Source organism: Bacillus sp. EB106-08-02-XG196 (assembly GCF_013396335.1).
Taxonomy (GTDB): Bacteria; Bacillota; Bacilli; order Bacillales; family Cytobacillaceae; genus Neobacillus.
The window spans coordinates 1-57,671 of the sequence record NZ_JABWSY010000014.1; the positions used below are offsets into that span (position 1 = coordinate 1).

52 protein-coding genes and 1 riboswitch (1 of these 53 running past the window's edge) are annotated in these 57,671 nt (G+C 38.1%); of the genes, 7 read left to right on the top strand and 45 right to left on the bottom strand.

Annotated features, from left to right (window positions below; genetic code table 11):
- Positions 1 to 199: 199 nt before the first annotated feature.
- The 4 genes from MLOOGBEN_RS20605 to MLOOGBEN_RS20620 all read right to left on the bottom strand — a co-directional run bounded on the left by MLOOGBEN_RS20605 (position 200) and on the right by MLOOGBEN_RS20620 (position 2,475).
- Positions 200 to 559, bottom strand: a complete 360-nt coding sequence (locus tag MLOOGBEN_RS20605) for an ArsR/SmtB family transcription factor (protein WP_179160154.1) — start codon at positions 557 to 559, stop codon at positions 200 to 202.
- Complete coding sequence (locus tag MLOOGBEN_RS20610; protein WP_179160155.1) at positions 560 to 979, bottom strand: SRPBCC family protein; 420 nt, start codon at positions 977 to 979, stop codon at positions 560 to 562.
- Positions 980 to 1,142: 163 nt separating this feature from the next.
- A complete protein-coding gene (locus MLOOGBEN_RS20615) occupies positions 1,143 to 2,129 on the bottom strand; it encodes a bile acid:sodium symporter family protein (RefSeq protein WP_179160156.1) in 987 nt (328 codons plus the stop codon).
- A 16-nt stretch (positions 2,130 to 2,145) separates the two neighbouring features.
- Positions 2,146 to 2,475 (bottom strand): rhodanese-like domain-containing protein, encoded by a 330-nt coding sequence (locus tag MLOOGBEN_RS20620; protein WP_179160157.1) that lies wholly within the window; start codon positions 2,473 to 2,475, stop codon positions 2,146 to 2,148.
- A 180-nt stretch (positions 2,476 to 2,655) separates the two neighbouring features.
- Here MLOOGBEN_RS20620 and liaG point away from each other — a divergent pair, with 180 nt between their 5' ends.
- Both liaG and MLOOGBEN_RS20630 read left to right on the top strand, forming a co-directional pair.
- Positions 2,656 to 3,504: a LiaG family protein gene (liaG, locus tag MLOOGBEN_RS20625; RefSeq protein ID WP_179160158.1), complete on the top strand. Its 849-nt coding sequence runs from the start codon at positions 2,656 to 2,658 to the stop codon at positions 3,502 to 3,504.
- 113 nt (positions 3,505 to 3,617) lie between these two features.
- Positions 3,618 to 4,007, top strand: coding sequence for a YuzC family spore coat inner layer protein (locus MLOOGBEN_RS20630; protein WP_179160159.1), 390 nt, complete (start codon positions 3,618 to 3,620; stop codon positions 4,005 to 4,007).
- Positions 4,008 to 4,069: 62 nt separating this feature from the next.
- Here the strand turns inward: MLOOGBEN_RS20630 and MLOOGBEN_RS20635 are convergent, their stop codons facing one another.
- The gene (locus tag MLOOGBEN_RS20635) at positions 4,070 to 6,301 is read right to left on the bottom strand and encodes a sensor domain-containing protein (protein ID WP_179160160.1); all 2,232 of its coding nucleotides are present in this window, start codon (positions 6,299 to 6,301) and stop codon (positions 4,070 to 4,072) included.
- Positions 6,302 to 6,488: 187 nt separating this feature from the next.
- Between MLOOGBEN_RS20635 and MLOOGBEN_RS20640 the strand changes: the two genes are divergently transcribed.
- Positions 6,489 to 7,841, top strand: a complete 1,353-nt coding sequence (locus tag MLOOGBEN_RS20640; RefSeq protein ID WP_179160161.1) for an MATE family efflux transporter — start codon at positions 6,489 to 6,491, stop codon at positions 7,839 to 7,841.
- 338 nt (positions 7,842 to 8,179) lie between these two features.
- Here MLOOGBEN_RS20640 and MLOOGBEN_RS20645 read toward each other — a convergent pair whose 3' ends face one another.
- From MLOOGBEN_RS20645 to MLOOGBEN_RS20715, 15 genes are all read right to left on the bottom strand, one after another.
- The gene (locus MLOOGBEN_RS20645; protein ID WP_179160162.1) at positions 8,180 to 9,868 is read right to left on the bottom strand and encodes a glycoside hydrolase family 13 protein; all 1,689 of its coding nucleotides are present in this window, start codon (positions 9,866 to 9,868) and stop codon (positions 8,180 to 8,182) included.
- A gap of 51 nt (positions 9,869 to 9,919) precedes the next feature.
- On the bottom strand, positions 9,920 to 10,600 hold the full coding sequence (locus tag MLOOGBEN_RS20650; RefSeq protein ID WP_179160163.1) for a YesL family protein: 681 nt from the start codon (positions 10,598 to 10,600) through the stop codon (positions 9,920 to 9,922).
- A 106-nt stretch (positions 10,601 to 10,706) separates the two neighbouring features.
- Positions 10,707 to 11,675, bottom strand: coding sequence for a sugar phosphate isomerase/epimerase family protein (locus tag MLOOGBEN_RS20655; protein WP_179160164.1), 969 nt, complete (start codon positions 11,673 to 11,675; stop codon positions 10,707 to 10,709).
- A gap of 17 nt (positions 11,676 to 11,692) precedes the next feature.
- Positions 11,693 to 12,736, bottom strand: a complete 1,044-nt coding sequence (locus MLOOGBEN_RS20660) for a Gfo/Idh/MocA family protein (protein WP_179160165.1) — start codon at positions 12,734 to 12,736, stop codon at positions 11,693 to 11,695.
- Positions 12,737 to 12,738: 2 nt separating this feature from the next.
- Positions 12,739 to 13,770 carry a Gfo/Idh/MocA family protein gene (locus MLOOGBEN_RS20665; protein WP_179160166.1) on the bottom strand — a complete coding sequence of 344 codons (1,032 nt, stop codon included), beginning with the start codon at positions 13,768 to 13,770 and terminating at the stop codon, positions 12,739 to 12,741.
- Between the two features lie 32 nt (positions 13,771 to 13,802).
- Positions 13,803 to 14,531: a ThuA domain-containing protein gene (locus tag MLOOGBEN_RS20670; RefSeq protein WP_179160167.1), complete on the bottom strand. Its 729-nt coding sequence runs from the start codon at positions 14,529 to 14,531 to the stop codon at positions 13,803 to 13,805.
- A 96-nt stretch (positions 14,532 to 14,627) separates the two neighbouring features.
- The gene (locus MLOOGBEN_RS20675) at positions 14,628 to 15,653 is read right to left on the bottom strand and encodes a LacI family DNA-binding transcriptional regulator (RefSeq protein ID WP_179160168.1); all 1,026 of its coding nucleotides are present in this window, start codon (positions 15,651 to 15,653) and stop codon (positions 14,628 to 14,630) included.
- 115 nt (positions 15,654 to 15,768) lie between these two features.
- Complete coding sequence (locus MLOOGBEN_RS20680) at positions 15,769 to 16,587, bottom strand: carbohydrate ABC transporter permease (RefSeq protein ID WP_179160169.1); 819 nt, start codon at positions 16,585 to 16,587, stop codon at positions 15,769 to 15,771.
- Complete coding sequence (locus MLOOGBEN_RS20685) at positions 16,587 to 17,447, bottom strand: carbohydrate ABC transporter permease (protein WP_179160170.1); 861 nt, start codon at positions 17,445 to 17,447, stop codon at positions 16,587 to 16,589. Before MLOOGBEN_RS20685 ends, MLOOGBEN_RS20680 begins: the two co-directional genes overlap by 1 nt.
- Before the next feature lie 212 nt (positions 17,448 to 17,659).
- Positions 17,660 to 18,955, bottom strand: coding sequence for an ABC transporter substrate-binding protein (locus MLOOGBEN_RS20690; RefSeq protein WP_179160171.1), 1,296 nt, complete (start codon positions 18,953 to 18,955; stop codon positions 17,660 to 17,662).
- 643 nt (positions 18,956 to 19,598) lie between these two features.
- On the bottom strand, positions 19,599 to 21,260 hold the full coding sequence (locus tag MLOOGBEN_RS20695) for a glycoside hydrolase family 13 protein (protein ID WP_179160172.1): 1,662 nt from the start codon (positions 21,258 to 21,260) through the stop codon (positions 19,599 to 19,601).
- The gene (locus MLOOGBEN_RS20700) at positions 21,257 to 22,306 is read right to left on the bottom strand and encodes a LacI family DNA-binding transcriptional regulator (protein ID WP_179160173.1); all 1,050 of its coding nucleotides are present in this window, start codon (positions 22,304 to 22,306) and stop codon (positions 21,257 to 21,259) included. The genes MLOOGBEN_RS20695 and MLOOGBEN_RS20700 overlap by 4 nt, the downstream gene beginning before the upstream one ends.
- A gap of 80 nt (positions 22,307 to 22,386) precedes the next feature.
- Positions 22,387 to 23,223, bottom strand: a complete 837-nt coding sequence (locus MLOOGBEN_RS20705; protein ID WP_179160174.1) for a sugar ABC transporter permease — start codon at positions 23,221 to 23,223, stop codon at positions 22,387 to 22,389.
- A 1-nt stretch (position 23,224) separates the two neighbouring features.
- Entirely contained in the window at positions 23,225 to 24,511 is a 1,287-nt protein-coding gene (locus MLOOGBEN_RS20710; RefSeq protein ID WP_179160175.1) for a carbohydrate ABC transporter permease, read from the bottom strand.
- A gap of 150 nt (positions 24,512 to 24,661) precedes the next feature.
- On the bottom strand, positions 24,662 to 25,927 hold the full coding sequence (locus MLOOGBEN_RS20715; RefSeq protein WP_179160176.1) for an extracellular solute-binding protein: 1,266 nt from the start codon (positions 25,925 to 25,927) through the stop codon (positions 24,662 to 24,664).
- Between the two features lie 266 nt (positions 25,928 to 26,193).
- On the opposite strand from MLOOGBEN_RS20715, the gene MLOOGBEN_RS20720 reads away from it, so the two are divergent.
- Positions 26,194 to 27,951, top strand: a complete 1,758-nt coding sequence (locus tag MLOOGBEN_RS20720; protein WP_179160177.1) for an alpha-glycosidase — start codon at positions 26,194 to 26,196, stop codon at positions 27,949 to 27,951.
- A gap of 561 nt (positions 27,952 to 28,512) precedes the next feature.
- Here the strand turns inward: MLOOGBEN_RS20720 and MLOOGBEN_RS20725 are convergent.
- The 8 genes from MLOOGBEN_RS20725 to MLOOGBEN_RS20760 all read right to left on the bottom strand — a co-directional run bounded on the left by MLOOGBEN_RS20725 (position 28,513) and on the right by MLOOGBEN_RS20760 (position 34,332).
- Positions 28,513 to 29,340 carry a glycerophosphodiester phosphodiesterase gene (locus MLOOGBEN_RS20725; protein ID WP_179160178.1) on the bottom strand — a complete coding sequence of 276 codons (828 nt, stop codon included), beginning with the start codon at positions 29,338 to 29,340 and terminating at the stop codon, positions 28,513 to 28,515.
- A gap of 217 nt (positions 29,341 to 29,557) precedes the next feature.
- Complete coding sequence (locus tag MLOOGBEN_RS20730) at positions 29,558 to 29,950, bottom strand: globin domain-containing protein (protein WP_179160179.1); 393 nt, start codon at positions 29,948 to 29,950, stop codon at positions 29,558 to 29,560.
- An 83-nt stretch (positions 29,951 to 30,033) separates the two neighbouring features.
- Complete coding sequence (locus MLOOGBEN_RS20735; RefSeq protein WP_179160180.1) at positions 30,034 to 30,426, bottom strand: VOC family protein; 393 nt, start codon at positions 30,424 to 30,426, stop codon at positions 30,034 to 30,036.
- 81 nt (positions 30,427 to 30,507) lie between these two features.
- Positions 30,508 to 31,059, bottom strand: a complete 552-nt coding sequence (locus MLOOGBEN_RS20740) for an ECF transporter S component (RefSeq protein WP_179160181.1) — start codon at positions 31,057 to 31,059, stop codon at positions 30,508 to 30,510.
- Positions 31,060 to 31,083: 24 nt separating this feature from the next.
- On the bottom strand, positions 31,084 to 31,926 hold the full coding sequence (locus MLOOGBEN_RS20745) for an energy-coupling factor transporter transmembrane component T family protein (protein WP_179160182.1): 843 nt from the start codon (positions 31,924 to 31,926) through the stop codon (positions 31,084 to 31,086).
- Entirely contained in the window at positions 31,919 to 32,794 is an 876-nt protein-coding gene (locus MLOOGBEN_RS20750; RefSeq protein ID WP_179160183.1) for an energy-coupling factor transporter ATPase, read from the bottom strand. Before MLOOGBEN_RS20750 ends, MLOOGBEN_RS20745 begins: the two co-directional genes overlap by 8 nt.
- Positions 32,794 to 33,654, bottom strand: coding sequence for an energy-coupling factor transporter ATPase (locus MLOOGBEN_RS20755; RefSeq protein WP_179160184.1), 861 nt, complete (start codon positions 33,652 to 33,654; stop codon positions 32,794 to 32,796). Before MLOOGBEN_RS20755 ends, MLOOGBEN_RS20750 begins: the two co-directional genes overlap by 1 nt.
- Before the next feature lie 183 nt (positions 33,655 to 33,837).
- Positions 33,838 to 34,332: a hypothetical protein gene (locus MLOOGBEN_RS20760; RefSeq protein WP_179160185.1), complete on the bottom strand. Its 495-nt coding sequence runs from the start codon at positions 34,330 to 34,332 to the stop codon at positions 33,838 to 33,840.
- A 157-nt stretch (positions 34,333 to 34,489) separates the two neighbouring features.
- Positions 34,490 to 34,534: riboswitch (PreQ1 riboswitch) on the top strand.
- Positions 34,535 to 34,542: 8 nt separating this feature from the next.
- Between MLOOGBEN_RS20760 and MLOOGBEN_RS20765 the strand changes: the two genes are divergently transcribed.
- The gene (locus MLOOGBEN_RS20765; protein ID WP_179160186.1) at positions 34,543 to 35,028 is read left to right on the top strand and encodes a QueT transporter family protein; all 486 of its coding nucleotides are present in this window, start codon (positions 34,543 to 34,545) and stop codon (positions 35,026 to 35,028) included.
- A gap of 268 nt (positions 35,029 to 35,296) precedes the next feature.
- Here the strand turns inward: MLOOGBEN_RS20765 and MLOOGBEN_RS29405 are convergent, their stop codons facing one another.
- The 8 genes from MLOOGBEN_RS29405 to MLOOGBEN_RS20800 form a co-directional block, all read right to left on the bottom strand.
- Entirely contained in the window at positions 35,297 to 35,365 is a 69-nt protein-coding gene (locus MLOOGBEN_RS29405) for a hypothetical protein (protein WP_256989208.1), read from the bottom strand.
- An 84-nt stretch (positions 35,366 to 35,449) separates the two neighbouring features.
- A complete protein-coding gene (larC2, locus tag MLOOGBEN_RS20770) occupies positions 35,450 to 35,917 on the bottom strand; it encodes a nickel pincer cofactor biosynthesis protein LarC2 (RefSeq protein WP_179160187.1) in 468 nt (155 codons plus the stop codon).
- A gap of 17 nt (positions 35,918 to 35,934) precedes the next feature.
- Entirely contained in the window at positions 35,935 to 37,014 is a 1,080-nt protein-coding gene (gene larC / locus MLOOGBEN_RS20775; RefSeq protein ID WP_179160188.1) for a nickel pincer cofactor biosynthesis protein LarC, read from the bottom strand.
- The gene (gene larB / locus MLOOGBEN_RS20780) at positions 36,995 to 37,762 is read right to left on the bottom strand and encodes a nickel pincer cofactor biosynthesis protein LarB (RefSeq protein WP_179160189.1); all 768 of its coding nucleotides are present in this window, start codon (positions 37,760 to 37,762) and stop codon (positions 36,995 to 36,997) included. The genes larC and larB overlap by 20 nt, the downstream gene beginning before the upstream one ends.
- A 257-nt stretch (positions 37,763 to 38,019) precedes the next feature.
- On the bottom strand, positions 38,020 to 39,492 hold the full coding sequence (locus MLOOGBEN_RS20785) for a gluconokinase (protein ID WP_179160190.1): 1,473 nt from the start codon (positions 39,490 to 39,492) through the stop codon (positions 38,020 to 38,022).
- Positions 39,493 to 39,964: 472 nt separating this feature from the next.
- On the bottom strand, positions 39,965 to 40,774 hold the full coding sequence (larE, locus tag MLOOGBEN_RS20790) for an ATP-dependent sacrificial sulfur transferase LarE (RefSeq protein ID WP_179160191.1): 810 nt from the start codon (positions 40,772 to 40,774) through the stop codon (positions 39,965 to 39,967).
- 199 nt (positions 40,775 to 40,973) lie between these two features.
- A complete protein-coding gene (locus MLOOGBEN_RS20795) occupies positions 40,974 to 41,744 on the bottom strand; it encodes an SDR family oxidoreductase (protein ID WP_179160192.1) in 771 nt (256 codons plus the stop codon).
- A gap of 19 nt (positions 41,745 to 41,763) precedes the next feature.
- Positions 41,764 to 43,032, bottom strand: a complete 1,269-nt coding sequence (locus MLOOGBEN_RS20800; protein WP_179160193.1) for a nickel pincer cofactor-dependent isomerase, group 22 — start codon at positions 43,030 to 43,032, stop codon at positions 41,764 to 41,766.
- A gap of 264 nt (positions 43,033 to 43,296) precedes the next feature.
- Here MLOOGBEN_RS20800 and MLOOGBEN_RS20805 point away from each other — a divergent pair, with 264 nt between their 5' ends.
- A complete protein-coding gene (locus tag MLOOGBEN_RS20805) occupies positions 43,297 to 44,478 on the top strand; it encodes an ROK family transcriptional regulator (protein WP_179160194.1) in 1,182 nt (393 codons plus the stop codon).
- Between the two features lie 341 nt (positions 44,479 to 44,819).
- Here the strand turns inward: MLOOGBEN_RS20805 and MLOOGBEN_RS20810 are convergent, their stop codons facing one another.
- From MLOOGBEN_RS20810 to uxaC, 9 genes are all read right to left on the bottom strand, one after another.
- A complete protein-coding gene (locus MLOOGBEN_RS20810) occupies positions 44,820 to 46,295 on the bottom strand; it encodes an MFS transporter (protein WP_179160195.1) in 1,476 nt (491 codons plus the stop codon).
- Positions 46,296 to 46,820: 525 nt separating this feature from the next.
- Positions 46,821 to 48,278 carry an MFS transporter gene (locus MLOOGBEN_RS20815; RefSeq protein ID WP_179160196.1) on the bottom strand — a complete coding sequence of 486 codons (1,458 nt, stop codon included), beginning with the start codon at positions 48,276 to 48,278 and terminating at the stop codon, positions 46,821 to 46,823.
- Positions 48,279 to 48,802: 524 nt separating this feature from the next.
- Positions 48,803 to 49,666 (bottom strand): sugar phosphate isomerase/epimerase family protein, encoded by an 864-nt coding sequence (locus MLOOGBEN_RS20820; RefSeq protein WP_179160197.1) that lies wholly within the window; start codon positions 49,664 to 49,666, stop codon positions 48,803 to 48,805.
- Between the two features lie 2 nt (positions 49,667 to 49,668).
- Positions 49,669 to 50,676 (bottom strand): Gfo/Idh/MocA family protein, encoded by a 1,008-nt coding sequence (locus tag MLOOGBEN_RS20825; RefSeq protein WP_179160198.1) that lies wholly within the window; start codon positions 50,674 to 50,676, stop codon positions 49,669 to 49,671.
- 217 nt (positions 50,677 to 50,893) lie between these two features.
- Positions 50,894 to 52,054 carry a Gfo/Idh/MocA family protein gene (locus MLOOGBEN_RS20830; protein ID WP_179160199.1) on the bottom strand — a complete coding sequence of 387 codons (1,161 nt, stop codon included), beginning with the start codon at positions 52,052 to 52,054 and terminating at the stop codon, positions 50,894 to 50,896.
- Between the two features lie 2 nt (positions 52,055 to 52,056).
- Positions 52,057 to 52,944, bottom strand: a complete 888-nt coding sequence (locus MLOOGBEN_RS20835) for a sugar phosphate isomerase/epimerase family protein (RefSeq protein ID WP_179160200.1) — start codon at positions 52,942 to 52,944, stop codon at positions 52,057 to 52,059.
- A 23-nt stretch (positions 52,945 to 52,967) separates the two neighbouring features.
- Entirely contained in the window at positions 52,968 to 53,879 is a 912-nt protein-coding gene (locus tag MLOOGBEN_RS20840) for an AraC family transcriptional regulator (protein WP_179160201.1), read from the bottom strand.
- A 200-nt stretch (positions 53,880 to 54,079) separates the two neighbouring features.
- Complete coding sequence (gene gndA, locus MLOOGBEN_RS20845) at positions 54,080 to 55,492, bottom strand: NADP-dependent phosphogluconate dehydrogenase (RefSeq protein WP_179160202.1); 1,413 nt, start codon at positions 55,490 to 55,492, stop codon at positions 54,080 to 54,082.
- 139 nt (positions 55,493 to 55,631) lie between these two features.
- Positions 55,632 to 57,035 carry a glucuronate isomerase gene (gene uxaC / locus MLOOGBEN_RS20850; protein WP_179160203.1) on the bottom strand — a complete coding sequence of 468 codons (1,404 nt, stop codon included), beginning with the start codon at positions 57,033 to 57,035 and terminating at the stop codon, positions 55,632 to 55,634.
- A gap of 250 nt (positions 57,036 to 57,285) precedes the next feature.
- Here uxaC and MLOOGBEN_RS20855 point away from each other — a divergent pair, with 250 nt between their 5' ends.
- On the top strand, positions 57,286 to 57,671 hold the beginning of the coding sequence (locus MLOOGBEN_RS20855; protein WP_179160204.1) for an ROK family transcriptional regulator. Its footprint extends 808 nt past the window's final position; the window shows 386 of its 1,194 coding nt (coding positions 1-386); the start codon lies at positions 57,286 to 57,288; its stop codon lies beyond the right edge, outside the window.

A 57,671-nucleotide genomic window follows, 5' to 3' on the forward strand; every position in this document is an offset into this window, starting at 1 on the left:
GATTAGTATGAATTGACCAATCAATTTTGTACATCTTTATTCAAGCATGATTGTACATATTTAAATTAGCATTTCTACCTTGGAGTTACCCAAATGCTTTTTCTGTATGCACTTCGGTCACTCCAGATCCCTTGGAGTTACCCAAATGCTTTTTCTGTATGCACTTCGGTCACTCCAGATCCGACAAAAAAAACCGACATTAATTCTTGTCGGTTTCATCTGATTTCATATCGTTCAAGCTTGGGCTTTCAACGATATGTTTAAGGATCGAAAGTTTGTTTTCCCAAAACTTTTCGTAGTAGGACAGCCAGTCTTTTAGCTCGGATAACGGCTCTGGGTGCAAACGATAAATTTTTTCCCTTCCTACCTTCCTTCCACTGACTAACTCGGCTTCAGAAAGGACCTGAAGATGCTTGGCAACGGCCGTTCTGCTTATCGGAAAATGAGAGGTTATTTCTGAAATAGGTAATTCCCTTTCCGCAAGCAGTCTTAATACCTCTCTCCGCGTAGGATCAGCAATTGCTTGAAATACATCATGCTTTTGGCTTGTTGCTGACACTTAGCTCTCCAAAAGCTTACGAAGGTTTTCAAGGATGCCTGTCCAGCCTTGAGACATGCGATCACGAATAACAGAAGCTTTTTCTCCTGCTTTTCCAACCATTTCATCTGCTGATTTCCAGCCGCCATGGATAAGGGTAAACTCTGTTTTACCGTCTATTTCTTTTAAGATAAACGTTAAAAACCAGCCATCTGTGTCCCACGTAAACGAAAGCGTATTAGGGGGGTCAAATTCAGTCACTTTACATGGTGATGGACCAAAAGGAGATTGTATGTGGAATTCATGTCCTACTTCTGGTTTAAAGTCATTTGGCATAAACCAAGCTGCAATACCCTCTGATGTTGATACCTGTTCCCATACCTTTTGAATAGGTGCGTTGAATACTAGCGTTTGTTTAATATCTTGTAATGTATTTTGCAAGAATTTCTCCTACCTTCATCTTTTATATAAAACCATTTGGTTTCACTTCTTGTATTATATAAAACCTTTTGGTTTCATGTCAATTCATTTTCCTCATATACTTTACCCTAGATCAAAGTTTTACAATCAAAAAAAGACACTTCTATTTGAAGTGCCTCAGGTGTCAAATTCCTTCGTTCTTGTTAACACCTTCAAGCTTTATATATATCGTATTCTTGTTATAATAACGGGCTAAAAAATATCCTGTAAAAGAAGCCAGTACCTGCTGGAACAACATACCGACAACCACTGGAACTGCCACTGCTGGTGGAAAATAAGTGACCGCAATAACAGCACCAGCACTAATATTTCTCATTCCGCCCGAGAAGGTCAAAGATACGACAGTATCTCGGTCACTTCTGATTAGTTTACCAATAAAGAACGAGAACACATAACCTGTAGCCGCAATAAAAAAAACCACAAGAATGATACTAATTAATTTTAAATTAATATTTCTTAAATAAGGTGCAATGACTGCACCGTTAAGCATGACAACAATTCCCAGAGTGATTTTTGAAAAAGGGGCCAAAGTCGCGCTCAGCTTTTTCGTCACACTGCCTTTTAAAAATTGATTTAGCAGCATTCCAAGGATAGAAGGCAGTACGATCATTCCAACTAAACCTTGCATGATTCCGACAATGTCCATGTCAATTTTTTCACCTATTAATAATGAAAGACAATAAGGAACAAGTAACGGGGAAAGCAGCGTATCGATTAAGATAATGGATAAAGTCAACGGGATATTTCCTTTATAAATCGAAACCCAAATAAAGCTCGTTATACCAGTTGGAATCGCCATTCCTAACACAATACCGGTAATGGTAAAGATATCGTCTTGGAAAGTTATATGACCGACACCCCAAGCCCAAATTGGCATGTGTATGTGTAATAAAATCATTGCAGCAAAGATCGGAAGTGGATGGCGTACCACATCTGATAATGATTTGAAATTCGAGTTCAAGCTCCCAGAAAAGGTCATAAAAGCAAATATCCAAGGGATTAAATACGAAAAGTCCTTTATATAGGCAGAAAGTATTACACCCAATACAACACTCGCAGGAGTGATTAAAGGCATTATTTTTTCTAGTTGTTTATTTATCGTCAGCAGCATATTGCTTCTCTCCAAGCTATTTTCTATATTCCTTCCAAGCGGTGAGGCCGCCTTCTAACACTTCAACTTGGTAGCCGAGACCGTCAAGAATCTTTGCACACTTTGCCGCTGAGTTTCCAGTCGTACAAGTAACAACAACCGGGCGTTCCTTTGACAGATGTGAAAGATCCGCACCTTCTTCAAGATTGAATATTTCCGTCTTCGGGATATTTAGGCTCACCACCTGGGGATCTTCGATATGGAATTCTTTATATTTTTCGACTGCTCGAACATCAAGAAGAACAATCTGATCCTCACCTTTTGTTCTCTCATAAAGTTCTTTAGGGGTAATATTTTTTAATGTCATGGTTAACACCTCCAATACAAAGAATATCACAATTTTAATAGTTCGGAAATCGAATAAGATTTCCACTTTGTCTGCCATAATACGTCTCAAGCCTTAGAAATAATTAAATCTCAGGTTCATTGGTGGTTCACTCTAAATCCCTTATGATAGAGCTATAAGAAATGAAGGGCAGGGATTTATATGAAGAGGATTGTGATTCTTTTATTAATCATCACCGGGTTATATATTGTTTTTAATCAGTCTTTTCAATTTGATGGTTTTGCAGTTGACGCCAGTAAAGATGGGAGGTCAGCGATATCAAATGACATTGAATCCATTGATATTAATGTGGCAGGTGTAAAAACAACCATTATTCCTGAGAACCGTGATGATGTTAAGGCGATTTTAACGGGGAAAGGCTCGCTCATTGTGAAAGAAGAAGGCAGCAGTATAGTAGTTGAAACGAAAAGAAAAATGTTTGATTGGTTGTCTTTCTCTGAAAAAAGACACCTTAAAGTTTATATACCTGAAGATTATAACCGAGATATGGAGATTCAGATTGGCTCAGGCAGCCTGCATTTCTCCGGACAATCGATGAAATTAGATGAACTTTCTTTAGATATTGGTTCTGGGAATGTGAATATTGATCATTTAGAAGTGAATGAGTTTACTCACGATGGTTCTTCAGGCAATGTTAAAATGGATACATTAAAGACTAAATCAAGCAGCTTTGACCTTAGCTCTGGAAATTTAGAGGTTAACCACTTTACAGGTGCATTGAAAGCAGATGTATCTTCTGGAAGGTTCTCCATGCAAATGGATAAGCTTAATGATTCAATTGAGATTGACCTTAGCTCAGGAAATGTAAATCTAGATTTACCTGATAATGCGGATTTCAACCTAGATGGGGAAGTGAGCAGTGGAAATATTTCGAGTGATTTTCCATTAACCACTAATGGAACGGATAAAAAGAGTTTAAAAGGAATACACGGTTCCGGGAAGAATCAAATAAATGTTTCCGTTTCTAGCGGGAATGTTCATATTTTCTAATACTGTAAAGAGCGCTTGGAGCCAAACTCCAGGCGCTCTTTACTTGTAACAAAAAAAGTCCAACATACATACCGTATATTGCCTTGTGTTTTAAATATGGAAGGAGCGTTACAATGTACTATTACCACTATCCTTATCCACCATATCCTCAGCACCCTGCTTACCCAGGTTACTACTTTTATCCCCCAGTAACCAGGCAATATCCGCAGGTGGATGTAAATATTTTCACGAAGTCCATTAAATCCTATCGGCTATTAATGGACCAAGGCAGTATCCTGTTGGACCGGTTAGGTGATGAAGGTTTTGATGTTAAGTTAATGAGTTTTGCTCAGCAGGGAAACAAAACCGAAGTAGATAAGTTAATCAAAACGATTGGTCTTAAAGTACCTGTGGAAACAAAATACACGCCAACCGGAATAACCTTCGAGCTTACCGCCCATCCGGATCCAAGCACTCCCTTGTCCTGCTGTACGTTAAGTGTACACATGAAATGGGGAAACTGAAAGACCTTCAACTGAAGGTCCTTTTTTTGCAAAAAAAAGAGGCAGAGGGTTCCGCCAAAATCCTATTCGATAGGAACATTGCCTTTTATTAAAAATTCTTCCAGCTTCTCAGCAGACAACGGCTTACTGTAGTAATACCCTTGTCCAATCTGACAGGCATTCCGTGTTAAGAACTTAACCTGCTCTTCTGTTTCGATACCTTCTGCAATAACTGTGAATTTTAGATTCACGCCCATGTCAATAATCGTTTTCACCATCATTCCTTGATTTGAGTGAGAGATTATGTCATCAACAAAGGATTTATCGATCTTTATTTTATCAATGGGAAGATGTTTTAAATAGCTTAATGAGGAATAGCCCGTACCAAAGTCATCCACCGATAAGAGAACACCTACCTCCTTTAATTGATTCAGAATGATGATAGAGTTCTCTAGGTTTTGCATAAGACTTTCCGTAATTTCGAGTTCTAAATAATTCGCCTCTAATCCAACTTCTTCCAGCGTATCGGAAATAAACTGGATAAAATGCTCATCCTGAAATTGTCGAACAGACACGTTAACCGCTATTGGAAAATCTCCATATCCCGCATCCTTCCACGCCTTCCTCCGCTCACACGCCTCTCTTAGTATCCATTTTCCTAATGGCACAATCAGTCCTGTTTCTTCTGCAAGAGGTATAAATTCAGACGGCGCAATATATCCATATTCTGGGTGATTCCAGCGAATTAATGCTTCCACCCCAACAATTTCTCCAGTACGTAAATCCAACTGCGGTTGGTAATGGAGTGTCATTTGTTTCTGCTCCATTGCTCTTCTTAACCAGTTCTCTAATTTCATTTTCCACGTTGAAATTCCATCAAGGTTAGTGGAGTAGAATTGGTAATTATTTTTCCCACGTTCTTTTGCTTGGTACATAGCAGTATCAGCATTTTTAATAAGTGTTTCCTCATCACTTCCATCAATTGGATAGATACTGATTCCAATACTTGGTGTGACAAAAAATTCTTCACTATTTACTTCAAATGGATTTGAAAATTCATTAAGAATTCGCTTAGCTACCTGTGAAGTGTTTTCCTTGTCTATATCTTTAAGGACGATAATAAATTCATCACCGCCCTGGCGAGATACTAGACCTTCATTTTGTACTGCCTTTTCTAATCGACCTGCTACCTTTTGGAGAATAATGTCCCCAACTGAGTGACCTTTTGTATCATTGATAATTTTAAAGCGATCTAAATCTAAGAATAGCACTGCGTGCATCTTTTCCTGTTGATGACGTAATACTTCGTAAAGGTGGTTCCTGAACTGATTTCGATTTGGCAATCCTGTTAATGAGTCATAATAGGCCATGTATTTAATCGTTTGTTCCGATTTCTTCCTATGGGTAATATCTCTGCCCACTACCTGAACGGCAAATCTGCCTTCATATAAAATAGACCTTGCAGCCATCTCCACATCAATGCTTTCACCGTCAGTTCGCCTAACCTGGAATTCAAGCCTAAGTCGCTCATTTTCTACTTTTTCAGCTGCGAATACTTTACTTTTAATTAAGTCAGTAATATGCGAAGGAGCAAAATTCCTAGCTGATTGCCCAATCACCTGCTCCTGACTTTCAGCACCAATTAATTTGCAGCCCGCCTCATTTATATATTCAATTTTCCCATCATAAACGACAGCAATAATATCAGGTGACATTTCAACTAGGCTTTGATAGAGTCCTTCGCTTTCTTTCCGATCTGTAATATCGAATAACACACTTGTAAAATCAACAAAGTCTCCTTTTTGGTCAAAGGTTGGTATCCCTCTGTCCTGTATCCAGCGCACTTCACCATCAGGGCGAATAATACGATATTGGCTAGTAGCTGCTTCTCCAACTGCAAGTTTCCTTTCCCTTTCCTTTAAAACAGACAAATCCTCCGGATAAATAACTTCTTTCCAAAGATTCGTATTTTCATAAAAATCATCCAGCTTATATCCATATAGTTTTTCTATTCCAGGAGTGATTAATAAGGTGTCTGACTTTAAGTCATGGGACCAGATGGCAACATCCAGCGTATCAAATATATTTTTCATTTTCTGCTGGTTTTTAGTAAATTCATCGGCTTTCTTATCGAATTCTTTAACTAAAAAAAATAGGAAACCGATGGCAGCGATCGAAATAACTGAAGCACTATTACTTACTGTTTTAAAAGAATGAAAAAGGTCTGGATTCATTAAATCTATAAATTGTAAAAGGACAAATAAGCCAACAATGTGGATTAACAAAAACCTGTATAAAATTCTTTTTGTAACCATATTTGTCCCCCATTTTAGTATTGTTATAGTTTAAAAATAGCAAATTCAAAGCTTGATAACAATCTTATATTTTTTCCATATGTGTTCCCTTTTTTGAAAAAAACTTTCAACCTTAATTTCCTATTCCTATATCACCCTTAAAGGAGTAAAATAAAACATTATTAATTAAAACCGCTAGGAGAAAATCGTGGAGGAACAAAAAAACACCTATCAAGAACAGACTCTTTTCAGTATTACCTGGCCGCTCTTTATTGAACTATCTCTTCATATGGGGTTGGGTATTGTGGCTACACTGATGTTAAGTCAATACTCTGACCAAGCAGTAGCGGGTGTTGGAGTCGCTAACCAACTGCTAAATATTTTTATTTTAGTTTTTAATGTCACATCTATTGGGGCAACTGTTCTAATCAGCCAGAATCTTGGTGCAGGAAAACTTCAACGTGCAAGACAATTATCCTATTCCGTATTTGGATTGAATTTCTGGTTTGGAATATGCATTGCTATTGTTGTTTTTATTTTAGGAGAGCCGATGCTTCGTTTGTACGATGTTCATGGTCCGGTTTTCGACTACGGACTTACCTTTGTACAAATATGTGCACTTTCACTCTTTTTCGAATCACTCTCTCTGGCTTTCAGTGCAATCCTTCGCAGTTATGGATACACGAAGGAATCTATGATGGTTACTGTTGTTATGAATTTAATCAGTATTGGCGGGAATATTATTGCGACAACCGGAATCTTAGGTCTGCCAATTACAGGTGTGACGGGTGTATCCTGGGCTATCTTTGCAGCTCGAGCCTATGCTGTTTGTGCTCTATTGTATTTGCTATATAACAGACTTTCTTTAAAAATCGTCATCAAGGACATCTTCAACGCAAAAAAACAAGATATCCGGGAATTGCTCGAGATTGGAATTCCTTCAGCTGGAGAAAATCTTTCCTACCAATTATCTCAAGTAGTTATTACTAGCTTTGTGGTTACAATGGGTACAGCCTCTTTGGCTGGTAGAGTATATATTTTAAATATCAGCATGCTTTGCTTTTTGTTCACAGTCGCGATTGCTCAAGGAACTCAGCTTTTGGTAGCACGTTATATTGGCGGGAAACAATACGATCGCGCCTTAAAACGAGGAATTCAAACTCTGAAGATCGCTATGTTTGCTTCCACCTTCGTATCACTCATTATCGCTTTTGGAGGAGACTTCGTCTTAAGAGTATTCACAGAGGACCCTGCCATTATTATGGTTGGACTCCCTGTTCTATGGGCCATAGTTTTCGTTGAGCCCGGAAGAGCTATGAATATCGTCTTAATGAGTTCATTAAAGTCTGCAGGAGATGTTCGTTTTCCCGTTATTATTGGCATTATTTCAATGTGGGGAATAGCAGTATCACTTAGTTATTTCCTAGGCATTCACTATGGTTTGGGACTTCTAGGCATATGGCTTGCCCAAGGGGCAGATGAGTGGCTGCGCGGGTGTTTCGCCTTAAAACGCTGGCTAAGCAAACCGTGGGAACGGCTTACGAAAGCAGTTTTAAATTAAATCGACTTAAATGGTACTGATTCCTGCTTCCAGTCAAGGTGGTTCGCTCATATCAGTTGGGGGATGAGGTTAACCATCCGATCTGATAAATAGACGGTGATATGAGACTGTCGATTAACTCATTTAACCTTTTAGAAAACGAAGATTCCAACTATTTTCTACCTAAATAGATATAAAAAACTATAAAAAGTAGCTAAAAAAGCAAATATTTGGTCACAATTTCATCAAATTGGAGTTGCTGAATTTCACTTGCATAATTAATCGACAGTCTCAAATATCCGCTTATTTTACTTTTGCTGGTTATCAAGCCGCCCATTCACCATGTCATAAAGTTCCGCTTATGACCGTAATAAATAAACTCTGGCTTCATACGGTTTCAATTGAAAACTTTTGATATTTTCATTACTTTCTATAACATAATTACCAATTAATAAATCATGGGATTTATATGTAATGGTTTCAGGCAGAATAAAAACAGGCTGTTCCGAACTAAAATTCGTAACAACAAGTAACATTTCATTTTTTAATGTCCTTGTATAGGCAGCTATTTTTTCGTGGTCTGCATATAGTAAATCATATTTCCCATACACAATAATTGGATATGCTTTTCTTAACTGAATCAATTTTTTATAATAATGATAGATTGAATTTGGGTCAGAAATAGCCTTTTCAGCATTAATTTCCCGATAATTTGGATTCACCATCAACCAAGGCTCCCCAGTTGTAAAGCCAGCTTGGCCGGAATCATCCCATTGCATTGGCGTTCTAGCATTATCGCGGCTTTTTGCATAAATAGCGTTCATAACATCTTCTGGGTTTTTCCCTTGATTCTCCGTAGCATCCTTATACATGTTTAACGTTTCAATACAACGATGATCATCAATCGCTGGGAATCTTAAATTGGTCATCCCAATTTCTTCTCCTTGATAAATATATGGAGTCCCCTGCATCATATGCAGCCATGTTCCGAGCATTTTTGCTGATTCCACCCGATACTCTTGATCATTACCAAAACGAGAAACAGGACGAGCCTGATCATGATTGCTTAAATATAAACTATTCCAGGCCTTACCTTCGAGAACCTTTTGCCATTTTGTCATGATCTGCTTTAACTCTTTTAAGTCAAAAGGTTTTACATCCCATTTTATATTATTTTTAGCATCGACTCTCATATGTTCAAACTGGAAGACCATGTTTAAGGTTCCATCGTTTTGATCTGTATATTTCAGTGCGTCCTCAGGATTAACTTCAGGCATTTCTCCTACAGTCAAAATGTCATACTTAGATAACACTTTTTCTTTCATTTCCCGAAGGTATTCATGAATTCTCGGTCCATTGACGAAATATTTCCCTGCCCACTGGTATTTTCCTTTACGGTTTCTTTCTTCAACGTCAGGAAAATTTGAGTCTTTAGAAATCACATTGATGACATCCATACGGAAACCATCAATCCCCTTTTCTAACCACCAGGTCATCATGTCATAAATTTCTTGGCGCAGCTTTGGATTTTCCCAGTTCAAATCAGGCTGTTTTTTGCTAAATAAGTGAAGATAATATTCATCCGAAACTTGGTCATATTGCCAAGTAGATCCGCTAAAAAAGGATTGCCAGTTACTCGGCTCCTCCCCTTTTTCACCTGGTCTCCAAATATAATAATCACGGTAGGGATTGTCCTTTGATTGCCTTGATTCGATAAACCATTTGTGTTCATCCGATGTATGGTTTACAACCAAATCCATCATCAGCTTCATTTCTCTTTTATGTATCTCACTAAGCATAGTTTCCCAATCTTCAATGGTACCAAACTCATCCATAATGGCTTGATAGTCACTAATATCATAACCACCATCATCATTTGGAGACTCATATACGGGAGAAAGCCAAATCACATCTATCCCCAACTCATATAAGTAATCTAATTTTTCAATGATTCCTTTTATATCGCCAATGCCATCGCCATTACTATCCTTAAAGCTTCGCGGATATATTTGATAGACGACACTTTCCTTCCACCACTTTTTTTCCAAGATTTTGCCTCCCAAATTCGATTTGAGTGTCTTACTATTATTTTTGCCAATTCAAGCTGATAGTACTTTTAGATAAAATCGATAAAATGCAGAAAATGATAAATACGCAATTAATGACCCAGTAAAGAAAGGAAGCAAAAACCAAAATACAGTTAAACTGAAATATAAAAGGATGCTATTACTAATGAGAATCGTTAAGAATAGTACCGGACTTCCAAATGTAATCAGTAAGGCATTTTTCATTGCAGGCACTACTTTCATGTGATAATGAGCAATAATCGAAAAGAAGTTGATGGAAAATACAAATAATACAATTCCTATTAATAGGAAAATGCCCATAAAGATAATATTTTCCTTACTAAAATAGTAGAAATCCACTGCCCAGAAAGTCCAGATTGCCGTTAAGACTAAACCCCCACGCAGACTTTTTTTGTAGTTTTCTTTATAGTAACGCCAATATTGCCTAATAGAGGTACTCTCTTCCTGGATAACCCAATCCCTTGCTGAAGCAAACATCGCGGTCGTTGCCGGAAAAAATAATACAGGCAGCAAAATGATAAGCGGCAGGAGTAAAACAACCAAGACCACTTTTTGCTCAACAAATATGATTGTCAATAATATGAAAACAATAGGAATATTAAATAGGAACCATAATAAATTGATTACAGTAAATCTCATAATCCATTCACATATGCGGTATAAACCCTCCATTAGATCAGAAGATCCTTTCATTTTCCTCCTCCTTTACTCCCAACAATTTAAAAAAATCCCTTTAAGTATAGATGGCTCGTGTCTTAACACAAGTTTACTTAAAGGGAGGCACTTTTTTATAGGGGTCCTAAGCCCACCATATATCGGTTGGGGTTTCTTCGATAATCACGCTTTTTAAATTTTTCACTGCCCGGCTGAAGCCTTCATCAATTGACATGATTGGGTCTTCATGCTCGATGCTGATCACATAATCGTACCCATATGTCTTAAGGGCACTTACGATATTTGACCACTCTTGAATACTATGCCCATATCCTACTGAACGAAAAGTCCAAGCACGAGTTTGTACGTTCGAATATGGTTGCATGTCCGTTAATCCATACATATTTACATTTTCTTGATCGATGTATGTATCTTTCGCATGGAAATGATGGATGGCATTTTCCTTGCCTAGTATTTTTATCGCTGCAACAGGATCAATTCCCTGCCACCATAAATGACTAGGATCAAGGTTGGCGCCGATTGCATCACAAGTTGCTTCTCGTAATTTCAACATGGTATAAGGGGTGTGAACAAGGAAACCTGCATGAAGCTCTAAGCCAATCTTTACCCCATTTTCTTTAGCAAACTCACCTTGCTGTTTCCAATACGGGATTAGTTTTTCCTCCCATTGCCAGGTTAAAAGGTCAGAATACTCATTTGGCCATGGCGTTACAGGCCAGTTAGGAAACTTAGCTCCTTCCTGGTCTCCAGGTATTCCCGAAAAAGTATTCACTACTGGTACACTCATCAGTGCTGCCAGCTTAATTGTTTTGGTTAAGGTATCATGAGATTCTTTCGCAAATTGCTCGTCAGGTGAAATCGGGTTTCCATGACAGCTGAATGCACTGATCGTTAAACCACGGGAATGGACTTTTTCAAGATATTCCGCTCGCTTTTCTTCACTTTCAAGTAATTCTTCTAACGGACAGTGGGCATTTCCAGGATAACAGCCAGTTCCGATTTCAACGGCTTTTAAACCTGAAGCTTGGACATGATCAAGCATATCCTCAAATGATTTGCTAGAAAATAAAACGGTAAAAACGCCTAATTTCAATTCCGCCAACCTCCATTCTATTTGTTATATTGAACACTCTTCCCTGATTCGCTGCTAATATAAATCGATTCGATGATTTTGTTTACCTTTAATGCCTCTTCCGGCTTCACTACAATTTCAGCAATACCCAGACACGCATCAATAAAGTTTTCTGCTTGCGGGACCCCTGCATCTTCTTCCCCAATGATGACAGCTGCTTCTGTATTTAAAAGCATTCCATTTTTAGCTTGATACAGCTCAAAAGGAAATACATTGATACCGCCATTCACTCCAGAAATACTTAAATGCTCTTTATCTTCCTTTATATTTGCTGCCCATGAACATTCAAATAAAAGCGATGATCCATTTTCAAAGGTAATATAGCTTGTCACATGATCATCCACATCGAATGTTTTTGGATCGAATGAGCCCCATTCATTTACCTGATTGGACATTTTGCTTAAACGGTTATAGGATTTACCGATTACTTGCACCGGTTCTGGGTCGCCTAATAACCATAATGCTAAATCAAGAAGGTGGCAGCCATAGTCAATTAAACTTCCGCCTCCCTGCAATTCTTTGTTTGTAAAAACACCCCAGCCAGGTACTTTTCTACGTCTTAATGCCTGTACTCTCGTTACAAGCGGCTCACCTACATCTCCATTAACCATCGCTTCCTTTGCAGCTTGCGATTGTTTTTTATGACGATAATGATAGGCAATGGATAAAACTTTATTATTTTTTTTGGAAGCCGCAATCATTGCTTCACATTCTTCCGTGGTAATTGCCATTGGTTTTTCACACAGGACATGAATGCCCGCTTCAAGCGCAGCGGTAACAATTTCAGCATGGGACTTATTAGGTGTACAAATGGTAACAGCATCTACTAAATCAAACATTTGTCGATAATCCGTAAATACATGCGGGATGCCATTCTTCTCAGCAACTTCTTGAGCCCTGCTCACATTTAAATCACTGACCGCAGTGATTGTCACTTTATCTGCCATTTTTAAATATACAGGAATATGTCTAATCTGGGCGATTCCTCCGACCCCGATGATTCCCATTCTTATCTTACTCATGCTTACACCTTACTAACCTTTGTAATTTGCTTGGATTCATTTGACTCGATCGCTGCAATAATCACTTCTAATGACTTTTTGCCTTCCTCACCACTAATAGGAGGTTCAGTGTTCGTTTCAATCGCATGAACAAAGTTTTCAATCACATGAGTATTCTTTTGTCCGCCCTCATCATTAGACTGAATCTTCCCTAATTCGTAACGGACGACTTCACCATTTTTATATTGAACAATCAAGGAATAATTTGGATCATCTTCTAGACGTAAGATGGCATTTTCACCATAAATAATAGTTGAATTATCTTCACCCGCCGTGTAAGCCCAGCTAGCGGCAAGCGTGCCAATTATTCCGCTCTCTGATTTTAGAATGAAAACAGCATTGTCATCTACATCAGAGCCTTCTTTTGCACTTGTTTCAACAAAGCTGGCAACTTCAACAAATTCTTCTCCTAACAAATAACGAAGAAGATCGGCTTTATGGACACCCAAGTCACCCATTGCACCAATAAAGGCTTGTTCCTTTTTAAAGAACCAGCTTTCTTTCCCATCTGCACTCCAGCCTTCAGGACCGCCGTGACCAAAAGCTGTTCTAAAGCTGTAAATTTTTCCCGCTTCACCATCTTCGATTAACTTTCTTGCTTTAACATGTGAAGGGACAAATCGTTGATTATGTGCAATCATTAATTTTTTATTATTTTTCTTTGCGGCTTCAATCATCTGATCCGCTTCTTCTCTCGAAGTTGCCATCGGTTTTTCACATAAAACATGGCATCCTGCGGTTAATGCAGCAATCGATACGGGTGCGTGAAGTGCATTCGGAAGACAAACACTTACTGCGTCTATCTTTTCATTTGCAAATAATTCCTCATAACTTGTGTATGCTTTTGCATTATATTTTTTTGCCATTTCATTTGCACGATTTTCAACAATATCACAAACTGCAGTGATTTCTACAGCTGGATGAGAATCGTATTCGACTAAATGGCGGTGTCTTGCAATACTCCCACAACCAATAACAGCAACTTTCAATGACATAGGTCTCTCTCTCCTTTTAGCTCCGCTTAAATTTAAACATTTGCCTTTTCTGAGATTTTTTCTAATGGCTTTGAATTTCCGTATACAGGGACAGCAGTTTTAGAAGGCCTTGCCCAGTTTACACCGTTTTTAATTACTCTCTGAATTTCTGCATTATGATAAGTCTTATATGTCTCATGTCCAGGGCGGAAGTAGAAAATTTTACCTTGCCCGCGTTTGAACGTGCAGCCGCTGCGGAATACCTCTCCACCTTCAAACCAGCTTACAAAAATAAGTTCGTCTGGTGTTGGAATGTCAAAATGCTCACCATACATTTCTTCCTGCTCTAATTCTATATATTGTCCAAGTCCTTCTGCAATTGGATGTGTTGGATCTACAACCCAAAGACGCTCTTTTTCACCAGCCTCACGCCACTTAAGGTCACATCCAGTACCCATTAACTTTTTGAAAATCTTGGAGAAATGCCCTGAGTGCAAGACAACTAACCCCATACCTTCTAGAACTCTTTTGTGAACTTTTTCAACAATCTCATCCTTAACGTCTTCATGTGCTTTATGTCCCCACCATACTAACACATCTGTTTCATTTAATACTTCATCCGTTAAACCGTGTTCAGGTTCATCTAACGTTGCGGTTTTAACTGTAATTTGGTCTTCTTTTAAAAATTCGGCAATTGTACCATGGATCCCGTTTGGGTAATTTTCTGCAACCACTTGATTTGTTTTTTCATGTCGGTTTTCATTCCATACTAATACCTTCATATATGTTCTCTCCTTATATTAAAAAAATTTTATGCAAGGCAAACGTTTGCACTATTTTGTGCACGAATGCCTCTTTTAATTTAAATAGAGGCTTCTTCATTGTCCATACCCTATACATGATTCTCTTTCCACAATAAGTGCAGGAATAATAATTCTTTTATTTATCGTTTCTGGTTCTTTTATCTGTTCAATCAGGCATCGCGCTGATTCATACCCCAATTGAAAGGTTTGGATATCTACCGAAGTCAAAGGAGGGGTTGATAGTCTTGAAATCATCGTATTGTTAAAGCTCACAATACTTATATCATCAGGAACCTTAATATTGCGTTCTTTTAATGCTAATACTACAATTAGTGCATTTAAATCATCTGTAATGACGATTGCGGTTGGAGGTTCAGTTAAATTCAACAATTCATCAATCGCTAGTGTACCCAGCTCCCGATCGTAAGAAAAATTCTTTATATAATCATCATGAATTTCCAAATTACTCTCTCTTACTGCCTCTTTATATCCGCTTAATCTCGCTTGTGTTACTTCAAACCTTGGATCTCCACCAATAAATCCAATCCGCTGATGCCCACGTTTTATTACATAATCAGTGGCATCCTTTGCGGCTTGTATATTATCATTATCAACATACATAATTTTATTAGAATCGAATACAGGTTTTCCGATAACGGCAAAAGGAATTCCGGAGCTCATGAGAAAGGGGACCACTTGATCGTCCTTTTTTGAATATAATACAATAACTCCGTCCACTCTTTTCCCTTGGACCATTTTTTCCGTATCCACAAAAATGTCTTCCTCTGTCTCCCCCGTGGTAAGCAGCATACTATATCCTTGTTTATGGCAATAAGCACTTATTCCACTTAACACTTCAGGAAAAACAGGATTAAGAAGAGATTGGCTTGTTGAATTCTTCATGACAATCCCAATTGTCTGCGTTGATTTTTGGACAAGAGTTCTGGCATTAAGATTAAGATGATAGCCCATTTCTTCCATAACTTTTCGAACTTTCCGTTTCGTTTTTTCACTAATATTTGGACTATCAGACATAACACGTGAAACGGTAGAGGGTGCCACATTCGCTTTTTTTGCAACATCCTTAATTGTGATCGACATTTCTATTCTCCCCTTTTATTGTCAATGAAGATAGGGATAAACATTCTCTCTTCTCTAAGTTGTTCATTTTATCTTTTCAAAAAGAACACCATGTACCGTTCCCCTATTATAGTTACTATTTGACAGCCCCTTCAGAAACACCTTTAATAATTTGTTTTTGTGCAAAGAAGTAAGCGATAATGACTGGAATAATAGCAATTGTCAATCCAGCTAATGCTAAATGCCATTGCTTTGTAAATTGTCCAAAGAAGAAGAACATCTTTAAAGGAATCGTCGCTGACTCTTCTTTTAGTACAAGTGATGGCAATAAGAAGTCATTCCAAATCCAGATTACATTTAGAATTCCAACGGTAACTGAAATTGGTTTTAACAATGGGAAAATAATATGCCAAAACACCTGGAATTTGTTCGCACCATCAATGTATGCAGCTTCATCTAGTGAATTAGAAATACCTGTCATAGCGCCATGATATAAGAATATGGAAAGACTGCTTCCAAATCCTAAATACATAAAGATTAAACCAACTCGATTTAGCATTTCAGCTTGACCGAAGATCGAGACAAGGGGAATCATTACGGATTGGAAAGGAATAAGCATCGCACCAACAAAAAGGAAAAAGATAATACCACTCAGTTTACTTTTATTTCTTGCTAAAGCATAGCCTGCCATCGATGAAAACAGGATAATAACCCCTACACCTAAAATTGAAATAAGAAGGGAGTTAATGAGAGAGCTAATAAAATCTAAATGATCAAAAGCTTCAACAAAGTTATCTGAGGTAAATTCATCTGGCATCCCAAGTACATCTGTAAAAATCTCCCGTTTTGTTTTAAAGGCGTTAACAAGCATTAAGTAAAAGGGTGATAACCAAAGTATAGCTAATAGAAGGCCGAAAATCTCGAATAAAAAACGACTTCTTTTCTTTTGCTGCATTACAAGTCGACCTCCCGTTTCTTGTTATAGTAAACCTGTGTTAACGCTACGGCTGCTACAAGGATAAGGAAGATAACCCCTTTTGATTGTGCTAAAGCCATTTGGTTTTCATTAAAGGCCGTTTTATAAATTTCCATCGCTACCATCTGTGTGGAGTTAAACGGACCGCCGCCTGTTAATGATAGGTTTTGATCATATATTTTAAAGGAGTGAGATACTGTTAAAAACATACTTACTGTAAATGCAGGAGCTACTAATGGGAAGATGATGTTTTTGAATCGTTGGAAGCTATTGGCCCCATCAATTTCTGCTGCTTCAAGTAAGTCACCCGGTATATTCTCCAAATAGGCAATGTAAATAATCATAATGTATCCAGCCCATTGCCAGCAATTAAGAATGACAAGTCCCCAAAAGCCTGTTTCTGTGGTAGATAACCAGCCCTTCAAACCTTCAATTCCCAGCAAATCACCGATACTGCTAAAGGCACTGACAAAAATAAACTGCCAAATAAATCCTAGAATAAGACCGCCGATTAAGTTAGGCATAAAGAAAACCGTTCTTAAGAAGTTGCTTGATTTGAGCCCTTGTGTAACAAGTAAAGCGAGTCCCATACCTAGGACATTTAGTAAAATAACCGATACAACCGCAAATTTAATCGTAAACCATAGGGAAGCTCTGAATTCTTCTTCCTTAAATAAATCAATATAGTTACCAAAACCTAAAAACTCGTCAGCGTTAAGACCATTCCAATTTGTGAAGGAATAAACAAATCCATAGAGTAATGGGATGATGACCACTAGCCCTAAAGCTAAAAGAACCGGTGTCACAAAAATCCAAAACGATATATCCCGATTTCTCACCTAAAACCCCCCGATACATTTCCCGACATATGTATGTCGGCAGTATTTTAAAAAAGTACTTTTAAAAGCTGATTCATCCTCTAACAAACCAGATAAAAACGTTTTTTTTAAAGAAGCTAACGGGCATTAAGGTTGTGCTCCGTTAGCTTATATATTCCATTACTAGCTTGTTCAATCAATTTTAGAAAATACAATCAACTCATGAGCCTAGATTATTGACGTGATTTTTCCCAAGATTCTTGAGCCGTTTTTATTGCCTCTTCCCAAGAACCTTCGCCGCTTAAATATTTCTGCATGTTAACAGCTAATACTTCTTCTTGCCAACCGATAGGTGATCCTAAGAATACCCAGCCAATTGTGTTGCCTTCAGAAGAATATTTGTAAATTTCCTGTGAAAGTGGATCAGCAATCTTCGATGTATCATAACCTTCGTATGCAGGGATAAATTTAAAGTCTTCCATTACAGCTGTCTTACCTGTATCAGATGTATACATCCAATCTAAGAAGTCCTTAGAAGCTTGTACTACTTTTTCATCACTCTTCTTGTTTACTGCCCAGTACATTGGAACGCCTACAGGAAGTTTTCCTTCAAATCCTTCAACAGGAATTGGAATCATACCAATATTGTTTTCAGCGTGTTCTGGATCGATATCTAAGATAGAGTTATAAGTCCAGTTTCCTTGCTGAATCATCGCAACTTTTCCTAATGAGAATAATTGCTCAACTTGTTGAGAATAGTCTAGGCTTAATACAGGCTGTACAGAGTACTTAGCTTGCAGGTCAAGCATTCTCTTTAATTCTTCTGATTTTGTGAATGGTGCTGATTTTGCATTAAATGCTTCTAGTACACTATGGTTGAAATCAGGAGCCATGTAAACGTTCGCTAAGTGATTACCGATTACCCATGTTTCTTTAGCCGCTAGCGCGAATACTGCATCCAGACCAAGCTCTTTCTTTTTGCTGTCTAATGTTTTAACTGCTTTTTCTAAATCTTCATATGTTTTAATTGCTGCTGGGTCTATACCTGCATCTTTAAAAACTTTTTTATTGTAAATATATCCGTAACCTTCTTGGTTAAATGGTAATCCAAGAGTCTCTTCGCCATCCTTAACACTATCAAGTGTACCTTCTAAAGCTGCCTGTGCTGCTTTGGTTTCTGACATATCTGCCAGCCATTCTCTATAATCTTCAACATCTGACGGACCGCCTACGTTAAAAATGTCCGGTTCATCTCCAGCTGAAAATGCTGACTTTAATGATGCACCATAGTCATTACCGCCGCCGACTGTTTTTACATTAATATCTACACCAGGGTTTTCATCTTCATACTTCTTTACAAGTTCTTCAAATTGGTTTTTAAACTCGACCTTAAATTGAAAAACATCAACTGTTACCTTATCCCCTGAATCTGCTTTGTCTTTTTCATCACCAGCTGCACATCCTCCTAATACAACACTAGATGCTAAAAGTGTTGATAGAATTCCCGCATAAAACTTTTTACTCTTCATTCTTTTTTCCTCCTAAAATGAAAGTCTTTAATTCATTTTTTACTATGAATTCGTTTGCATAAATTTATGCACAGCCACCTAGAGTAACCGTTTTCAAAACTAGTAATATTATAAAATAAATTGGGAATCCTATATAAATCTAGTAATTCACACCAATTTACCAATATAAAAATTTACGAAAACGTTTGCATTAAGTGAATGAATTTATATTAACACAGCATAACTATAATCACAATACTTTTTAATAACGAATTTCTTGAAGAACTTTCACCCCAAAAAGAACAATTAGAATTCTTTGTGAAATTACTATTTGCCGTTTATTCTTCCTACACGGTGATATCAACATTCCGATATAATAGAGTCATACGTAATTTTGGTTCTTCTCTAATAGAATGTTGTTTTTTGTATACAAATGGACCGTTCCTTTCCGCTACAGGTGCTTGCTTTCCGCGGGGAGGAAGTCGAGCCTCCTCGCGGAAAGCGAAGCACCTGGAGTGGAAATCAACAGGCCATTGAGCAGGCACGAATTTTTTTAAAACTCGTAGGTTAGACTCTGATAAAATATAAAATTGCCGAGAAAAATACCCTTTCTCGACAATCTGAGGACGATTTCAATATTGAAATCGTCCTTCGTTTTGTTAAGCTATTTCATTCGATATACTCGCGCCTCATATGGCTGCAAGTTAACTGTCGTTTCTTGCTCATTCACATCATAGTTACTTAAAATAAGATTGTGAATACCTACACTAATACCTTTAACCTTAACCGGTTTTACAGAAAGGTTTGCTATAACCAGTACCTTATGCTGGTTTAACGTTCTAGTGTAAGCGTAAATCTGTGGATCTTCAGCCAACAGCAAATCATAAGTGCCATAGGTAAACACTTCATTATCCTTTTTTAACTGAATCATCTTTTTGTAAAAATTCAGTATAGATGTCTCATCTTTTTTCTGGGATTCAACATTAATACTTTTATAATTTGGGTTCACTTTAATCCATGGACTGCCTGTAGAGAAACCAGCATTTACTTCATCTGACCATTGCATTGGAGTCCGAGAATTATCACGGCCTGAAGCCCAAATTACTTCCATGATTTCTTCATGGGAAACTCCTTCTGCTTTTTTCAAACGGTACATATTCTTTGCAGAAACATCATTATAGTCATCAATAGAATCAAATTGGACATTTGTCATACCAATTTCTTGTCCTTGGTAAATGAAAGGTGTACCCTGCATCAAGAAATAAATGGCTGCAAACGCTGTTGCACTTTCGCGCCAGTATTCCTTGTCATTCCCCCAAGTGGAGACCACACGAGCCTTATCATGATTTTCAATGAACAGGGCATTCCAGCCTTTACCTTCAAGCCCCTTCTGCCAGCGAGATAAAACATCTTTCAGTTCAATAATATTAAGTTCTTTTTTCACTTCTGCATCCCAAAGATTAAGGTGCTCAAATTGAAAAACCATATTGAATTTACCGTGCTTTTCTCCGACCCACTGATCAACATCAGCTGCATCGTCTACCGTTACACCATTCGCTTCGCCTACAGTCATGATGTCATATTTCGAGAAAGTCTCTTCCTTTAACTCTTCCAAAAACGTATGAATTCCATCAACATTCATCATCTTATCAAAACAAGGAACATAGTTTAACCCTTTAGGATTTGGCATGTCCTCTAGTCCATCTTCTTTTTTAATATGGCTGATAGCATCTACACGGAATCCGTCGATACCTTTATCAAGCCACCAATTCACCATGTCATAAAGTGATTGTCGAACCTCTTTATTCTCCCAATTAAGATCGGGCTGCTTTTTCGAAAAAATATGCAAAAAGTATTGGCCGGTTTCTTTATCATACTCCCAAGCAGAACCGCCAAAAATACTCTCCCAATTATTCGGCTCTTTCCCATCTTTACCGTCTCTCCAAATATACCAGTCCCGCTTTGGACTTTCCTTACCGGAGCGAGATTCAATAAACCATTGGTGCTCATCACTCGTATGATTGATCACTAAATCTAGAATCAGTTTCATGCCGCGTTGGTGTGTCTCATGTAACAGCTGGTCAAAATCAGCCATGGTCCCGAATTCCTTCATTGTTTCTTGATAATCACTAATGTCATACCCATTATCATCATTCGGTGATTGATACATTGGACAAATCCAAATTACATCAATTCCCAACTCTTGTAAATAATCTAACTTAGAAATAATTCCTTGAATATCACCTATTCCATCCCCGTTCGAATCCATAAAGCTGCGGGGATACACTTGATAGGCAACTGCTTCTTTCCACCATATTTTTTTCATGTTATGTCCTTTCCAATCCCATCTGGATTTGGCTTTGTGCATGATGAACGTTCAATTATTTGATGAGAAATGATTAAGCGTTTAGTAGGCTCATTGTTGTTTTCCACCATAACGATTAAATTTTTCGATGCCTGATAGCCAAGTTCAAATATATTGATATCCACTGAGGTCAGAGGCGGTCTCGCCAATTCTGCAAGCAGCACATTATTAAAGCTGACAATAGATACGTCATCTGGTACTTTAATTCCGAGTTCATCCAGTTTATTGAGAACACCTAAAGCCATAAAATCATCAGCCACAACCAGGGCTGTAGGCGGCTGCTCAAGTGCCATTAATTCACGGACAGCTCCTTGACCACCTTCTCTTAAAAACTCTTCATGAATCATATATTCGTTGATAATAGTAAGATCAGCATTTTGCAAAGCTTGTTGATAACCCGCAATACGATCGACTGTGACCATAAGCTCTGCACTTCCGCCGATAAAACCAATTTTCTCGTGTCCATGGCCTATTAAATACTCCGTTGCTTCTTTCCCTGCACGGACGTTATCATTATCAACATGAGTAATTTCCTCAATATCTGTATAAGGTTTCCCAATAAGAACAAAAGGAAACCTCTGCTCCTTAAGATAAGATATAACCGGATCATCAACATTAGAATAAAGAAGTATAACCCCGTCAACTCTTTTCCCTTGCACCATTTGAATCACGGCATCAAGCACTTCTTTTTTTGATTTTCCCGTTGACATATGCAAGGCATAATTTTTCTCTTGTGCTCCTTCGCTGATTCCCTGCAATACTGTAGGGAAAAAGGGATTTTGAAATCCAACATCCTTAGAACTCGGCATAACAAGGCCCAACACCTTAGTGGATTGGCTTGCTAGATTTCTTGCATTAAAATTCGGATGGTAGCCAAGCTGCTCCATTGCTTTTTTCACTTTACGCTTCGTTTCTTCACTAATTCTAGAGCTGTCTGCGATTACTCTAGAAACCGTTGATGGAGCAACATTCGCAAGCATTGCTACATCCTTAATGGTTACTGCCATATTCCTGACCCCTCTCAAAGGGTTTTTGTTTTTATTATAGTAGAAAAAGGTTTTTATTTTCTACCCCTCTTGTTCCAGCCTTAGCCTTTTGTTCCGCCAGCCGTTAAACCTGACACAAAGAAGCGTTGGAAAGACAAGAATAGAATTGCAATTGGGACTGCAATTAGAACAGCACCTGCTGCGAACGTGGTGAATTCAGCTCCAAACTGCTTTGCCACCATTTCATATAAACCAACAGCCAAGGTGTAATTTTCTTCTGTCCTAAGTAAAATACTAGCGATAATAAAATCAGCAAATGGTGCAATGAACGAAAATAGGGCTACAACTGCAAGAATAGGTGTGGCAAGCGGCATAACAATTTGGAAAAAGATTCGTAAATGTCCCGCTCCATCAATTTTTGCAGATTCGTCCAATTCCTTTGGAATCGTGTCTAAATATCCCTTCATTAACCAGGTGTTCATCGGTATTTGTCCACCGACATATACAAGGATTAAACCTAAATGTGTATCGATTACTTTCGTTAAAGTCGCCAAAATATAAATCGCTATTAATGCAGCAAAGTTAGGGATCATTTGCAAAATTAAAAAGGTCATCAACCCATTTTTACGCCCCACAAATCGATATCGTGAGAAAGAGTACGCCGTGAAGCTTACTAAAATGACTGTGAAAATCATAGTTAGAATACTAACCTTTAGAGAATTGATATACCAAAAAATATAGTTACTTTGATTGGTATCAAATAACTCTTTGTAATGGGCTAATGTTGCATTCTTTGGAATGATACTTGATCCAGATAAACTTTGTCCTGGGTTAAACGATGACCCGATGATCCATGCGAGTGGATATAGGATAATAACAAACATAATTAGGACAACTAAATACGTAAGGGTGAGTCTTGCAAAATTTTGTTTTTTCATATTACATCATATCCTCTTCTTGGAATGATTTTGTTCTTTTAAACTGCCAGATGGCAACTGTTATAACAATAATCGATAACAGCATGGTTAACGTCGCTGCCTTTGAGTATTGCGCTGAAGTCATAGTCAGGCGGTAAATCCAAGAAATTAAGATATCTGTTCCGCCGGCGTTTTGGCCAGTTATCGCTGGTCCGCCGCCATTAAATAAATAAATGATATTAAAATTGTTAAAATTAAACGTATATTGTGTAATTAAAACCGGTGCAATTGCGTATAAAACAAGCGGCAATGTGATGTTTTTAAACTTTTGGAAATTGGATGCACCGTCAACCGTAGCGGCTTCATAAAGATCCTGTGAAATGGACTGCAGGACACCTGTGGTCATTGCGAAAATGAATGGGAAGCCAAGCCAGGTTTGCATAAGTATAAGTGCTATTCTTGTGAATATCGGCTCTGTCATCCAGGGGAGACCTTCAATACCGAAGAGCCCTAGAATGTCTCTGTTAATCGCACCAAATGATTCATTGAACATTCCTGCAAAAACAAGAATAGAAACGAATGCCGGTACTGCCCAAGGCAGAATAAAGACGGTACGGATAATTGCTTTTCCTTTCAAATCCTTTTGATTAACGATAATGGCTAGGAATATCCCCAATGCTACTTGGAAGGTAGTTGCAACGAAGGTCCAAACCAAGGTCCAAGATAAAACGGAGAAGAAGGTTTGACGCCACATATCAACCTTAAAGATCTCAACAAAGTTTTTAAATAATACCCAATCCACAAGCTTAGCAGGCGGAGAATGATAAAGGTCGTAATTTGTGAATGCCAGTAATAATACGAATAGAATCGGAAAAACAACTACGAAAACAAGCAATAAAAATCCAGGAGACATGATTAAATAAGGAAAACCATTATCAATAAGATTTCTATATTGTTCCTTTACAGTACTAATAGGTTCATGATTATCGCGACTTGCCCCTACCTTATAGGCATCTCGGAGGTTAAATAAATAAAAACCAATCCCAAATACTAAAACAATAAGTGCTAGAATTCCGTAAACCAATAAGAAAATAGAATGATCTGTAAATGCAATTTCCCCCAATGTAACTAAACCCCATAATCCTATGTTTAATAAATCATAGAAAACATAGAAAAAAGCTGCACTCATAATGAGAAAGGAGGCTCCTTTTAAAAACTGTTTGTTATAAAGCTGTCCTAACCCAGGAATAACGGAAAGAATCAATGCTTTCTTACGGTGACTGGCTGTATAGGATAAATCTTTAGACATCCTAAACTCCCCTTTCTAATGTCATTTTATAAGCTTCAATGCTTTATCAAGGAAAAGATTTATTTTTCCTTCATAAAGCAGCAAAACCACTATAATTTTTCGGCAGTACCCCAAACTCTCTGAGGTACTGCCGATTTATCTATTAAACTACTACTTTGTAGAGGCAATATTGGCTTTTATTTGTTCAACAGCAGAATCAAGAGCTGCCTTTGGTTCTGTTTTACCAGTTACAACTGTTTGCAGTGATTTGGCCATTGGATCCCAAACCTGACCCATTTCTGGAATGTTTGGCATTGGAAGAGCATATTGTGATTGCTCAGCAACTGCCTTTGCACCTTCATTTTCCTTGATTGCCGGATCATCAACTAAAGCTGTATTTGTTGGAACTTCAGCAGTTTGTTCAAAACGGTATTTCGCGTTTTCATCATTCGTAATAAACTCTAAGAATTTAGCAGCCCATTCTTGGTTTTTAGAGTAAGCAGATACATGCCATCCTTTAACACCCATAAATGTTTTTACATGGTCGCCGTTTGGAAGAGTTGGAAGAGCTGCAACACCGATATTAATACCAGCATCTTTGTATGGCTGGAAGGACCATGGTCCGTTCATAACAGCAGCCACTTTACCTTCTGTGAAAAGACCGTCCATTGCAGATCCGCCATTTTCACCGATGATACCATTAGGGAATAATCCTTCTGAGTACCATTTTTGGATATATTCAGTACCTTCAACAGCACCTTTGTTATTTAAGCCGATGTCTGCAGGATCAAGCGTTCCACCGTTATTATTGAAAACATATCCTCCCATACCGCCGATGATTCCATAAGCGAAATAGAAGTTATCCCAAAGTCCTAAGAAACCGAACTTTCCATCTTTCGTGAAATCTTTTGAGAATGCGTAAAGCTCATCCATTGTCTTTGGAGCTTCCTTCATTAAATCTTTATTGTAAACAAATACTGGTGTCTCAGAGGACTTTGGAAGTCCATAAACTTTCCCATCATATGTTTGTGCATCAATAGATGATTGCGAGAATTTATCCGTAACTTCTTTATCTAATTTAAGTTCTGCAAGAAGCCCTTCTGTTACCACTTGACCAATTTGATCGTGAGGTAATGTTACGATATCTGGGCCAGTCCCGGCTGGGCCGTCAAGTCGCAGCTGATCGCGCATTTTTGTTGCCATTTCAACTTCTTTATACTCAATTTTAATTCCATATTCTTTTTCGAAATCAGCTGCTACCTTTTCTAACCAGCCTGATTTATCTTTATCTTCCCAAACTACTAGTTTTTCTGGTTTTACTGTTTCTTCCTTTTTCCCAGTGTCATTCGTGCCTGCTGTTTCTCTTTTTGGTCCGCAAGCTGAAAGAACACCTAACACTAAAACAACCATCATGAAAATCGAAAGTGCTTTTTTCATTTTTTCTCCTCCTGTAATTTGAATAGGAAACATGCACATCGCACAAGTATTCGTTAGCGTTTTCATTTGCGAAAGCGTTTGCGCAACATAATTTCATTATAAGCCCATTTTTCAATTTTACAACTACTTTTTTATAAGCTCGTTCATAAATTTCCAGAATTCCAATATACTCAGGTGACTCAACAATCTTATTTTTATACTATTGACAAGCTTATACGGGTGCAATAACCTTTAAATAAATAAGAATCAAGAAGGAGCTGTCTCAATTGTTAAAGGAAGCGATATATCATCGACCTAAAGATAATTATGCATGCGTTTGCGCAAATAATGAACTACACATTACAGTTCGCACAAAAAAGAATGACCTTAAAACGGTCACTCTAGTACATGGGGATCCCTATGATTGGAAGAAAAATCAATGGCAGCCAACAACTGCTCCTATGAGGAAAAGTGGATCAGACCAGTTATTTGATTATTGGTTTGCAGCTATAAATCCACCGTTCAGACGCCTCCGCTATGGATTTATTATGGATGATGGCACTGAAACTGTATGTTTTACTGAAAAGGGTTTTTATTCTCAACCTCCATTAGATGATACTGCATACTATTTCTGTTTTCCTTATATGAACAGTGCAGATATCTTCAAAGCACCTTCTTGGGTAAAGGATACTGTCTGGTATCAGATATTCCCTGAAAGATTTGCAAATGGAAATACAAAGCATGATCCTGAAGGTGTCCTAGATTGGGGCAGTGAAGATCCAACACCCACGAATTTTTTCGGGGGAGATCTAGAAGGAGTGATTCAAAATATCCCTTACCTAAAAGAACTAGGTATTACAGGGATATACTTTACTCCTATATTCAAAGCATATTCCAACCATAAATACGATACAATTGACTACATGGAGATAGATCCACAGTTCGGAACAAAGGAAACCTTTAAGGAATTAGTGACTGCTTGTCATCAAAATGGAATTAAAGTAATGCTAGATGCCGTATTCAACCATAGTGGGTTTTACTTCCCTCCTTTTCAAGATGTCTTGGAAAAAGGAGAACAGTCATTATATAAGGATTGGTTCCATATCCATGAGTTTCCGGTTATCACTGAACCACAAGCCAACTATGATACTTTTGCCTTTACACCCTTTATGCCTAAACTGAATACGGAGAATCCAGAAGTAAAGGAATATTTGTTAGAGGTTGGGCGTTATTGGGTGAGAGAGTTTGATATTGACGGCTGGAGGCTCGATGTGGCGAATGAAGTGGACCACGCCTTTTGGAGAGAATTCCGAAAAGAGGTAAAGACTATCAAGCCGGACCTATATATATTAGGGGAAATATGGCATGACTCGATGCCCTGGCTCCGGGGAGACCAATTTGATGCGGTCATGAATTATCCTTTTACAACGAATATCCTTAAGCTCCTGGCAAAGCAAACCATTACGGCAAAAGAATTTGTTGAGAGCATGACCGGTGTGATTCATATGTACACTAGGAATATTAACGAAGTGGCATTTAATCTAGTTGGCAGTCACGATACTCCTAGAATCTTAACGGAATGCGAGGAAGATATGGACAGGGTTAAGCAAGTATTTACTTTGTTGTTAACCTTCATCGGAACTCCTTGTATTTATTATGGGGATGAAATAGGAATGAGCGGCTCTCAGGATCCAGGCTGCCGAAAATGTATGGAATGGGATAAGGAAAATCAAAATACTGATTTGTTTCATCATATACAAAGACTAATTCAACTGCGTCAGGAGCATCCTTTACTAAGAAATGCCGGTGAACTTTCCTTTGTTGACCCTGAAAACCACGATAAATGCCTGGCCTATACTAAGTCAAATGATGATAACACTATCCTGGTCATCCTTAATACGAGTGAGAATTCGGTGGAATATCCACTGCCTGAACAGGTAACTGGAAAAACAGTTAAAAACCTTTGGGATGATACGGAAGTACAGTTATCAAATGATACTATCCAGCTGCAGGGCAATGGATTTGCAATTTTGGAATATAAGTAAAGGCAGTGTTAAAGCTGAATGATGATTTCTACTGTGTTTGGAAAATAAGCGGAGAATTTCCGGTTAAATTGGGAAATAGCCATTTTTACCTCCATAATAAGCGGAGGTTTTCCGCTTATGGTATCCAAAATCATTGGATTTTTTCTTATTTAAAGCAGTTAACCGGAATATTTCCGCTTATATCGGCTTCTAAAGGTTCCTTTATCTACAATAGCCGGAAATTCTCCGCCTATGAATGATCAACCTTACACGAAAATCAACAATGAATAAAAACACAGCCTAAGTAAAAAGGAAAGAGCTCTAGCAGCCCTTTCCTTTTATATTTTTTTCTGTGTTAAATTGGGCTGTTGATCTGTGCTCCAGGCGCTTCCTTTGTCGAGCCAAAATTCTATCATTTGGTAGACTTTTATGGCAACAAATATTTTAGTTTGCGGCCATTCGTATCACATAAATGGATACGTATTTCATAATAGGTATAGTGTTGTTCCTGAGCAATACAGATGTCTGGAATAATAGAAAAAAGAGGAATGAAAGCTTTCCCTCTTTTGGTGATAGTTTGTCCTATTTTCTTGGATCTACGTAATCAGGATAATCGGTAATAATTCCATCTACGTTCATTTCTAAAAGAAAATCAGCTGCTTCTTGGCTGCGAACCGTCCAAGATTGAATTTTCATTCCAAGCGCGTGCACTTGATCAACCAATTCTTTTGTTACGATTCCGTAGCTTGGGTTAAAGTAATCAGCATACGTTGCAAATTCTTTCAAAGCTTGTTCTGTTGTGTGGGCTCTATTGGATGTTAGGACACCAATCGGCACTTTTGGAAGTAAGCTGTTTGTTATTTTCATAGATTCAAAATTAAAGGATTGAATAATAATTTTTTCATTTTGCGGTTTATCGAGGTTTCGCTTTATTAGTTTCTGCGCAACCTGTGCTTCAATTCCAGGATAAAGTTCAGGTGATTTTAATTCTATTAAAATACCAGTTTTACCATGATAGCGGTCAAGAATTTCATCAAATGTAGGAATTTTCTCACCTGTAAATTGCTCGCCCTTCCAACTGCCTGCATCAAGACTTCTAATCTGTTCAAAGGTTAAGTCTTTCACATAGCCAGTACCATCTGTTGTTCTGTCAACAGTATTATCATGAATGATGACCAATTCCCCATCCTTACTTCTTTGGACATCAATTTCAATGTAATCAGCTTTCATTTCCACGCCTTTATCAAAAGCGGCAATCGTATTTTCCGGTGCATAACCTGTTGCACCACGGTGAGCAACATTATCCACTTTTCGCAGCTCCCCAGTTGTTTCTGCTGCAAAAGCCTGTTGAAAAGGACTAAATAATAAACTAAAAGCCAGGCCTGCTCCAATCACAAATGCTTTTTTCATTTTTCTCCATCTCCCTTTTATATGTCTGTTACTACAAATAAAATTTTATAGGGAAATTGTTTAGTCCATATGTAGTCACCATTTAGACTTGGTTAACATTCTGTAAATAAAGATAGTGAAATATACATATATAAATTTACAAAAATTTCATTCTTTTTCCTATTGTAAAAAAAAGAGCAGCAAAAGGGTGCCAGTTTGTGGACACCCTTTTGCTGCTCTACTCTCTATCCGGACTATTAACCATTATCCCAGCAACTTGTGTTAACCGATCATAAAAAGCAAGCCCTGCTGGTGTATCATAAAGACCAATCTCTTGAAAGGCTTCCTTCATACAACGAAGCCAGCACTGTGCTCTTCTTGGTGTTACTTCAAAAGGAAGATGACGATGCTGCATTGCCGGCGGGCCGAATTCCTGGCTGTAAAGCGCTGGACCTCCTAAGAATTGTGGAAGGAACATTCTTTGCTTCCTCATAATTTCTTCCATGTCTCCTTCAAACAATGGTCTTAATTCAGGATCTGCATATACCCGAGGGTAAAAGGCTGCAACGAGCTTATCAATCGTTTCCTGACCGCCAATTTCACTATATAGTGATTTAAAGTTATATTCCATTCCTACACCCCTTTTACTTTCTTTCGATTATAAAGATAAAAGCGATGGACTTTCGTGATGTATATCACACTTTCGAAAAATCCTTAAGCCATGCTTGGTGCAACTAGTTCTACTTTAATACGATCCGGGTCCTCGAAAAAAACAGCATAATAGTCTTTCCCACCGGCATACGGATGCTTGTCTTTGTATAAAATTTGTATTCCCTTCTCAAGTAGAGCCTGTGTTATTTCATCAATATGTTCCCTTGATTTGCCATGAAAGGCAAGATGATTAAGCCCTGCTCTGCAACGATGGTAAGGAACATCCAAATATCGTTCTTCGGCTTGTACGAATACAAGGTAGGTTTCTTGATACTTCCAGCTAATACCGGAATCCCATTTTTGATATCGTTCATATCCTAATTCAGGCAGCAGCCAGCCCCAAAATTCTACACTTTTTGAAAGGTTTGAAACATATATCTCAACATGATGTAACATATTATTCCCCTTTACAATGTACTTAATTAAATCAACCCATTGATGCCTAAGCCTCAATGGGTTGATTTCAATTTAATAATGCTATAGATCTTCTGATATCTTAGATTTCTTGCCTTTACCAATTTGCTTCCATGCTAAAACAACTGCTAATGTCACAACCGTCCCAACGACTGCTTCTGGAATTCCACTCGTGATCGCAACCGTCCAAGCTACTTCAGCACCCATGTAACCTCTAACTACGGCCATCGTTAAAACAAGGACGGTATTAGTCAAGGTCCCTAAGAATGCTGCAGTCCCAATCGCAAGGTATTCACTCTTTCTACGAATCCCTACATATACAAGCCACGCGACAACACCTATAAAAAGTCTAGGAAGAATAGCTACTAATGGATCTTTGAACAGCGGAACGGTAGCATTTAAGAAAGAGGAAACACCAAAGATAACTCCGACGATGGCTCCTACAACCGGCCCCTGCATGATTCCGCCAATAATCGCAGGGATATGCATAATTGTAGCATTTCCAGCAGCAGTAGGTACGGGAATATACCCTAACCGTGTTACACCTAAAAGGATGGCAACTGCCCCAAGCACCCCAGCAATGACAATATTACGAACACTTAATGAACCTTTCATTCTATTTCTCCCCCTTTTATTTATCTAATATGGAAAGTGATAAAAAAGTAGTAGTGCTGAAAATAATAGCCCAATCATTAATACTAAGTAATCTCGTCCGATTGCTTTGTAAACGGAATAGGAACTCCTATCATTCCCAGGAGTATAGCAGCGAGATTCCATCGCCAAAATTAAATCCTCTGCCCTAGATAACGCAATATTAAATAAGGGGATAATAATTGGCAGCATATCCTTGGTCCTCTGAATAATTCTCCACCATTCTCCCGATCCGAAATCTGCCCCTCTTGAGGCTTGTGCTTTCATCATTTTCTCCATTTCAATCGCAAAGGTTGGTACAAAGCGAATCGCAATGGTAATAATTAATGAAATTTCATGGACAGGAAATTTTATTCTTTTTAATGGACTTAAAAGACTTTGAATGGCATGGGTTAACTCCGTTGTTGATGTGGATAGCGTAAGAACACTGCTTAATAAAATAATTTCCACAAAACGTACGGCTGAAACGATCACAAGTCGAATACTCTCATTCGTAATCAAGATAAATCCATACTCAAAAAATACCGTCCCGCCAGAAAATATATTCCCTTGGAAGATAAGCTGCAGCACAGCCAATATAATGATAAAGGGAATAGCAGGTTTAATGCCCGATAACCCATAACTGACAGGGATTTTGGATGTCCAGAATAAATAAATGGATAATAAGAGTCCAAGAGCATTCCCTAGATAACTAGTATTGAGGGCAATGGCTAATACAAGTATAGTGAACACTAACAGCTTTATTCTAGGGTCAAGACGATGAATAAAGGAACCCGTTGGTACGTATTGACCAATCGTAATATTTCTTGATAACTCAAATTCACTAGCCATGATTCTCCCCCTCTCCATTGGCAAGAACCTTTATGATTTCATTAGCGGCTTCCGAAATCGCGAACGCAGAAGTATTTACATTGTATCCAAGGTCTTTCAGCCTGTATAAAGCTTGTACCGTTTCAGGTGTTCCGATTTCATAACGCTGCAGATTTTCCTTGTCTGTAAAAATATCCTCTGGAGAACCAGTTAGCACATCCGTACCATTTGCCATTACATAAATTCTGTCCGCCAAATAGGCAACTTCCTCCATATTGTGCGAAACGAAAATAACCGTTAAATTTTCCAGTTTATTAAGGGACTTTATTTTATCCAACAATTCATTGCGGGACCTTGGGTCAAGCCCTGCTGTTGGTTCATCAAGAACAAGTATCTTCGGCTTTAACGCCAGAATACCGGCAAGTGCAACTTTTCGCTTCTGTCCCCCGCTTAAAGCAAAGGTTTGCCGATCCTTCATTTCTTCAAAATCCAACCCAACCATATCCATTGCCCATTTAACCCGCTCCCTTACCTCTTTTAAAGGCAAACCAAGCTTAAAAGGTCCATATGCAATATCATCACCAATTAGTTTTTCAAAAATTTGATCCTCCGGGTTTTGAAAAACGAGGCCAACCTTTCTCCTCAAGGCTTTTATATCCATTCGTTTCTTCGATAAATCTACTCCATCAATGGTGACTTTCCCCGAATCTGGCCGAATCAGGCCATTAAAATGCTGGATAAGAGTAGATTTCCCTGAACCGGTATGCCCAATAATGGCGATACATTCCCCCTCATTGACTACCATGCTTGTCCCCTTTAAAGCTATATGCTCCATTGGAGTTCCCTTCATGTATGTATGAGATAGGTTTTCTATTTCGATGATCGGCATTATACTACCTCCCCGGTCCTCTCTTTTGAAACTCTCTTAACTTCATTAATCAGTTCATCCTCATGGATTAACTCTTTCGAAAATGTTGGAATTTCATTATGAATAATTTCAGCCATCTGACTGACAGCGGGAATATCTAATTGCAATTGCATTAAAACCTCTTTATGTTTAAAAATTTCACGAGGAATTCCATCCAACACAATTTTCCCGTCCTCCACTACGATAATACGGTCTGCTTCTGCCGCTTCTGACATACGATGGGTAACCGTAATAATCGTCATGCCCATCTCATTCATTTTTCTCATAACCTGAAGGACTTCGTTTCTGCCAAAGGTATCAAGCATACTCGTGGACTCATCGAAAACAATACAGTCTGGCCGCATTGCCAGCACTCCAGCAATGGCCACTCTTTGCTTTTGTCCACCTGATAGGTGGTGCGGAGGTCTTTTCCGAAATTCCGACATCTTTACGACCCCTAAGGCATCATCGATTCTTTGCTTCATTTCTGCTCTCGGTACTCCAATATTCTCTAATCCGAAAGCTACGTCCTCCTCGACAATGGTCGCAACAATTTGATTATCGGGATGCTGAAAGACCATCCCAACTCCTTTACGAATGTCAAGCTTCTTGCTATCGTCCTTTGTATTATACCCATGAACCCAAACATCCCCTGAACCAGGCGTTAGGAGTCCATTAAAGTGCTTGGATAATGTTGATTTTCCCGAACCATTATGTCCTATAATAGCAACATATTCACCTGGGAAAATAGAAAATGAGATATCTTTTAGAACTTCTACAGAACTATTCTCATTGATTTTATATGAAAATGATACATTTTCTAAAGCAATAATGGGTTTCATCCAAACCCCCCTCACACTCTATTTTATTAATATTCTGAATATTATTCAACCATAGTATTGGATATACAAGAAATATAATAGCATGAAGTTTTAGATGGGGATATCCTCTAGCATTATTTTATCTATTTTTATAATAAATCTAGGCCAGAACACAATTACAGAGTCTGGCCTTTCGTAAATTATTTAGGATAAAATTCTTTTTATTAATGATTTAGGTTTTTCTGGATTTACTTTTTTATCAATCAGCCGCTGAAATCCATACATAATGAATGCATTTACCGAAAATAAAAGTAACCCCTGATAATTTTTCAACCGGATAAGCGAAGCAATTCCCATTCTTCTTAACCAAACCGCAAAGATATAAATATGGAAAGTATCTACACCAAGATTTAGTAAAGTGTACCGCAGGAATTTACCATATGTAAATTTCAAAATCCAAATAGCTCCCACATAAAAGGGCCCGATAATAAATGGAAGTTCACTTATCATGTTTGGAAATAATTGTGGATAAACCCGCCACCAGCCTTTTTTATGGGCGTAAACAGACTGTGCGCCTACTACGAGACCAATAAACAGTGAGGTGATGGAAAAGCGTTTTATCGCTTTTTTTCCAAGGAATGGTACCGTCAGCCATGGCAATAACATAATAACTAATAAATACTTCTTTTTACTATCCATAAAGTAGACTTCCCTTTTTTTACTATTAGAATGTGTAAAAAGGGAAATATTATCCATAAATATATACTTTACTGATGATAATTTATTAATCACAGGCGATAGTGCTTTCTTTTTATTGACGAGTAGATTGAGATAAATTAATATATTATTTTGTCAGAAAAACGTGGTTCGAGAACCTCCCACGTAAAAAAACTAAGGAGAGAACTGAATATGAAAATAAAAACACTTGTTGTTAACGCGATACTGGCAGCTTTATACATTGCTGTTTCCGGTTTAATTGCACCCTTTGGTTTCACAAATATCCAATTCCGTGTTTCCGAAATGTTCAATCATCTGATTGTTTTCAATAAGAAGTATATCTTCGGAATCATTATTGGAGTATTTTTATCAAACCTATTCTTTTCACCGATGGTCGCCTATGACCTCGTTTTCGGTGTCGGCCAATCACTATTAGCCCTAACGATTACAATCTTATCAGCGCGTTTCATCAAAGGAATCTGGGCTCGTATGATTGTGAATACCGTTGTCTTCACCTTCACTATGTTCTTGATTGCTTGGGAATTAAACCTTGCCTTCGAATTGCCATTCTTATTTACCTGGTTGACAGTAGCAGTAGGGGAATTTGTTGTAATGGCAGTAGGTATGCCGATTATTTATTTCATTAACAAACGAGTTAATTTCGAAAAAAGAGTATAGATAAAAAGAAGCGACGCTGTTTGATTGATACAGTGTCGCTTCTTTTTAAAATTTGGGCCACAGTTCTCTTTGTGGAGGACTGGCTATTTTCAAGGCTGGTGGGTTTCCAAAAAATGTCTAATAGTCCAAAACCTATTGAAAAAAGTCCATAACCACTTTTGAATGGTCCATTACCCTATGATAAAAGTCCATAACCTATCAAAAAAAGTACAAAACACCCTAAAAAAAGTCCAAAACAAAAAAACGACCCAATTTAGGTCGTTCAAAATCATTCATATTCCGCTAAAATCCCATCAATTGTAAATTTCAAGCCATAATAAACGTACAAAGCAGCCATCGAGGACGGATATCGCTATCGATTTCGTTCCTCGATGGCAACAGACCCTTCAAAAGCTGCAAATTGATAGGCCAACATTTACTTCTAGCTATCTATTTCCTTCCAAACCTGTTCATAGACCTTTTTTAATGGAATATCGTGAAGTCTTGCAAGGCTTTTACATTCCTCATACTCCGGAGCTCGCTGCACAACTTGTCCATTGAGGATACCTTCTTTTACAGTTACAGTACCCCACTCCGTTTCCACTTTGTTGAATACTCTTTCTAACCGGTGAACGGTTAACGGATAATAGCGCACACCAAGTGTTGTTGTTTCTTTAAAAAGTATTTCCTTCATTTTATTAAGATTTTGATTAGAGCAGAGTAACTGAAGTAAGATGCCTGGTCTGTTTTTTTTCATATAGATCGGGGTATAAAAAACGTCATTTGCCCCCGCTTCAAATAGCAAGTCCATTACGTAACCCAGCCATTCTCCAGGAATATTGTCTAGGTTAACTTCCATTTTAATCATTTGATCATCAAGATGTTCATAATTAGGAGGGTGAGAACTCATTGCATGTTCCCCCATTTCTATTCGCCTATGATAACTCGAACAACATTAGGACGGTCTTTAAACGTTTTTGTCCCGGCACCATAACCTATTGAGTTAACTTTCATTGAAGGAATAGCACAAAATTCCTCGGCTAGAACCGCGATAATCGCTGCCCCAGTTGGAGTGGTAAGCTCGAATCTCACCTCAGAGTGTTCAATTGGGATTCCTTTTAAAATCTCGAGTGTTGCAGGTGCAGGTACTGGATAGATACCATGGTCGATACGGATTTTCCCGGTTCCCACCGGAATGGGTGAGGATTTAATTTCAGATATTTCTAACTGATGGATTAAAATGGCTGCTCCAATAATATCGATAATCGAATCTACAGCACCCACCTCATGGAAATGAACATTCTCTAAAGGTACTCCATGAATGTGCCCTTCCGCTTCACCAATTTTCTTAAAAATCTTCAAGGCAGTCTCTTTCACTTGTTGGGAAAAATCAGCCTCTTCAATTAGTCTAACAATATCTTTATACGAGCGGTGGTCATGATGGTGGTGGTGATCATGTGTATGTGTGTGTTCATGCTCATGATCGTGGTCATGGCTATGTGTGTGGCCATGCTCATGGTCGTGGTCATGGCTATGCGTGTGGCCATGCTCATGTTCGTGGTCATGGCTATGAGTATGGCTATGCTCATGATCGTGGTCATGACTATGCGTGTGGCCATGCTCATGATCGTGGTCATGGCTATGAGTATGTTCATGCTCATGATCGTGGTCATGACTATGCGTATGTCCATGCTCATGATCGTGGGCATGGGTATGAGTGTGTCCATGCTCATGATTGTGGTCATGGCTATGAGTATGTCCATGGTCATAATCGTGGTCATGGCTATGAGCGTGTCCATGCTCATGGTTAACTAGAACCACATCAAACTTTGTGCTAGTAATTCCATTTTTGATGACCTTTTTCCATGTCAATTCATATTCATCTTCAATATTTAACTTCTTTAATTCTTCTACTAGTTTAACGGGGTCAGCACCTGCGTCAATGAGAGCCCCAATGACCATATCCCCGCTGACTCCTGAAAAACAATCAAAATAAAGTGTCTTCATTTCTTTCCCCTTTTTGTGCAAGTTGATGAATTAATACGGCGTTATACCCTCCGCCAAAGCCATTATCAATATTGACAACACTAATTCCGGAAGCACATGAATTCAGCATCGTCAGTAAAGCCGATAACCCGTTAAAGTTAGCTCCATAGCCGACACTTGTAGGGACGGCGATTACAGGATGGGAAACGAGTCCTCCCACAACGCTCGGAAGTGCGCCTTCCATCCCGGCTACCACTACAGACACAGTTGCCTTTTGAATTTCTTCAGCATGACTAAGTAACCGGTGAATCCCAGCTACGCCGACATCGTAAATACGGTGGACATTACTTCCTAGGATTTCGGCTGTAACCGCTGCTTCCTCTGCGACCCTTAAATCGGAGGTTCCTGCAGCAACGACTGCTATGTAACCATGAGTGTTTTCTTTTGTTTTTTGCTCCTTCCAAAATAGGATCTGAGCGATTTCATGATAAGTAAATTCAGGACAAGATTGTTGGACGATTGCTGCTTTTTCCTCCGAAATTCTAGTTACCATTACCTGATTATTCCTTGCCCTAAGTGCTTGGATAATCGAAATAATTTGATCTGCCGATTTCCCTTCACCATAGACGACTTCCGGAAAGCCCTGCCGTTTCTTGCGATGATGGTCTACCTTTGCAAAGCCTAGATTTTCAAACGTAGCTAATTGGTCTTTGGCTTCGTCAATACTGAGGGTACCTTTTTGAACTTGCTTTAAAATCTCTTCAAGCATTCGATTCCCCCCTTTTCTTTCTATTATTATTCTATACAATATCCTTGGTGAAGGACAAATCTACTGGTTCCTCCACCAGTTTTGTCCTTCATTGCCTTGATGAAGGACAAATCTACTGATTCCTCCACGATTTTTGTCCTTCATTGCCTTGATGAAGGACAAATCTACTGGTTCCTCCACGAGTTTTGTCCTTCATTGCCTTGATGAAAGACAAATCTACTGATTCCTTACCAAGTTTTGTCCTTCAGAGACCTCTCTTAGAAAAACTTTACCATATCCTTAGCAAGCTTTTCATAGTTTTCATATATCGCTTTATATCTTAAGCTGTTTTCTTTATTAGGTACAACACCACTGCCCATTGGAATATTCTTTTTGATTTCTTCAAAAGAATTCACTTTACCTATACCGACTAAAGCAGTCCATGCTGCTCCCCATGCGGCACTGTGATGACTTTCGGAGACATAGATTTCCGCTTCAAAAATATCAGCCATCATTTGCAGCCAGAGCGGTGATCTTGCCAAACCACCGTTAACGTAGATTTTCTTAGGCTCACCGGCCAGCCTTTCCAGTGCTTTCCCGATTTGATAGAGATTAAACGTGATGCCTTCCAAAACAGCTCGGATAAAATGCTCCTTTTTATGCGTAATCGAAACTCCATAAAAATTGCCTTTTGCCTGCTGATTCCAGATTGGCGCTCTTTCCCCATTTAAGTAAGGCAGGAATAGAATTCCCTCCGCACCAGGAGCAACCTTTTCTGCGTCCCCTAAGAAATCTGTAAAATCCCTTTGGTCATTTAGAAGATCTTTTAACCATTGTAAGACGATACCGCCATTATTAGTCGGTCCTCCTACGATGGATGACTCTGCTGTAAAGGAGTAACAAAATGTTTCTTGATTTTCATCAATTTTTACTCCTTGATTGATTTGCCTGATTGCACCGCTTGTCCCAACAGAAACCGCAACTTCCCCAGGCAGAATTGCACCGATTCCCAAATTTGCTAACTGACCATCTGCAGCACCCATCACGAATGGCATCTCTTGATTAATGCCCATTTCATCTGCAATTTCTTTTTTAAGGCCAGACAAAACTTTTGTAGGAGGCACAATCTCGGATAGCTGCTCCCTGCCAATCCCTGTCATCTCTAACAACTCTTGTTCCCAGTCAAGCGTCTGAGGATTGAATAATCCTGTCGCTGACGCCATGGAATAATCGATTACACGTTCATTAAACCAGCACTGAATTAAATACTCTTTTATCGACATAAAGAAAGCTGCCTGCTGGTAAGGCTGATAATTTGTTTCTTTCATCCAAAGTAATTTTAAAAACGGAGTCATTGGATGGATGGGTGTTCCTGTTTTTGCGTAAACACTGCTTCCAATCGTTTTCTTAATGGTTTCTGCCTGCCCCGTGCTTCTCCCATCCGCCCAAATGATTGCTGGAGACAGAGGTCTTCCGTCTTCGTGAACACAAATAAGGGAATGCATCGCCGCTGAAAATCCTAAAGCGAGCAAATCATCCTTTTTGACACCTGCTTTTTCAATCGCTTCCCGAATGGCGAGAACAGCTGACCGCTCAATTTCAACAGGGTCTTGTTCTGACCAGCCAGGCTGTGGATATTGAAAAGTATTCATTTTTTCTACTTCTGCAGCCAGTTTTCCATTTAAATGAAATATACACGCTTTTACACTAGTGGTTCCGATATCAAGACCAATTACAAACTCTCTAGGCATACTCATCTTCCTTTTCAAATAACAAAATATATGTTGTCAATTATCATACTGTGCGTAATATCCCTGACTTCAGGCATGGGGATAAAAGCATATCACTTGACCTTTCAATCAATTTGGAATAAACTAAAAATAAGAACATTTGTTCTTTGAAAACTGAACATAAAAGGTTGTGACATGAATAAGAGCTATGTCACGTAAAATGTTCAAGCCATTAGAAAGCCATGACACGTTTCTAATGTGGATCAAATAGGCTTTGATTAAAGTAAAGCTGAAGGTCTTTATAAAGACCTGATGTATTAGCGGGTTTTGTGGTCACCCACATAAAGACAATGCCACTTAAACGGTATTCTTTATGAAACCCCTCGCTTTAGCGTTGGGGAGATTCATAATTGTCTATTATTGTCATTTCTATTACATTAATAGAAATGGCTTTGGATTTTCCCCAAAGCCTCTTTTAAAATTAAGTACTTTCCTAACCTAAATTAGATAGAACTTTGTTCATACTGCCGCTTTTATATCCGAGTAAGTCTAATGTTATATATTTATAGCCGTATTCTTGGAGCTCTTTGACTATACTATCGTGATGTTCGAGGACGATTTTCATGTCATTGGGCTCTACTTCAATCCTCGCTATTTCTTGATGCGTTCTTACTCGTACTTGACGAATTTTCAAACTCTTTAGGTAAGCTTCTGATTTTTCAACCTTGGTCAGCTTTTCTTTTGTGATGTACTCACCGTAAGCAATTCTTGAAGATAAACAAGCAAACGAAGGTTTATTCCAAGTTGGCAAATCAAACTGCTGAGAAAGCTCCCTTATTTCTTGTTTGAATAGGTTTGCCTCAAGCAAGGGACCGCGTATTCCCTTTTCTTTAGCCGCCTGCATACCTGGACGATGTTCGTTCATGTCATCTGCAATAACACCATAAATAACATTATTAAAACCTTTTTTTTCCATTACTGGAATCAAATGATCAAACAAGCTGCTTTTACAAAAATAGCATCGATTCTTATTATTCTCTGCGTAGCCAGGAATCGCTAATTCAGAGGTTTCAATCACTTGGTGTTTGACTCCGATTTTTTCAGCTAATTCTTTTGCCTCTAAAAGCTCACTAGATGGATAGGTTTCCGAGTCGGCTGTTACAGCAAGAACATGATCTTCACCTAATGTCTCAACAGCTGCTTTTAATAAAAAAGTACTATCCACACCGCCTGAGAACGCTACAACCACTGTTTCCATTTCTCGGAGAATCGACTGTAATTTCTTATATTTCTCTGTTAACATGGTCTAATCTCCTTTCCCCATACATTTATAAAGTCTGTTTTCGTAAAGTTTGTTGTTAAAATCCTAAAGCCGATTTTAACGCGGAACAAACTATTTTGTGCTTGAAATTAAGTTTGCAAGCTCTTTTCTTTAAGAAAAGAGCCATTTAAAAGCCACCCACTATACAAGATATTGAGTGGCATAGGTCTATATGTGTAAATTAAATCGTCATAGCTCCAAATCCGCCATCTACACGAAGTAATGCACCTGTAACAAAGCTTGAAGCTTTATCGGACGCTAGGTATACTGTAGCACCTTGAAGTTCTTCAGCCTCCCCGAAGCGTTCCATAGGAGTATGACCCATAATGGATGCAATTCTTTCTTTATCCAAAATTTTACGATTTTGTTCTGCCGGGAAGAATCCTGGAATAATGGCATTTACACGAATCCCGCTGGTTGCAAATTCACGAGCTAGGAATTGAGTGACACTATTAAGTCCTGCTTTTGAAACAGAATACGTAAATACTCTTGATAAAGGAGTTGTAGAAGAAACAGATGAAATATTGATAATACTTCCTTTTCTTTCTTGCTCAATCATTCGTTTAGCAAAGATTTGGCAAGTCATGACAATCCCTTTTAAGTTAATATCCATAATTTTATCGTACTCGTCCATATCTAAATCAAAAAACGGTGTTGGGCTGTTGGTGCCTGGTGCATTCAAGAGAATATCCCAGCCGCCAGACCATTGTTCAATTTCGTTTGCAACTTGAACCAAAGAATCCTTTGAACTAACATCTGCTTGGAATGCCTTGGCTTCTCCGCCATTTTCAATAATTTCTTTCACAACGGCTTCCGCTGTTTCCAAATTACGGCCAACAATCGCTACTTTGGCACCGTGATCAGCCAAACCTTTCGCCATTGCTGATCCTAATACGCCATTTCCCCCAACAGCAACCGCTGTTTTTCCTGTTAAATCGAATAAATTTTTCATATTTCAACTCTCCCTAGTTTTAAAATAAGTTTCCTTTTTCGTCAAATGGTAGGTCATATAGTTCTGAAGCCAACTCCATATTTGGATGCTGTTTCACATATTCAACTAATGCCTCAGATACTTCGATTTCACTTAACTCTAAAGTGTTTTTAATTCGGACCATTTTTACTTTAGTGAAATCTAAAATATTACTTGTTTTTACTGCCGCTTGTATCGCTTCACGATCATTTGGCAAAGTAGTAGCGATTTTGGTTGGTGCCACAACGGTTGAAGTTAATCCATTGGCATAGGTAACTTCCAGGTCCATTCTGTCCACTAAACGCTGGGTTGTAAAATCTGCCGTTCCCACGCCATTGGCATTTCCCTCTGTTTGCGGAGTTAAACCGAGCACGACCATTTTGTTTACATCTGGTCCTCCGTGTGCATATGGAGTGGGATATCGACCCGTAATATTAGGGTCCATACCATCACCCGAAATGTTCTTACCAATTTGATCAATAACAAGGACCTCTAATTGTTCAAAGAAAAGTTTTGGTAATAATTCTTTCGCTTTTGCCTGAAGGTCTGCCTCTCGATTAATAATTTCTTCAGGAGAAAGCACATCCACCACTGCGACCTTATCGAATGCGTTTTCTACCGTTGCCACACCAAAAAGAAATGGTTTTTTCTCCATGATCATTTTAGCCATCGCCGGTACGTTTTCTGCCATATATTTAAAGCCTAATTGATGACATGCCTCTGCACCTCTTTGCTTACCCAAACCAATACTAATCATCTTCATAATGCCACTTTCAACGGGGCCGCGGAATGCAGTATGAGGTTTGATTCGATTGATGACAACAATACCATCAGCGTTAGCAGCATATTGATCAACATATACAGGTAAGCCATTAGGAAGTTCCCCGATTTTTACCACTTCCATAGAAGAACGAATTTCACAGCCGACACTTTCTTCCGTTACACCAAGATGAGCTAATACCTCGCGTTGTCCTTCAGCTGTTGCACCGCCATGACTGCCCATACTAGGAACAATAAAAGGCTTTGCTCCAAGTTCTTTTAGAAATTTAACTGTCACTGCGGTTAATTCGACTAGACGATCAAGTCCCCTGCTTCCAACAGCTAAAGCAATTTCCATTCCAGGCTGAACTGATGCCCGAATATGCTCCTGCTGCAATTTCTCCATCAAAGCCTTTTCTAAATTATCAATTTTCGTATCATCAAATTTCACTTTCACTTTTGCCATTTTTGGCACTGGAATATCTTTTAATAAGTCCTGCAGAATACCCATTTATCTGTTTCACTCCTTTTCTACTTAAGTGTTCCTCAAGGGATATTATTCCATGTATGTACTTTTTACCGTCAGATAAAAAGTGTGTAATCCCTTTCATAAGTAAATAAAAATGATCTGTTTGGAAAATAATTATAAAATAGTAATTTAATTTGTTTACCAAACAAACTAATTACCTGTATAATAACATTATGGATTATTTACGTCAATTGTTATGAATCACTAATAACCATTTTTCATTAATAATTACCTTGGAGGTGCTATATGGTTACTGGAGATGCTTCATTTATCAAAAAGATAAATCGATCAATAATCATTAGTAAAATAATTGAACACGGCCAGATATCTCGTGCAGACTTAGCAAAGATTACCGGCCTAAATAAAGCAACTATATCAGTGCAGGCAGCTGAATTATTAGCTGAAGAATTAATTATAGAAACTCAGGCTGAGCATAAAAACCTGGGCAGAAGACCTATCATGCTTTCGATTAACAAACATGCAGGATTTGCGTTGGGAATTGACCTGGATAAGAATAATATTACATTTACCTTATCTGATATCAGCGGTACTCCCCTCGACACCCATTCAATCGTGATGGAAACATCTGATTATGATTTGATTCTAAAGTTGTTAGCGGAACAGATTGCCATTTATAAAGAGAAATGTTCACATGCACGATATGGCTTAATCGGAGTAGTTATTGGAATTCACGGAATCGTAAATAACGATGAAACCATCTATTTTGTACCTTACCATCAATGGCATAATAAAGATTTAAAAACTGACCTTCATAATGAAACCGGTATCAATATTTTTGTCGAAAATAACGCTAACTTATGTTCTTTCGCTGAGATCGTTTATAAACATTATCAAAGTGAAAACTTATTATCTGTTAGTTTGTATTCGGGAATTGGGCTGGGAATTATGGTAAAAAGTAAATTACTTAAAGGCTGCGATGGCTATGCAGGCGAGATTGGCCATATGATTATCGTTCCTGACGGTCTTCCCTGCCGATGTGGAAATCTAGGCTGCTGGGAACAATACGCCTCTGAATCGAGCTTTGTAAGTCAATTGACAGAGAGCCACCATAAAACAGATGTAACCTATGAAGACATCCAACATTGGTTAATGGAGAAGGACCCAATTACCTGTAAGTTAATGGAACAATATATTAAATATTTATCCGTTGGGTTAAATAATATTATTAACCTTTATAATCCTGAGATATTAGTGATTAATAGTGAACTACTAAGAATGTATCCGAACGCTTTAGCTGAGATAAAAGTTCTCCTTACTTCAACAGTTGGTCATTATCGTAAACTCTTAATATCTGACTTCGGTAAAAGGGCGTGCAGTTTAGGTGCGTGCGCCTTGGCCATTAAGAACTTTTTGGATGTTTCTGAGTTAAGCTTAGCTTTTGATGAAACCAACACCGAAGTGAAATGATAAACTAATATGAAAACACGAGGAAAACTGTGAAAAAGTAAGAAAATTGCCGATGATTTACGTTTTCATCAACATTGTTCTCGTTTTCATTCCCGTTGTTTCCGTTTTCAGCAACATTGTTAGAAATACCCTAATCCCCCATAATAAAGGTAACAAATCAATAGGGGGAAATGAACATGAAAAAATTATGGCAAGCTATCGTAGAGACAGTTGAATGGATTAACTACCTTCCACAAGAAAATAATAAACAAAGAAAAACCAATTCACCTAAATAAAATGTGAATTGGTTTTTTTATGCAAAAAAACCCCAGCATTGGCCAGGGTTCCAAATTGTGACTCATTTAAATTGCAACTTTATTGCCCTTTTTCCCATTTGCTTTCATTTCGGCAATACCAGATTGAATTTTTTCCATTTCTTTATGATCTAGTTTATAGAATTTCATTGCTGTAATAGATACTAACAAACATAGTGCTGGTAAACCGAATGCCAGTATTAAGGTTACAACAAACAATGGTGATGTTAAAGCTTCCCCAACCTCAGGGAATTTTTCTTTGTAACCAATGAAGCCAACCACTACACCTACGATTGTTGGAGCTAAAGATGAAACGAGCTGATCAATGAATGAGAAAATGGTGCCCATCATTCCTGGTACAAATCGTCCAGATTTATGTGTTTCATAGTCCGAAACATCGGCAATCATAGGAACAACAAGCGTTGTTGGAATTCCCGCAAATCCTAGAGCTAATGAATATAAGGCTAAGAATAAAATTGTAGTAATTCCAATATTAGATAGTGAAATTGATGCAGGATCAATTAATAAGAATAGAGCACACAACGCCAAGTAAGAAAGCATTCCGATCCATGCTGAAGTAACATAGGATTTCTTTAAACCTGTCTTTCTTGCAATTCCAACTACTAAGAAAGTAATCAATAATGTTGGTACTAGTGTAATAAGACCAATTTTTCCGCTTAATGCATAATCTCCTAGCAAAATACCAAACAACATAACTCCGACTACAGAATATCGAGCGATGCTTGTTGCTAGTTTATCAAAAGACGCTGAAAGTGAAAGCATTTGTAATGGTCTGTTTCCTTTAATAACGCCCCAATATTCACGAAGAGTAGTTTGAGTTCCTTCTTCTGCTAATCCATAGTATTCTTTCTTATCTTTTGACCAAATACCTATAATTGCAAGTACCGCAAATACTCCAGATAGAAGAAGTCCATAGGCATTTAATTCCGTAAACAAACCAAGATTAAACCCGCCATGTTTTGCTACTAGAACAGCCGAGACCCAAATTTGTCCGCCAGTGAATAGTGCAGCATTATAGATTCCGTCAAAAATTGCATATAATGGGCGCTGCTTTGGATTATTTGTTAATACTGTTTGTGCAGCCTTTGTTACACTCGTTTGTAATGAATAACCAACTTTATTTACAATTAACATCGCAGTAAAGAAAATAAATTGTGTACCCTCTGGTAAATGATGAGTTACATTATAGATAATTAGGATGGTACCTGCTGAAATGAGATTACCGATAACAATTAGTGGTGTAAACTTACCAAATTTCCCCTCTGTTTTATCGATGATATAGCCAATCGCAGGATCAATGATACCATCGAATAAACGTGCAGCCATTAAGAGCGAACTTACCACCATAACTGCTAGTCCAGCTATTCCAGTTGCATAATAAGTGACAAAACCCAATACAAATAAATGAAGATTTGATGAGGTATTATTTAAAGTAAACAAACCTATTTGCCATAATTTTGCTGTGTTGTATTGATTACTATTTTCCATTTTAACATTTGACATGATTTCGCCCCCTCATGATAAAACGCTTTCATTATTTCGAATAATGAAAAAATTTTCTAACCAATGATCCCCTGCTTATACCAACAAACCTTAGATTATCGAAAAAACACTACCCCTTTTCTTGCCACTCCCTCCTATGAAACCCCTTTCATTCTAAAATAAAAAAATATAATTGCTAGTAAACTATTATTCGATTTTTTAATTAGTTTAATGAACTAACTATTAATTAAAGAATACCATCTCTATTATATCTAGTCAACATATTTTTAATTTTCTAAAGATTCCGCCGATAGACCACCCTTTTTTTAGAGAGATTTACATGTAAGTCCTTTCAACAGTTTGATTTCTAAATGGAAAAAGGCAGCAGAAATCCACTGCCTTTCTCGTTTTTATTTATTTCAATATATTAAAATCAGGTCCTATGTTAATTAATTAAAAGTCCCCCTTGCACACTGTACAAGGGGATTTTTAATCAATGTCTATAAATATTAAACGTTTACATTCTGATGTGAGCTTGTTATTTCATTAAGCAACTTTACTCTTTGATTTCTTCGCTGCAATACTTTCTTGTATTTCTGCCATTTGCTTATCATCAAGTTCATAACGGCTCATAGTTAGACCAGAAATGGTCAATGCAACAGCTGGAATAACAAAGGCTAAAATAATCGTTACAAGTTTTAATTCTGGTGTTAACGTATCCGTTACGGTTGGGAATGCCTCTTTAAACCCGATTAACGCGACTGCAAAACCAACAATTGCAGGTGCTAAAGATGTGATTAATTTATCAATGAAAGAGAACAATGTTCCAATCATACCCGGTACATATCTTCCTGATTTATCTGTTTCATAATCGGATACATCCGCAATCATTGGGTTAACAAGCGTTGATGGAACGCCGCCAAATCCCATTGCCATTGTGTATAAAACAAAGAACAAGATGGTTGTGAATCCAAGGTTGCTCATTGAGATGCTTGAACCATCCATTAGAGTAAACATTGCAATTAATGCAACGAAAGCACCTAATGCAATCCAAGTTGAGAAAAGGAATGCTTTTTTCATACCTGTTTTTCTTGCTTTTGCCACTGCCCAGAATGTAATCAATAAGGTTGGAACAATGGTAATCATCGATACTGTACCGCTCAACGCATAATCGCCGATTAAGATCCCGAATATCATAACCATTACTACGGAATGGCGCAAAAGTGAGAATGCTAATTTGTCAACTGTTACAGCAAAAATTAGTTTTAGTAACGCTTTATTACCTTTTAGAAGAGGCCAGAAGTCGCTGAATTTCGTTTGAACTGTATCCTCTGCTAATCCAAAAAACTCTTTTTTATCTTTGCTTGAGATTCCAATTACAGCTAATACGGTAAATACCCCTGAAAGAATAAGAGCCAGCGTGTTTAATTCAGTGAATAAGCCCATATTAAAATCGCCATGTTTTTTAATTAAATAGGATGCTACATAAACTTGTCCGCCTGTGAAAAGCAATGTGTTGTATATTCCATCAAATACTGCGAATAAAGGACGCTGTTTAGGGTCATTTGTTAAAACCGTTTGTGCAGCCTTTGTAACGGAAGTTTGACACGTATATCCAATAATATGAATGGCATAGATTAAGATAAAGAATAGCAGTCTGAATGATTCCGGCAATAAGTGTGTAATATTATATAATACGAGGATAGTAGCTGCTAAGATGATATTTCCTATCACCATATAAGGCCGGAACTTTCCGAACTTGCCTTCTGTTTTATCTACCAAGAAACCAATGATTGGATCCGTAACTCCGTCCCAAATTCTCATACTCATTAAGATAGTACTTACTACAACTACTGCAATACCCGCAACTCCCGCTGCGTAGTAGGAAACAAAAGCCAAAATAAACATGTAAAGATTGGTTGCCGTGTTATTTAAAGCGAAGAAACCAATTTCCCAAAGTTTCGCTTTATTGTATTGCTGATTATTAACTGCTGCTGTTGTCATATCCCAGCACCCTCCCCTAAGCGGTTTAACCGCTTTCATTAAAGTTAATGTTTAATTATTTCCCTGTGGAAATTTTACCCTTTAATTTGTTTAATAAACTTACTAATTACTACACTCTTATAATAATTGAATCCGCTTTCATATACAATACTTTTTTAAATTATTTTTTCTGGATGATTTAGGTAACTAAAAGTTTAAATTTTGATACTTCCCCCTTTAGTTATCCCCCCCTGTTACCTAGCCACTCCCTTCAAAGAAACCCCTTTCATATCCAGTAAAAAAATATAAATTCCTATTAAACTATTATTCAATTGTTTAATTAGTTTAATAAACTAATTAATTAAATAAAGAATATCATCTCTTCTATCTCTAGTCAATGGATTTTTAATTTTCTAAAGATTTTGTTGATAGAAAACCTTTTCTTCTAGATAAATACACAGGAAATCCTCTACCTTGTTAAAATCCCCCAAAACAAAAAGGCAGCGGACACCCACTGCCTTTCTGTTTTTTACTTTTTCAATATATTAAAACCAATCAGCGTACCCTAGCTCTCTTAAGTGATTAGCAGAGTCTCTTAGACAATCAAATGGATCGCGGCCATATAAATCATCCTGCTCTACCAAGAAATATTGTGAGCCGCTTTCTAGACCTGCTTCGATAATCGCTTTAAGGTCCAGGCTGCCTGTCCCTAGTTCAGCAAATTGTACTACATTATTGAAGGCTTGGAAAAACTTAGCAGGCTCAAATCCGCCCTCTAAAACACTTACATCAAATTGCCCGATGCGGTAGTCTTTTAAGTGGATTAAAGAGATACGGCCTGCATAATTTTTTAATACTTCTACAGGATTTAGTCCGCCGCGATGAATCCAGTGGACATCCATTTCAAAGCCAATTTTAGAAGTATTGTTCTTGATAATATCTAAAAGGTATTCACCATCATATTTTTGGAACTCGATATGGTGGTTATGGTAGTACAATTCAATACCATGCTCAGCTAATTTATGTGCAACCTCATCACATTTTTGTACAAACTCCATAATCTTATCTTTATGTCCAATTGCTGTAAAAGGAAGCATACCGATACGCAGGAAGTTACAGTTTAACGTCTTACAATCGCTTACAATTTTATCGAAATCGTTCGATAAGGTTTCTCCTGGCATACCAGGCATCATTGGCTCTAGAGCGGCTGAAAGGGCAGCAATTTTGATATCAAAGTCTTCACTCGCTCTTTTTAACTCCGCAACATTCTCAGGTGTCATAGGAATTTGTGATACTTCTACGGCACCATATCCTAGTTCTCTTACTTGTCTTAAAGTCTCATAAACACCCAGTTCTTCTACCTTCCCTTTAAGCATCATCATTTGAACGCCGATTTTACCTTTTTTCATCGTTATCCCTCCATCTTAATAGTTTGTTTTGTTTCTGAAGAAAGCCGAATCGCATCAATCATTTGTATGGATACGAGAGCATCCTGTGCATGAACATAATCATCACTGTCTTGTAAAATACAGTTATAGAATTGATTGATCGTTTTCGCATGGCTGGCACCGTAATAGAATTTTGAGCCAGGGAGCTTAGCGTCTTCTACCAATTCTTCCTTTTTTCCCTCTTCATTTATCTTAGAAAGAATGCTGTCTTTAATGATGAATTTACCTTTTTCAAGATACACCTCTAGCTCTACACTGGAGTTCTCAGCATTGGCATTCGTTGAAAAAAACAATCCTCTTGCTCCGTTTCTGAAGAGAATATGTGCAGAGGCAGTGTCTTCTACTTCAATTCCATAATCCAATAATTGGTCCACTGAACCTCTTATTGATTCCATTTTTCCGCCCATTAGCTGTATTAAATCCAGGGTATGAAGCGCTTGATTGATCATGGAACCGCCGCCGGCAAACTCCATTTTTCCACGCCAAGGTTTCACATCATAATACGCCTTTGGCCGATACCAAGCCACCAAACCTTTTACCCCTGTGACCTGTCCGTATTCGCCGCTCTTTACAATCTCCTGAAGCATTTCAAATGACTCATTATAACGGTTTTGCAAACAGACACCAATTTTAACATCACTGTGGTCTTCCTCTAGTTTTACAAGTGCCTTGCCCTCTTCCGTGTTCAACCCCAGTGGCTTTTCTTGAAATACGTTTTTTACTCCCGCTTCTACACAATCTCTTGTTACAGGGTAGTGGAGATAGTGAGGAAGGCAATTATGGACAACATCAAGATTTTCTTTTTCAAGCATCACGTGATAATCGCTATAGAAGTTTACACCTGGCACGGTTCCTTTTAATGATTCATCAAGATCACATACTGCCACTAGCTCTACATTTGGGTTAGCTTGTATAGCTGGAATATGAATTTTTGAAATATCTCCAAGTCCTATTACTGCTACTTTTAGCATTGGCTTTTCCCCTTTTTTAAAGGCTCTTTTCTTAAACATTGTTGCATTTTAGAACAAAAATTTAAAAAGAAAAGAGCCAGCAAACTAAATTCTAAAGCGGAATATAGATAATTCCACGTTAAAATCGGCTTTAAGATTTTAACAGCTATATTTATGAAAGCAGACTTTTGAAACGAACTCATAGCTTGATCAGCGATGAGTTCGTTTCATATGTTTATTACTTTCTAACCGGATATTTACCTTCTTCGGCAATTCGTTTATTTAATTCCTCTAGGAATAAATCTTCATCAAATGGTACTTCGATTTCCTTGCCTAACCAGCTTGACAGGTGCATAGCATTTGCAAGTCTAACACCATTAATACCGTCGCTGCCTGGAGCTAATAATGGTGTACCTTCTACAACCGCAGAAGCAAAGTCTTCTAATACGGCAATATGCTGTTCGCCCCAAACATTGCCAAAATCAAGTACTTCTTCAGTGAAAATATCACCTGCACCGCCGCCCATAAACAGCTTCATAACATCTGACATATCCATGGTAGAGCTCATTTCATTTTCTGATTTATTCAGGCGTTTGATGGTTACTTTACTACTGTTATCAACGATAATTTTTCCTTTGTCGCCTAATATTTCTAAACGGTCTGTCCCCATAACATCGTGTGTACGAGTTACAAATACACCTGTAGCACCATTTCCATAATCAAATACTGCAGTCACATCGTCTTCAACCACAATATCTCTTTGAGAGCCAAAGTTTACTTTTGCATAAACCTTTTTCGGCATACCACAAATCCATTGAAGCAAGTCAATTTGGTGTGGCGCTTGGTTTACAAGGACACCACCGCCTTCTCCACCCCAAGTTGCTCTCCATTCACTTTGATTGTAGTACCCTTGAGGTCTCCACCAGGTAGTTATAATCCAGTTGGTATTGCGAATGCTGCCAATCTCACCATTATCAATAATTTCTTTTACTTTTTTATAAAGTGGATTTGTGCGCTGGTTAAAGAAGATTGCAAACTTAAGCTCAGGCTTTGAAGCTGCAAAGTCGTTTAGCTCTTTCACTTGTTTTGTATAAACACCAGCTGGTTTTTCCACTAATGCATGAATGTCTCTTTTTAGTGCTTCGATTCCCATTTCAGGATGGAGATAATGCGGTACAGTGGTAACGACTGCATCAACATCACCACTTTCAAGCATATCGATATAATTATCGTAGAAAGGAACACCTGGATACTTCTCTTCTGCTACTTGTTTTTTAGCAGGATCATTATCACAGATCGCACCAATCACCATGTTTTTAACCTTGCCTTCGGTAATAAAATTTGCGTACATACCGCCTTCTGCACCTAATCCGATAATCCCTAATCTTACATCAGCCATAATTAAATTTCCTCGCTTTCAATTTTGTTTAGAATTTCTAAAAGTGCTTCATATTGAAGCTTGTAACCGCCGGCACCATCCAGCCCTTTATCGTCCTTTATGATCTCGGTCGCATCCTCAAGCTCTAAATCCTTTAGAGAATCAAAGAGAACAAGATGTGGCTCAAGGGTTAAAAAGCCTTTGTAGCCGCTCTTAATAAACTGAGCTAGTAATTCAGGTATTTTCCCTTCTCCAGTTCCACAGACAACATTTTGACTATCAGATGTTACAGCATCTTTTATGTGTATATAAACAATCTCATCCTTTAAGAGATCGTAACACTCCTGTGTATCCTCACCGCACTGTACGAAATTAGCGAAGTCGAAAATCCCTTTAAAATACGGAGAACCAACTTGTGTTAAAATTTCATGACAGCGTCTACCGATATCACCAAAGATATCCTTTTCATTTTCATGCAGTAAAATCACATTGTATTTCTCTGCAATAGCGGCATATTCCTTTAATTTACTAACTACTTCACTACGATATTGATCTGCATCCTCACCCTTAGGAATATAGAAGCTGAAGATTCGCATATATTTGCAATCGAGCAAGTTGCTAATTTGGCAAAGCGTGTCCAGCATAAGCTTTTGTTTCGCAAAGCCCTCTTCATCATTGATAAATACCTTACCAATAGGCGAGCCGATGGAAGAAACGCCAATTCCAGCTTTTTCCAGTCTTAGCTGTACTGTTTCCTTGATTTCATCGACAGTAAAATCACCAATATTTTTCCCATCAATGCCGCGTAACGAAATATATTTCATCCCTAAATTTGAGACAACCTCAAGCTGGGTATCAAAATCAGATGAAATTTCATCTGAAAATCCTGAAATCAGTAAATCTTGATTCATTTAGACTAATTCCTCCTTAACTGCTAGTTGCTGGCAGTGAGTTTATTTTTCCGATACCTTGAAGGGGTTACCCCAACTTTCTCTTTAAAGTAGCGGCTGAAATGGGCAAGACTTTCAAAACCTGAATTGGTAGATACTTCAGCTATGGAAAGGTCTGGCTCCATTTCTAATAAAAACTTCACTTGGTTTAATCTGCAGCCCATTACATATTCCATTACAGTAAAACCTGTAACTTCTTTAAAAACATGCGAGACATAATACTTGCTTAAATTAAGTTCAGACGAAATCCGGTCTAAGCTAATTTTCTCTTTATAGTGGTCTCTTATCCACGAAGCTATTTCCTCCGCATGTACTTCCTTATCGGTCTTCTTACTTGTAATTCGTGCTAAGTTCTGCAGGCTCATTTTATAAACACAGAGTAATAGTTGAATCAGCTCGAGTTTAACTTCAGCCTCAAATAATTCATTTCTTTTACCTGTACGCTGATGTTCTTCATCGATTTCGGATAAAAGCCCCGAAATTTTTCTTAACTGCCCATCCACGTATTGTCCATTTTCATCGTAGTGCGTACGCAAAAGCGGATTATTTAGTTTTTTAAAAGGATCTAATAAATTCGGTATTCCCAGTGTAGATATCAACTCGGACAGCCAGGTAGGTGAAAAATGAACCATACTTCTCGTATAGGTACTCTCGCCTCCAGGATTAGCCTTATGAAGGGTCATTCCATCCAAGAGAATAATATCACCAGGCACCAATTCATAAATCCGATTGTTAATTAAATACTTGCAATCTCCGCCGCAGAAGAAATAAATCTCATATTCGTGATGTGAGTGAAATTGAAAAGTATAGAATTCCACTCCCTGCATACGATAAAATGCAGTAATCCATTCATCCAATACTCTTCCTTTATTAGGCAAATTATTTAGTTCTTCCACAGCCCTCACGCCTTCCTTAAGCGATTTAAAGCTTACTTATATTTTACCCCTGCAATAGTAAAAAAACATTCTCTGAAACTGCTTTCATTTTCGATGTTTTTGACTGATATTGCTTTCTTATTTATTGTACCAGTAAAAAAAGAGACAAAACCGACCACTTTTCTGGCAGTTTTGTCTCTTATTAGGGAAATCGAAGAATCCTATTCCATCCAGTTAGTGTGGAAGATACCTTCTTTATCAATACGTTGATACGTATGTGCACCGAAATAGTCACGTTGTGCTTGCAGAAGATTTGCTGGAAGCGTTTCTGTACGATAGCTATCATAGTAGGCAATTGCACTTGCAAATGATGGAACTGGGATTCCACGCTCAATGGCAACAGCAAGTACTTGACGTAGAGGCTGCTGATAGTTTTCAACGATATCTTTAAAATATGGATCTAATAATAGGTTTCTTAGTTCAGGATCGCGATCATAAGCGTCTTTAATTTTTTGTAAGAATTGCGCACGGATGATACATCCTCCGCGGAAAATCATCGCGATATCACCGTAACGAAGATTCCAATCATATTCTTCAGATGCTGCGCGCATTTGTGCAAAACCTTGTGCATAAGAAACAATTTTACTCATATACAATGCTTTACGAACTGATTCGATTAATTCTTCTTTATTGCCTTCAAAGCCTTTAACCTCTGGCCCGCTAAGAACCTTGCTTGCCTTAATACGCTCGTCCTTCAGCGCTGAAATAAAACGGGCAAATACGGATTCCGTGATAATTGGAAGTGGAACACCTAAATCAAGTGCATTTTGGCTTGTCCATTTACCTGTACCCTTTTGACCAGCAGTATCGAGAATTAAGTCAACCATTGGCTTACCTGTTTCTTCATCTACTTTTGTAAAGATATCTGCAGTGATTTCAATCAAATAGCTGTCTAATTCGCCTTTGTTCCATTCAGCAAAGACCTCATGAAGCTCTTTAGCATCTAAACCAAGGACATTTTTCAAGATAAAATAAGCTTCACAAATTAACTGCATATCTCCATATTCGATTCCGTTATGAACCATTTTCACATAGTGACCCGCACCATTTGGGCCAATATATGTGCAGCAAGCATCGCCCTCTACTTTTGCAGAAATGGCTTCCAAGATTGGCTTAACAAGATTATAAGCTTCTTCCTTACCGCCAGGCATGATAGAAGGACCTTTTAATGCGCCCTCTTCCCCGCCAGAAACTCCAGTTCCAATGAAATGGAACCCTGCTGTTTCTAGTTCCTTATTACGTCTGATTGTATCTTGGAAGAATGTATTCCCGCCATCAATTAGGATATCGCCTTCTTCAAGAAATGGCTTTAATGAGTCAATGGTTGCATCCGTTGCAGTACCTGCTTTAACCATTAACAAAATTTTGCGAGGCTTTTCTAAAGAATTTACAAATTCTTCAACAGTACGTGCGCCTACAAAGTTCTTTCCTTCAGCTTCGTTCTTTAGAAATTCTTCCGTTTTGTCATAAGAACGGTTGAATACAGCGACAGAATAACCGCGGCTTTCAATATTTAACGCTAAGTTTTTACCCATTACGGCCAAACCAACTACACCAATTTGCTGTTGAGTCATTTTTTATCCCTCTTTCTTCCCTAATCCTATTTTTTTCGCTCCAACTTTATCTTGCTCAAATCAGAATATTTCACACAAAATAACTATGTATAAAGGGGTGAGCCTTATAAAGGGCGCCCCTTTATCTTAACTTAATTTCTTAGCGCTGTAAAAAATACTTCTCTGCATTATTGTAGCCAATATTTCTAACCATTTTCTCAAGGAATTCCATATCATTATGTGCTAGTCCGCTTTCTGCCCATTCACCTAATAGATTGCAAAGAATACGACGGAAGTATTCATGACGAGCATAAGAAAGGAAGCTGCGAGAATCTGTTAACATCCCAATAAAGTGGCTTAAAAGACCAACATTTGCAAGATCCTTCATTTGTCTTTCCATTCCATCGATATGGTCATTAAACCACCAGCCAGAACCAAATTGAATTTTACCTGGAACGCCTTCTTCATAGAAGTTGCCCATCATACCTGCAAGAACTGGATTATCCTTAGAATTTAGGTTAAACAATACGGTTCTTGGTAATGCATCTTGCTGCTCAAGAGTATCTAGGAATCGAGAAACACCTTCTGCAAAATTAGATTCACCTACAGAATCAAAGCCTGTGTCTGGACCAATAAGCTCTTTCATTTTGGTATTGTTATTTCTAATGGCACCCATATGAAGCTGCATCACCCACTGTTTTCCAGCATACATTTTTCCAAGCTCTGTTAATAAGAACCAACGGTAAGCAACCAGTTCATCATTAGAAAGCTGTTCCCCGCTTACTCGCTTATTGAAAATAGCTTCAATCTCTTCCTTTGTTGTTTCTACATATTCCATTTTTTGAATATCATGGTCGGATGCACGTCCGCCATTTTCATGGAAGAAATCAACACGCTGCTGCAATGCCTTCAAGAATCCATCAAGTGAATCAACCTTAATTCCAGATACCTCTTCTAATTTCCGGGTCCAGCTGACAAATGTAGGACGCTCAATAAATAAAGCTCCATCCGGACGGAATGTCGGTGCAATGATTGTAGTAAAGGTCTCATCATTCTTCAATAAACGATGGTATTCCAATGTTGAATTAGGATCATCTGTTGTGCCGATAAACTTCACATTAGATTTTGCAATAAAAGCTCTAGCTGTATAATCCGAAGTTTTCAACTTCTCATTACATTCATCGTATATCTCACGAGCTGTCGAAGGGCTTAGCAGCTTTTCGATTCCAAAGAACATTTTTAACTCCATGTGAGTCCAATGATAAAGCGGGTTACCGATTAAGTTTGGTACGGTTTCTGCCCACGCAGCGAATTTTTCCCAATCGGTTGCATCACCGGTAATGTATTTTTCGCCAATACCGTTCATTCGCATGGTACGCCATTTGTAATGGTCTCCCCCAAGCCATAATTGGGTAATATTTTCATAAGATTTATTTTCCCAAACCTCCTGCGGATCTAAGTGACAGTGGAAGTCAAATATCGGCAGTCCATCGGCTGCATTTTCAAATAATTTAATAGCTGTTTCAGTATTTAACAAAAAGTCTTTGTCTAAAAATTTTTTCATTTGAAACCCTCCTGAATTAACTTACTTTATTGTTATCTGTAAACCCTTACAAATATATTAAAAAATTCCAATAAAACTTCATCTTTTAATTTGTTTAGTAAACAAATTAATTACATTACCAACTTATCATGTTTATTTTGTTAAGTCAATTGAAAGATTATGAATTTTTTTAAAAACAAAGAGACCTTGCTGTAATAACCTGTTATACTAGGATTATAGTATTAATGCTTGCTCGAAATGGAGGACACACATGATTACCGGTGACGCGGCATACATTAAAAAAATTAATCGCTCAATTATTCTAAGAGAAATAGTCAAAGAAGGTTTAATTTCTAGAGCAGACTTATCAAAAGTTACTGCTCTCACACGTGCAACCATCTCAGCACAGGTAGCAGATTTAATCGACGAAGGTCTTATCATAGAGACACAGCTTGAGCACTATGCAGTCGGCAGAAAGCCGATCATGCTTTCCTTAAACAGCGAGGCGGGCTTTGCTCTTGGCATTGACCTTGATTATGACCATATTTCGTTTACTGTTTCTAATCTTATCGGCAATCCTGTCAGTTCTAAAAGGATTGAAACAAATACTTCAGACTATCAGGAGATATTAAATCTCTTAGTAGAACAAATTAGCAT

Coding starts and splice junctions, on each gene's coding strand:
- MLOOGBEN_RS20630 (WP_179160159.1), top strand. CDS start 3,618: ATGTACTATTACCACTATCCTTATCCACCATATCCTCAGCACCCTGCT.
- MLOOGBEN_RS20710 (WP_179160175.1), bottom strand. CDS start 24,511: ATGTCTAAAGATTTATCCTATACAGCCAGTCACCGTAAGAAAGCATTG.
- larC (WP_179160188.1), bottom strand. CDS start 37,014: ATGAAGACACTTTATTTTGATTGTTTTTCAGGAGTCAGCGGGGATATG.
- MLOOGBEN_RS20615 (WP_179160156.1), bottom strand. CDS start 2,129: ATGCTGCTGACGATAAATAAACAACTAGAAAAAATAATGCCTTTAATC.
- MLOOGBEN_RS20815 (WP_179160196.1), bottom strand. CDS start 48,278: ATGACAACAGCAGCAGTTAATAATCAGCAATACAATAAAGCGAAACTT.
- MLOOGBEN_RS20745 (WP_179160182.1), bottom strand. CDS start 31,926: ATGGCTAGTGAATTTGAGTTATCAAGAAATATTACGATTGGTCAATAC.
- MLOOGBEN_RS20825 (WP_179160198.1), bottom strand. CDS start 50,676: ATGCTAAAAGTAGCAGTAATAGGACTTGGAGATATTTCAAAAATTCAT.
- larC2 (WP_179160187.1), bottom strand. CDS start 35,917: ATGAGTTCTCACCCTCCTAATTATGAACATCTTGATGATCAAATGATT.
- MLOOGBEN_RS20800 (WP_179160193.1), bottom strand. CDS start 43,032: ATGGGTATTCTGCAGGACTTATTAAAAGATATTCCAGTGCCAAAAATG.
- MLOOGBEN_RS20635 (WP_179160160.1), bottom strand. CDS start 6,301: ATGGTTACAAAAAGAATTTTATACAGGTTTTTGTTAATCCACATTGTT.
- liaG (WP_179160158.1), top strand. CDS start 2,656: ATGAAGAGGATTGTGATTCTTTTATTAATCATCACCGGGTTATATATT.
- MLOOGBEN_RS20690 (WP_179160171.1), bottom strand. CDS start 18,955: ATGAAGAGTAAAAAGTTTTATGCGGGAATTCTATCAACACTTTTAGCA.
- MLOOGBEN_RS20715 (WP_179160176.1), bottom strand. CDS start 25,927: ATGAAAAAAGCACTTTCGATTTTCATGATGGTTGTTTTAGTGTTAGGT.
- MLOOGBEN_RS20820 (WP_179160197.1), bottom strand. CDS start 49,666: ATGAAAAAAGGTAAAATCGGCGTTCAAATGATGATGCTTAAAGGGAAG.
- MLOOGBEN_RS20785 (WP_179160190.1), bottom strand. CDS start 39,492: ATGCCTAGAGAGTTTGTAATTGGTCTTGATATCGGAACCACTAGTGTA.
- MLOOGBEN_RS20650 (WP_179160163.1), bottom strand. CDS start 10,600: ATGAAAGGATCTTCTGATCTAATGGAGGGTTTATACCGCATATGTGAA.
- MLOOGBEN_RS20735 (WP_179160180.1), bottom strand. CDS start 30,426: ATGTTACATCATGTTGAGATATATGTTTCAAACCTTTCAAAAAGTGTA.
- MLOOGBEN_RS20740 (WP_179160181.1), bottom strand. CDS start 31,059: ATGAAAGGTTCATTAAGTGTTCGTAATATTGTCATTGCTGGGGTGCTT.
- MLOOGBEN_RS20730 (WP_179160179.1), bottom strand. CDS start 29,950: ATGGAATATAACTTTAAATCACTATATAGTGAAATTGGCGGTCAGGAA.
- MLOOGBEN_RS20750 (WP_179160183.1), bottom strand. CDS start 32,794: ATGCCGATCATCGAAATAGAAAACCTATCTCATACATACATGAAGGGA.
- MLOOGBEN_RS20810 (WP_179160195.1), bottom strand. CDS start 46,295: ATGTCAAATGTTAAAATGGAAAATAGTAATCAATACAACACAGCAAAA.
- MLOOGBEN_RS20795 (WP_179160192.1), bottom strand. CDS start 41,744: ATGAAAAATTTATTCGATTTAACAGGAAAAACAGCGGTTGCTGTTGGG.
- MLOOGBEN_RS20725 (WP_179160178.1), bottom strand. CDS start 29,340: ATGAAAAAAGCATTTGTGATTGGAGCAGGCCTGGCTTTTAGTTTATTA.
- MLOOGBEN_RS20705 (WP_179160174.1), bottom strand. CDS start 23,223: ATGAAAAAACAAAATTTTGCAAGACTCACCCTTACGTATTTAGTTGTC.
- MLOOGBEN_RS20830 (WP_179160199.1), bottom strand. CDS start 52,054: ATGGCTGATGTAAGATTAGGGATTATCGGATTAGGTGCAGAAGGCGGT.
- MLOOGBEN_RS20660 (WP_179160165.1), bottom strand. CDS start 12,736: ATGAGTAAGATAAGAATGGGAATCATCGGGGTCGGAGGAATCGCCCAG.
- gndA (WP_179160202.1), bottom strand. CDS start 55,492: ATGACTCAACAGCAAATTGGTGTAGTTGGTTTGGCCGTAATGGGTAAA.
- uxaC (WP_179160203.1), bottom strand. CDS start 57,035: ATGAAAAAATTTTTAGACAAAGACTTTTTGTTAAATACTGAAACAGCT.
- MLOOGBEN_RS20760 (WP_179160185.1), bottom strand. CDS start 34,332: ATGGATAGTAAAAAGAAGTATTTATTAGTTATTATGTTATTGCCATGG.
- MLOOGBEN_RS20835 (WP_179160200.1), bottom strand. CDS start 52,944: ATGAATCAAGATTTACTGATTTCAGGATTTTCAGATGAAATTTCATCT.
- MLOOGBEN_RS20620 (WP_179160157.1), bottom strand. CDS start 2,475: ATGACATTAAAAAATATTACCCCTAAAGAACTTTATGAGAGAACAAAA.
- MLOOGBEN_RS20765 (WP_179160186.1), top strand. CDS start 34,543: ATGAAAATAAAAACACTTGTTGTTAACGCGATACTGGCAGCTTTATAC.
- MLOOGBEN_RS20805 (WP_179160194.1), top strand. CDS start 43,297: ATGGTTACTGGAGATGCTTCATTTATCAAAAAGATAAATCGATCAATA.
- MLOOGBEN_RS20680 (WP_179160169.1), bottom strand. CDS start 16,587: ATGCAGCAAAAGAAAAGAAGTCGTTTTTTATTCGAGATTTTCGGCCTT.
- MLOOGBEN_RS20675 (WP_179160168.1), bottom strand. CDS start 15,653: ATGTCGATCACAATTAAGGATGTTGCAAAAAAAGCGAATGTGGCACCC.
- MLOOGBEN_RS20700 (WP_179160173.1), bottom strand. CDS start 22,306: ATGGCAGTAACCATTAAGGATGTAGCAATGCTTGCGAATGTTGCTCCA.
- MLOOGBEN_RS20695 (WP_179160172.1), bottom strand. CDS start 21,260: ATGAAAAAAATATGGTGGAAAGAAGCAGTTGCCTATCAAGTGTATCCC.
- MLOOGBEN_RS20755 (WP_179160184.1), bottom strand. CDS start 33,654: ATGAAACCCATTATTGCTTTAGAAAATGTATCATTTTCATATAAAATC.
- larE (WP_179160191.1), bottom strand. CDS start 40,774: ATGTTAACAGAGAAATATAAGAAATTACAGTCGATTCTCCGAGAAATG.
- MLOOGBEN_RS20670 (WP_179160167.1), bottom strand. CDS start 14,531: ATGAAGGTATTAGTATGGAATGAAAACCGACATGAAAAAACAAATCAA.
- MLOOGBEN_RS20665 (WP_179160166.1), bottom strand. CDS start 13,770: ATGTCATTGAAAGTTGCTGTTATTGGTTGTGGGAGTATTGCAAGACAC.
- larB (WP_179160189.1), bottom strand. CDS start 37,762: ATGCTTGAAGAGATTTTAAAGCAAGTTCAAAAAGGTACCCTCAGTATT.